Annotated in this window: 51 protein-coding genes, 4 pseudogenes and 1 riboswitch; of the genes and pseudogenes, 19 read left to right on the top strand and 36 right to left on the bottom strand. The window is 46.9% G+C overall.

The annotated features are described in order from the left end of the window. Positions 1-117: 117 nt before the first annotated feature. From KT99_RS09180 to KT99_RS09170, 4 genes and pseudogenes are all read right to left on the bottom strand, one after another. Positions 118-1,020, bottom strand: a pseudogene (locus tag KT99_RS09180) (AMP-binding enzyme); the annotation flags it as partial. A 245-nt stretch (positions 1,021-1,265) separates the two neighbouring features. Further along, on the bottom strand, positions 1,266-1,931 hold the full coding sequence (locus tag KT99_RS09175) for an IS4 family transposase (protein ID WP_040571799.1): 666 nt from the start codon (positions 1,929-1,931) through the stop codon (positions 1,266-1,268). A gap of 3 nt (positions 1,932-1,934) precedes the next feature. Next, complete coding sequence (locus KT99_RS22000) at positions 1,935-2,072, bottom strand: hypothetical protein (RefSeq protein ID WP_005496481.1); 138 nt, start codon at positions 2,070-2,072, stop codon at positions 1,935-1,937. A 56-nt stretch (positions 2,073-2,128) separates the two neighbouring features. Continuing rightward, the gene (locus tag KT99_RS09170; protein WP_005499203.1) at positions 2,129-2,383 is read right to left on the bottom strand and encodes a hypothetical protein; all 255 of its coding nucleotides are present in this window, start codon (positions 2,381-2,383) and stop codon (positions 2,129-2,131) included. A 311-nt stretch (positions 2,384-2,694) separates the two neighbouring features. On the opposite strand from KT99_RS09170, the gene KT99_RS09165 reads away from it, so the two are divergent. The 8 genes from KT99_RS09165 (at position 2,695) to KT99_RS09130 (ending at position 11,547) form a co-directional block, all read left to right on the top strand. Next, a complete protein-coding gene (locus KT99_RS09165) occupies positions 2,695-3,093 on the top strand; it encodes a MerR family transcriptional regulator (RefSeq protein WP_005499275.1) in 399 nt (132 codons plus the stop codon). A gap of 147 nt (positions 3,094-3,240) precedes the next feature. Then, entirely contained in the window at positions 3,241-4,410 is a 1,170-nt protein-coding gene (locus KT99_RS09160) for an isovaleryl-CoA dehydrogenase (RefSeq protein WP_005499274.1), read from the top strand. A gap of 77 nt (positions 4,411-4,487) precedes the next feature. Further along, positions 4,488-6,095 carry a carboxyl transferase domain-containing protein gene (locus KT99_RS09155; protein ID WP_005499269.1) on the top strand — a complete coding sequence of 536 codons (1,608 nt, stop codon included), beginning with the start codon at positions 4,488-4,490 and terminating at the stop codon, positions 6,093-6,095. A 57-nt stretch (positions 6,096-6,152) separates the two neighbouring features. After that, positions 6,153-6,992: an enoyl-CoA hydratase-related protein gene (locus KT99_RS09150; RefSeq protein WP_005499264.1), complete on the top strand. Its 840-nt coding sequence runs from the start codon at positions 6,153-6,155 to the stop codon at positions 6,990-6,992. Then, positions 6,992-9,109 carry an acetyl-CoA carboxylase biotin carboxylase subunit gene (locus KT99_RS09145; protein ID WP_005499262.1) on the top strand — a complete coding sequence of 706 codons (2,118 nt, stop codon included), beginning with the start codon at positions 6,992-6,994 and terminating at the stop codon, positions 9,107-9,109. Before KT99_RS09150 ends, KT99_RS09145 begins: the two co-directional genes overlap by 1 nt. 43 nt (positions 9,110-9,152) lie before the next feature. Next, entirely contained in the window at positions 9,153-10,046 is an 894-nt protein-coding gene (locus KT99_RS09140) for a hydroxymethylglutaryl-CoA lyase (protein ID WP_005499259.1), read from the top strand. A 121-nt stretch (positions 10,047-10,167) separates the two neighbouring features. Then, a complete protein-coding gene (locus tag KT99_RS09135; RefSeq protein WP_005499250.1) occupies positions 10,168-10,875 on the top strand; it encodes a CoA transferase subunit A in 708 nt (235 codons plus the stop codon). Positions 10,876-10,890: 15 nt separating this feature from the next. Then, a complete protein-coding gene (locus KT99_RS09130) occupies positions 10,891-11,547 on the top strand; it encodes a 3-oxoacid CoA-transferase subunit B (protein ID WP_005499248.1) in 657 nt (218 codons plus the stop codon). A 448-nt stretch (positions 11,548-11,995) separates the two neighbouring features. Here the strand turns inward: KT99_RS09130 and KT99_RS09120 are convergent, their stop codons facing one another. The 4 genes from KT99_RS09120 to KT99_RS09105 form a co-directional block, all read right to left on the bottom strand. Continuing rightward, entirely contained in the window at positions 11,996-12,574 is a 579-nt protein-coding gene (locus tag KT99_RS09120) for a thymidine kinase (protein WP_005499244.1), read from the bottom strand. Between the two features lie 185 nt (positions 12,575-12,759). Further along, positions 12,760-14,328, bottom strand: a complete 1,569-nt coding sequence (locus tag KT99_RS09115) for a Na+/H+ antiporter NhaC family protein (RefSeq protein ID WP_005499243.1) — start codon at positions 14,326-14,328, stop codon at positions 12,760-12,762. Positions 14,329-14,406: 78 nt separating this feature from the next. Further along, positions 14,407-14,624, bottom strand: a riboswitch (Lysine riboswitch). Between the two features lie 204 nt (positions 14,625-14,828). Further along, the gene (locus KT99_RS09110; RefSeq protein WP_005499241.1) at positions 14,829-15,752 is read right to left on the bottom strand and encodes an electron transfer flavoprotein subunit alpha/FixB family protein; all 924 of its coding nucleotides are present in this window, start codon (positions 15,750-15,752) and stop codon (positions 14,829-14,831) included. Next, positions 15,752-16,501, bottom strand: coding sequence for an electron transfer flavoprotein subunit beta/FixA family protein (locus KT99_RS09105; protein ID WP_005499239.1), 750 nt, complete (start codon positions 16,499-16,501; stop codon positions 15,752-15,754). Before KT99_RS09105 ends, KT99_RS09110 begins: the two co-directional genes overlap by 1 nt. 304 nt (positions 16,502-16,805) lie before the next feature. Between KT99_RS09105 and KT99_RS09100 the strand changes: the two genes are divergently transcribed. Both KT99_RS09100 and KT99_RS22290 read left to right on the top strand, forming a co-directional pair. Beyond that, positions 16,806-17,198 carry an H-NS histone family protein gene (locus KT99_RS09100; protein ID WP_005499238.1) on the top strand — a complete coding sequence of 131 codons (393 nt, stop codon included), beginning with the start codon at positions 16,806-16,808 and terminating at the stop codon, positions 17,196-17,198. Positions 17,199-17,430: 232 nt separating this feature from the next. After that, positions 17,431-17,583 carry a hypothetical protein gene (locus KT99_RS22290; RefSeq protein WP_005499237.1) on the top strand — a complete coding sequence of 51 codons (153 nt, stop codon included), beginning with the start codon at positions 17,431-17,433 and terminating at the stop codon, positions 17,581-17,583. 321 nt (positions 17,584-17,904) lie between these two features. Here KT99_RS22290 and KT99_RS22285 read toward each other — a convergent pair whose 3' ends face one another. Then, positions 17,905-18,060, bottom strand: coding sequence for a hypothetical protein (locus KT99_RS22285; protein WP_198402009.1), 156 nt, complete (start codon positions 18,058-18,060; stop codon positions 17,905-17,907). A gap of 113 nt (positions 18,061-18,173) precedes the next feature. Here KT99_RS22285 and rcsF point away from each other — a divergent pair, with 113 nt between their 5' ends. Together rcsF and tsaA are read left to right on the top strand one after the other, a co-directional pair. Next, positions 18,174-18,560 (top strand): Rcs stress response system protein RcsF, encoded by a 387-nt coding sequence (rcsF, locus tag KT99_RS09095; RefSeq protein WP_005499231.1) that lies wholly within the window; start codon positions 18,174-18,176, stop codon positions 18,558-18,560. Between the two features lie 41 nt (positions 18,561-18,601). Further along, the gene (gene tsaA, locus KT99_RS09090) at positions 18,602-19,360 is read left to right on the top strand and encodes a tRNA (N6-threonylcarbamoyladenosine(37)-N6)-methyltransferase TrmO (protein WP_005499230.1); all 759 of its coding nucleotides are present in this window, start codon (positions 18,602-18,604) and stop codon (positions 19,358-19,360) included. Between the two features lie 211 nt (positions 19,361-19,571). On the opposite strand, the gene KT99_RS09085 is transcribed toward tsaA, so the two are convergent. The 3 genes and pseudogenes from KT99_RS09085 to KT99_RS20730 all read right to left on the bottom strand — a co-directional run bounded on the left by KT99_RS09085 (position 19,572) and on the right by KT99_RS20730 (position 22,342). After that, entirely contained in the window at positions 19,572-19,856 is a 285-nt protein-coding gene (locus KT99_RS09085; protein ID WP_040571798.1) for a hypothetical protein, read from the bottom strand. 65 nt (positions 19,857-19,921) lie between these two features. Further along, a pseudogene (gene tnpC, locus KT99_RS09080) lies at positions 19,922-21,369 on the bottom strand (IS66 family transposase). A gap of 99 nt (positions 21,370-21,468) precedes the next feature. Beyond that, a pseudogene (locus KT99_RS20730) lies at positions 21,469-22,342 on the bottom strand (ISAs1 family transposase). An 82-nt stretch (positions 22,343-22,424) separates the two neighbouring features. Here KT99_RS20730 and KT99_RS09060 point away from each other — a divergent pair. The 3 genes from KT99_RS09060 to KT99_RS09050 all read left to right on the top strand — a co-directional run bounded on the left by KT99_RS09060 (position 22,425) and on the right by KT99_RS09050 (position 26,367). Beyond that, positions 22,425-22,970, top strand: coding sequence for a methyl-accepting chemotaxis protein (locus KT99_RS09060; RefSeq protein WP_005499221.1), 546 nt, complete (start codon positions 22,425-22,427; stop codon positions 22,968-22,970). A 126-nt stretch (positions 22,971-23,096) separates the two neighbouring features. Then, complete coding sequence (locus KT99_RS09055) at positions 23,097-24,806, top strand: proline--tRNA ligase (protein ID WP_005499220.1); 1,710 nt, start codon at positions 23,097-23,099, stop codon at positions 24,804-24,806. A 433-nt stretch (positions 24,807-25,239) separates the two neighbouring features. Further along, on the top strand, positions 25,240-26,367 hold the full coding sequence (locus KT99_RS09050; protein WP_040571811.1) for a patatin-like phospholipase family protein: 1,128 nt from the start codon (positions 25,240-25,242) through the stop codon (positions 26,365-26,367). Positions 26,368-26,490: 123 nt separating this feature from the next. Here KT99_RS09050 and KT99_RS09045 read toward each other — a convergent pair whose 3' ends face one another. The 4 genes and pseudogenes from KT99_RS09045 to KT99_RS09035 form a co-directional block, all read right to left on the bottom strand. Then, a complete protein-coding gene (locus tag KT99_RS09045; protein ID WP_332370243.1) occupies positions 26,491-27,027 on the bottom strand; it encodes an SGNH/GDSL hydrolase family protein in 537 nt (178 codons plus the stop codon). Further along, complete coding sequence (locus KT99_RS22815; RefSeq protein ID WP_232504275.1) at positions 26,910-27,314, bottom strand: hypothetical protein; 405 nt, start codon at positions 27,312-27,314, stop codon at positions 26,910-26,912. Before KT99_RS22815 ends, KT99_RS09045 begins: the two co-directional genes overlap by 118 nt. A gap of 20 nt (positions 27,315-27,334) precedes the next feature. Beyond that, positions 27,335-28,365 (bottom strand): annotated as a pseudogene (locus KT99_RS20725) (DUF885 domain-containing protein); the annotation flags it as partial. A gap of 196 nt (positions 28,366-28,561) precedes the next feature. Further along, the gene (locus KT99_RS09035) at positions 28,562-30,511 is read right to left on the bottom strand and encodes a cation:proton antiporter domain-containing protein (protein WP_005499209.1); all 1,950 of its coding nucleotides are present in this window, start codon (positions 30,509-30,511) and stop codon (positions 28,562-28,564) included. A gap of 183 nt (positions 30,512-30,694) precedes the next feature. Between KT99_RS09035 and dgcS the strand changes: the two genes are divergently transcribed. Then, positions 30,695-31,585 (top strand): diguanylate cyclase DgcS, encoded by an 891-nt coding sequence (gene dgcS, locus KT99_RS09030; RefSeq protein ID WP_040571809.1) that lies wholly within the window; start codon positions 30,695-30,697, stop codon positions 31,583-31,585. Between the two features lie 38 nt (positions 31,586-31,623). On the opposite strand, the gene KT99_RS09025 is transcribed toward dgcS, so the two are convergent. The 20 genes from KT99_RS09025 to rpsB all read right to left on the bottom strand — a co-directional run bounded on the left by KT99_RS09025 (position 31,624) and on the right by rpsB (position 53,021). Next, positions 31,624-32,433 (bottom strand): IS4 family transposase, encoded by an 810-nt coding sequence (locus KT99_RS09025; RefSeq protein WP_005499205.1) that lies wholly within the window; start codon positions 32,431-32,433, stop codon positions 31,624-31,626. A gap of 9 nt (positions 32,434-32,442) precedes the next feature. After that, positions 32,443-32,580 (bottom strand): hypothetical protein, encoded by a 138-nt coding sequence (locus tag KT99_RS21990; protein ID WP_005496481.1) that lies wholly within the window; start codon positions 32,578-32,580, stop codon positions 32,443-32,445. A gap of 56 nt (positions 32,581-32,636) precedes the next feature. Then, positions 32,637-32,891, bottom strand: coding sequence for a hypothetical protein (locus tag KT99_RS09020; protein WP_005499203.1), 255 nt, complete (start codon positions 32,889-32,891; stop codon positions 32,637-32,639). Between the two features lie 306 nt (positions 32,892-33,197). Next, positions 33,198-34,601: a tRNA lysidine(34) synthetase TilS gene (tilS, locus tag KT99_RS09015; RefSeq protein ID WP_005499200.1), complete on the bottom strand. Its 1,404-nt coding sequence runs from the start codon at positions 34,599-34,601 to the stop codon at positions 33,198-33,200. Continuing rightward, positions 34,602-38,075 carry a DNA polymerase III subunit alpha gene (dnaE, locus tag KT99_RS09010; protein WP_005499199.1) on the bottom strand — a complete coding sequence of 1,158 codons (3,474 nt, stop codon included), beginning with the start codon at positions 38,073-38,075 and terminating at the stop codon, positions 34,602-34,604. It lies immediately after the preceding gene. Between the two features lie 122 nt (positions 38,076-38,197). After that, positions 38,198-38,854 (bottom strand): ribonuclease HII, encoded by a 657-nt coding sequence (gene rnhB / locus KT99_RS09005; RefSeq protein WP_005499197.1) that lies wholly within the window; start codon positions 38,852-38,854, stop codon positions 38,198-38,200. 42 nt (positions 38,855-38,896) lie between these two features. After that, a complete protein-coding gene (gene lpxB, locus KT99_RS09000; protein WP_005499195.1) occupies positions 38,897-40,042 on the bottom strand; it encodes a lipid-A-disaccharide synthase in 1,146 nt (381 codons plus the stop codon). A gap of 67 nt (positions 40,043-40,109) precedes the next feature. Next, complete coding sequence (gene lpxA / locus KT99_RS08995; RefSeq protein ID WP_005499194.1) at positions 40,110-40,877, bottom strand: acyl-ACP--UDP-N-acetylglucosamine O-acyltransferase; 768 nt, start codon at positions 40,875-40,877, stop codon at positions 40,110-40,112. Beyond that, on the bottom strand, positions 40,874-41,332 hold the full coding sequence (gene fabZ / locus KT99_RS08990) for a 3-hydroxyacyl-ACP dehydratase FabZ (RefSeq protein ID WP_005499192.1): 459 nt from the start codon (positions 41,330-41,332) through the stop codon (positions 40,874-40,876). The genes lpxA and fabZ overlap by 4 nt, the downstream gene beginning before the upstream one ends. Positions 41,333-41,360: 28 nt before the next feature. Continuing rightward, positions 41,361-42,386, bottom strand: coding sequence for a UDP-3-O-(3-hydroxymyristoyl)glucosamine N-acyltransferase (lpxD, locus tag KT99_RS08985; RefSeq protein WP_005499191.1), 1,026 nt, complete (start codon positions 42,384-42,386; stop codon positions 41,361-41,363). A gap of 19 nt (positions 42,387-42,405) precedes the next feature. Next, positions 42,406-42,900 carry an OmpH family outer membrane protein gene (locus KT99_RS08980; protein ID WP_040571808.1) on the bottom strand — a complete coding sequence of 165 codons (495 nt, stop codon included), beginning with the start codon at positions 42,898-42,900 and terminating at the stop codon, positions 42,406-42,408. A gap of 81 nt (positions 42,901-42,981) precedes the next feature. After that, on the bottom strand, positions 42,982-45,465 hold the full coding sequence (gene bamA, locus KT99_RS08975) for an outer membrane protein assembly factor BamA (RefSeq protein WP_005499189.1): 2,484 nt from the start codon (positions 45,463-45,465) through the stop codon (positions 42,982-42,984). Between the two features lie 31 nt (positions 45,466-45,496). Next, the gene (gene rseP, locus KT99_RS08970; RefSeq protein WP_005499184.1) at positions 45,497-46,864 is read right to left on the bottom strand and encodes a sigma E protease regulator RseP; all 1,368 of its coding nucleotides are present in this window, start codon (positions 46,862-46,864) and stop codon (positions 45,497-45,499) included. An 18-nt stretch (positions 46,865-46,882) separates the two neighbouring features. Continuing rightward, a complete protein-coding gene (gene ispC / locus KT99_RS08965; protein WP_005499182.1) occupies positions 46,883-48,070 on the bottom strand; it encodes a 1-deoxy-D-xylulose-5-phosphate reductoisomerase in 1,188 nt (395 codons plus the stop codon). A gap of 4 nt (positions 48,071-48,074) precedes the next feature. Then, on the bottom strand, positions 48,075-48,932 hold the full coding sequence (locus KT99_RS08960) for a phosphatidate cytidylyltransferase (protein WP_040571797.1): 858 nt from the start codon (positions 48,930-48,932) through the stop codon (positions 48,075-48,077). A gap of 19 nt (positions 48,933-48,951) precedes the next feature. Further along, on the bottom strand, positions 48,952-49,746 hold the full coding sequence (gene uppS, locus KT99_RS08955; protein ID WP_005499173.1) for a polyprenyl diphosphate synthase: 795 nt from the start codon (positions 49,744-49,746) through the stop codon (positions 48,952-48,954). A gap of 79 nt (positions 49,747-49,825) precedes the next feature. Next, a complete protein-coding gene (gene frr / locus KT99_RS08950; protein ID WP_005499172.1) occupies positions 49,826-50,383 on the bottom strand; it encodes a ribosome recycling factor in 558 nt (185 codons plus the stop codon). 98 nt (positions 50,384-50,481) lie between these two features. Continuing rightward, positions 50,482-51,222, bottom strand: coding sequence for a UMP kinase (pyrH, locus tag KT99_RS08945; protein ID WP_005499170.1), 741 nt, complete (start codon positions 51,220-51,222; stop codon positions 50,482-50,484). Positions 51,223-51,311: 89 nt separating this feature from the next. Beyond that, complete coding sequence (gene tsf, locus KT99_RS08940) at positions 51,312-52,160, bottom strand: translation elongation factor Ts (RefSeq protein WP_005499169.1); 849 nt, start codon at positions 52,158-52,160, stop codon at positions 51,312-51,314. A gap of 132 nt (positions 52,161-52,292) precedes the next feature. Beyond that, positions 52,293-53,021 carry a 30S ribosomal protein S2 gene (gene rpsB, locus KT99_RS08935; RefSeq protein ID WP_005499158.1) on the bottom strand — a complete coding sequence of 243 codons (729 nt, stop codon included), beginning with the start codon at positions 53,019-53,021 and terminating at the stop codon, positions 52,293-52,295. A 336-nt stretch (positions 53,022-53,357) separates the two neighbouring features. Here rpsB and map point away from each other — a divergent pair, with 336 nt between their 5' ends. From map to dapD, 3 genes are all read left to right on the top strand, one after another. After that, on the top strand, positions 53,358-54,155 hold the full coding sequence (map, locus tag KT99_RS08930; RefSeq protein WP_005499157.1) for a type I methionyl aminopeptidase: 798 nt from the start codon (positions 53,358-53,360) through the stop codon (positions 54,153-54,155). Positions 54,156-54,249: 94 nt separating this feature from the next. Beyond that, complete coding sequence (gene glnD, locus KT99_RS08925) at positions 54,250-56,829, top strand: bifunctional uridylyltransferase/uridylyl-removing protein GlnD (protein WP_005499145.1); 2,580 nt, start codon at positions 54,250-54,252, stop codon at positions 56,827-56,829. 66 nt (positions 56,830-56,895) lie between these two features. Continuing rightward, positions 56,896-57,671, top strand: a 776-nt coding sequence (gene dapD / locus KT99_RS08920; protein WP_005499144.1) for a 2,3,4,5-tetrahydropyridine-2,6-dicarboxylate N-succinyltransferase, incomplete at its 3' end; no start/stop codon positions are given.

Below are 57,671 nucleotides of genomic sequence, written 5' to 3'. Positions count from 1 at the left end.
AGTTAATTACTAGGCTTTACGCTTGAATGACGAATTAGTTTCATGTTTAGCTATAATCCTTCAATGCTAAACACGTTAGCATTGAAGGAATCCCCCCCTTAGATTAGCAGGGTCTGATCACACTAGGGAGTCCGCATACCCCATGCGTGTGAGCGTATTGCGAACCAGGTCTAAAGTATGAGGATCTTCGATGGTCGCCGGCATCTTATAACTCTGGTTATCGGCTATTTTCCTCATGGTCCCTCGCAGTACTTTGCCCGAGCGCGTCTTAGGCAGTTTTTGAATGACACTGACCAGACGAAAAGAGGCCACCGGACCGATCTGTGCTCTCACCAAGGCAATTAACTCTCGATGCAAGTCCTCATCACTTAAGTTTACGCCCTTCTTTAATACCACTAAACCCAGAGGCAATTGGCCCTTTAATTTATCCTCTACGCCGATGACTGCGACTTCGGCAACCGCCTCATGTTGACACAAGACCTCTTCGAAGCGCCCGGTCGAGAGTCGATGACCGGCGACATTGATGATGTCATCGATGCGACTCATGATATAGAGATATCCATCTTCATCCATGTAGCCTGCATCTCCGGTAAGGTAGTAACCCGGATACATGGATAAATAACTGTCGAGATATCGGGCTTCATTGTGCCAAAGTGTGGTGAATGCCCCGGGTGGCAGAGGTAACTTGATCACCACATTTCCCGATTGCCCTGCAGGCACTATCTCCCCCAACTCATCGAGCACTTCGACCCTAAAGCCTGGCACAGCCAATGCCAGCGAACCAGGTTTTACCTTCACCGGCGCAGTCCCCATCAAGTTAGCTGCCACGGGCCAGCCCGTTTCAGTCTACCACCAGTGATCGATCACTGGTTTTTTCAGCCGCGCTTCGGCCCAGAGTAAGGTATCGGGATCGCAGCGCTCCCCCGCCAGAAACAGGGTTTTCAAGCAAGACAGATCGACGTCCCTCAAGAAGTCACCATCAGGGTCATCGCGTTTTATGGCGCGTATGGCGGTCGGTGCCACGGCAAGATCATTATAAATTGAACTTTATGCTCAAGTCATATGTTAGTCCTTAAGGAGCTGTAGCCCTTTAAATATGAGGGGTTATACATTCTCAGCCATGAGTTTCTGTTAGTTGTACAAAAAGCGTCTGATTATCTCTTTTAGGATGAGCGCGGCAAGCATACTCACTGAAGTAACGGCACCATTTCCTTAGTGTCTTTTTGATCCTGTATTCACGTCCAGATAACAGTGCTTTTAAAATGTCAGGCAGCCAATCGTTTGCACACCGTGCGACTTTTTGTCGTAGATATAGTCACTTGGTGTATTAGGCCGCTCGCCCTCGCGATAAAGCGCTTTAATAGTAAGGTAAGCATGCTCGCCCACACGAGACTTTCGGCAATGCTTTTATCTCGAGTATTGAAGGTTTTTAAACCGCTGTAGGACTTTAACTCCTTGAAGAATAATTCTATTTGCCAGCGCAACCCATATAATTCACTTACTTTATCAGCGCTGAATTGTGCTCGCTTTAGGTTGGTGATGAGGTAACCAATCGCCGATTTATTTCTATCCCAGAAGGCGATTAATCGATGAGTTCCTGGCTTGCTTTTCCACTGAACATCGAGGTCGATTATTTGCTCTCGATGCCATTTAAGTTGCTTTAATTTTTTACCGATTAACCCTTCTATCGCAAGTCCTTGGCTATCAAAAGCCGCTTTTATATCGGGATTAATTTTACCATTGGTTCGCATAATTACATGACCACCGTGTTTGTCTGCTTGATAGCAGTAATCAATATTAAAGTAACCCGCGTCCATGAGCAGCAAGGTGTCCTGTATTTCATAAGCAAAGGGATTATAGTGCCGCTCACTTTCTGAATCGGGAGAAATACCCAGATAATTGTAATGACCAGACATCAAATCCGTGGTCACGTGTCACTCCATGGCTGCCGGGTGAGTCTTGGTGAATCGGCCGGGAAACTCTTTAGTTAAACCAATGTGCAATTTGAGGGAGCTAGCATCATGAGCCTCTATCGACTTAAAGGGGTATTCACTCGGTAATACTCTATGCACTAACTCGAGTAGCCACTCGTTAGCGGCTTGTTCGACAAGAGTCCTAAGCAGTTGAGTTAACTCTGGTTTTTTAGTTTATTATGCAAGGGCTTATAGTTGATCCCGATGTCATGTTGGCTGCATAAATTCTTATGAATATCAGCAAGGTTAATATTGGTTCTGGTTCCCAAAGTATTGAGGATTGCCAGCACCAACTGCATGGGTGAAATGTTGCGCATCCGCTGCATGAAATGACACTGTTTGGCTAATTGAGTGATGTTGCATGAGTTAAGAACACTTGTCAGTTGCTTAGGAATCGCGTTAAAATTCATCTTGTGCTCTCTCATTTTTGATTAGTGGTTCGCACTTACTATTTGATCATGAGATGAGTACAACTTCCAACTTTTATTAAATAACATTGGTTAATCATGTAGATATTGAGTTTTTGCTTAAGATCCTACGTATGAGTGCCTAGCTCTTAACTCGCACCTCAAGCTTAGTCTCTTATCCGAGTGGCATATTTGCTTGACGTTCATCCGCGCAATGCTGATTAAAAATTCAATGTTCAAAACGGCCTTTACCTTTACCTTTACGTAAACTTCATATATCGTTCCGGAAAAGTTAAATATTATGGTATTTTTTTATGAGTGAAAATCAGAGCCCCCAGACAACTTACTCTATTAGCGATCTCTCCAAAGAGTTTGATATTACCACGCGTAGTATCCGTTTCTATGAAGATCAGGGCTTGCTTAAGCCAAAGCGTCGTGGGCAAACTCGCGTCTATGGGCCAAAAGATAGGGTGCGTCTTAAACTGATCCTCAGAGGGAAACGCCTAGGCTTTTCCCTCGCCGAGACTCGCCGTCTATTCGAACTCTACGATGCCGATAAGAACAGCAGTTCACAACTTCAGACCATGTTAGATCTCGTCGAAGATAAGAAGTCATCTCTGCAGCAGCAGATGGATGACATCAAGGTTGTCTTGATGGAGCTAAATTCTGCCGAGCAGCAATGTAGGACGGCACTGGCACTGCAAGAAAAATAAACACCAGTAATGACAAACCCAAGTTATAAAGATCAGTAACCAACTAAAGTTACTAACTAAAGTTACTAACTAAAGTTACTAACTAAAATACCAACAATAATAAAAATCTACTCATTAAAGATTTAAGAAATTGACAGGACACAAGCAATGACTCAACTCTACTCATCTCTTAATTTCGGCCTAGGCGAAGATGTCAACATGCTGCGTGATGCAGTGCAGAACTTTGCCGCCAATGAAATTGCCCCCATCGCAGCAAAGACAGATGCAGACAACGCATTCCCTAATGATCTCTGGCCAGTACTAGGTGATATGGGCTTGCTGGGTGTAACAGTATCTGAAGAATATGGCGGCGCCGACATGGGCTATCTAGCCCACGTGGTTGCCATGGAAGAAATTTCCCGCGCATCGGCCTCGATTGGTCTTAGCTACGGCGCCCACTCTAACCTGTGTGTTAACCAAATTAACCGCAACGGTAATGCCGAGCAAAAAGCCAAGTATCTGCCGAAATTAATCAGCGGTGAGCACATAGGCGCACTGGCCATGAGTGAGCCGAATGCAGGTTCAGATGTGGTATCCATGAAGCTGCACGCTCGTAAAGAAGGTGACAGATACATCTTCAACGGCAACAAGATGTGGATCACCAACGGTCCCGATGCGCAAACCTATGTCGTCTATGCTAAGACAGATCTGCACAAGGGTGCCCACGGTATCACGGCGTTTATCGTCGACCGAGATTCTAAGGGTTTTAGCACGGCGCAGAAACTCGACAAGCTCGGCATGCGTGGTTCTAACACCTGTGAACTGGTTTTCCAGGATTGCGAAGTACCAGCCGAAAACATACTCGGTGGCCTGAACAAGGGCATAAAAGTATTGATGAGAGGCCTGGATTACGAACGTGTGGTGCTATCCGGCGGTCCCCTGGGAATAATGAACGCCTGTATGGATATCGTCATTCCTTATATTCATGAGCGTGAGCAATTCGGCAAATCAATCGGAGAATTCCAACTGGTACAGGGCAAACTTGCCGACATGTATACCGGCATGAACGCGGCTAAGTCTTATGTCTACAATGTGGCCAAGTCTTGTGACCGAGGCGAAACCACGCGTAAAGATGCCGCCGGTGCCATTCTCTACTCCGCCGAGCTCGCCACTAAGATGGCACTGGATGCGATTCAGCTGCTAGGCGGTAACGGTTACGTCAACGAATATGCGACGGGCCGACTCCTGCGTGATGCCAAGCTCTATGAAATTGGCGCCGGCACCTCGGAGATCCGCCGCATGTTAATCGGCCGCGAGCTGTTCAACGAATCTAAGTAGCTCCACCACACAGAGACGATGCCTGTATTCATTGAGCATTGTCATTTGATCTCAGTTTTCTCAAAAGGATTGCAACCGTGACGCAACTTAGCAGTCGTATAAATTCCCGCAGTGATGAATTCAAGGCAAAGCATGAAGACATGGCAGCCCTGGTTGAAGATCTTAAACTCAAGCTGCAACAGATTGAACTGGGCGGCGGGATAGTTGCCCGTCAGCGCCACCTGTCCAGGGGTAAGATGTTACCCCGACAAAGGGTCGAGAAGCTGCTCGACCCCGGCTCGCCGTTTCTTGAGCTCTCCCAATTCGCCGCCTATGAATTATATGAAGATGTCATTCCTGCTGCCGGCGTTATTGCCGGGATAGGCCGTGTTAGCGGCGTCGAATGCATGATCATCGCCAACGATGCCACGGTAAAAGGCGGCACTTACTATCCAGTCACGGTTAAGAAACACTTGCGAGCGCAGGAGATTGCCAGTCGCTGTCACCTGCCTTGCATCTATCTGGTCGATTCCGGCGGCGCCTACCTGCCCCGCCAGGATGAAGTATTCCCAGACAGAGACCATTTCGGTCGCATCTTCTACAATCAGGCACAGATGTCAGCCAAAGGCATTCCTCAAATTGCCGTGGTCATGGGCTTATGTACCGCAGGTGGCGCCTATGTACCAGCCATGGCAGATGAGTCCATTATCGTCAAAAAACAAGGCACCATCTTCCTCGCCGGACCACCTCTGGTAAAGGCGGCAACCGGTGAAGAGGTCACAGCAGAAGAGCTCGGCGGCGCCGAGGTACACACTAAGATCTCCGGGGTTGCCGATCATTTGGCGCAAAATGATGACCATGCATTAGAGTTGGCACGTAAAGCCATTACTCGTTTGAATCATCAGAAGACAATTGTAACCCAGCTCAGTCCGGTGAAACCGCCTAAGTTCGATATCAATGAGCTCTACGGCATCGTCGGCACAGATCTAAAGAAGCCATACGATGTCAGGGAAGTCATCGCCCGCGTAGTCGATGACTCAGATTTCGATGAGTTTAAGGCCAACTACGGCAACACCTTAGTCTGTGGCTTCGCCCGTATTCACGGTTATCCCATAGGTATTATCGCCAACAACGGCATACTTTTTTCGGAGTCGGCCCTGAAAGGTGCCCACTTTATTGAGATCTGTTGTCAGCGCAAGATCCCTCTCTTGTTCCTGCAAAATATCACCGGCTTCATGGTAGGTAAAAAATACGAACATGAAGGCATAGCCAAACACGGTGCCAAGATGGTTATGGCAGTGTCTTGTGCCAAGGTGCCTAAATTTACCGTCATCATAGGTGGCAGTTATGGCGCGGGGAACTACGGCATGTGTGGCCGCGCATTCGAACCTACCATGATGTGGATGTGGCCCAACGCACGCATCTCTGTGATGGGCGGCGAGCAGGCTGCTGGGGTGTTAGCCACGGTGAAACGTGATGGTTTAGCCCGTAAGGGTGTCGAATGGTCAGATGATGAAGAGCAAAAGTTCCGCGCGCCTATCGTCGAGCAATACGACAAAGAGGGTCACCCCTACCACGCCAGCGCACGCTTGTGGGATGACGGCATTATCGATCCGGCACAAACCCGGGATGTGGTGGGTTTAGCTTTATCTGCCGCGCTCAATGCGCCGATAGAAGAGACCAAATTTGGTGTGTTTCGTATGTAATGGCCTTGGCCATCCTGACCGATAAAGCGGTATTGACTAAGCTGTGAGTGCTGAACCATGACGACACAATTGATAGAAAATTTTACATACATTTCATGCCAACTGAGTAATGGCGTGGGACAGATGATCCTCAACCGAACCGATAAGCATAATGCCTTCGATGAGGTGATGATCACCGAAATGATCCAAACCCTCGATCATTTTGCGACCAATGACCAATGCCAGATACTGGTGCTGAAAGCCAATGGTAAAAACTTCAGTGCAGGCGCCGATCTCAATTGGATGCGCAAGCAGGCCAAGATGGATTTTGAGCAAAACTTGGGTGATGCCAATGAGCTTGCCAAGCTGATGTCGACCTTAGATAAATTTCCTAAACCCACAATTGCCTTAGTCCAGGGGGCAGCATTTGGTGGCGCATTAGGGCTTATCTGTTGTTGTGATATCGCCATCGCCAATGAGCGAGCCAGTTTTTGCTTAAGTGAAGTGAAACTCGGACTCATCCCGGCGGTTATCAGCCCTTATGTGGTACGCGCCATGGGCCAACGTGCCTCGCGTCGCTACATGTTGACTGCCGAGCGATTTACTGCCGAAAAGGCACTGGAACTGCAAGTGATTCACGAGATTAATGACGATCTCGAGGCCGCCGCCGAGCCCATTATTCAAGCCCTGCTCGCGAACAGCCCACAAGGCATGACATGGGTGAAAACCTTGCTATCTCGCCTCGAAGATGGCGTTATCGATGACGCGACTCTAGATTATACCAGTGAATGTATCGCCAGAATCCGGGTATCAAATGAAGGTCAGGAAGGCTTAAATGCCTTCTTCGACAAGCGCAAGCCAAACTGGATCAGCGCTCAAATCGATTCAAAAAATATCAGTGTGCAAGGAGCCAAATAATGTTTAGCCAATCCTTAATAAAAAAACTATTAATTGCTAACCGTGGTGAAATCGCCTGTCGTATCATCAAAACAGCCAAGGCTATGGGCGTGCGCACCGTGGCTTTATACAGCGACGCCGACGTCAACGCCCGCCATGTGGCATTAGCCGATGAATCCTTCTACTTAGGTGGCAGCGCGCCGGCAGACTCTTATCTTAAAGCCGATCTGATCATCGACATCGCCAAGAAGTCCGGCGCACAGGCCATACACCCGGGATACGGTTTCCTCTCTGAAAATGCCGAATTTGCCCGAAAATGTGAGCAAGCCGGCGTCATTTTCGTCGGCCCTACTGCCGATGCCATCGAGTCAATGGGCAGCAAGAGCGCCGCAAAAGAGATCATGGGCGCGGCAAATGTGCCGCTCGTGCCTGGTTATCATGGTGATGCCCAAGATGATGCTCTACTCGTCGAGGAAGCCAACAAGATGGGCTTCCCCTTGCTTATCAAGGCTTCCTATGGCGGTGGTGGTAAAGGCATGCGTATCGTCGAGAATAGCGCTGAAGTATTGGAAAACATCCACTCTGCCAGACGTGAAGCCAGCTCCTCCTTCGGTAACGACAAACTCCTGATGGAGCGTTACCTGCGCCAACCTCGTCATGTTGAAGTACAAGTCTTCGCCGACAACTATGGCAACTGCATCTATTTATCAGATCGCGACTGCTCAATTCAGCGTCGCCATCAAAAAGTCGTCGAAGAAGCGCCAGCCCCAGGCCTGAGTGACGAACTCAGAGTCGAGATGGGTGAAGCGGCAGTCGCGGCGGCCAAAGCCATCGACTATCGCGGCGCAGGCACCATAGAGTTTCTACTCGATACCGATAACAGCTTCTATTTCATGGAGATGAATACTCGTCTGCAGGTTGAGCATCCGGTAACTGAGATGGTCACAGGCCAGGACTTGGTTAAATGGCAGTTGATGATAGCCAGCGGCAGTCACTTACCCTTGAAGCAAGATGAAGTGCGTATTCACGGCCACTCATTCGAGGTGCGTATCTACGCCGAAGATCCGCAAAATGACTTCCTGCCCACCAGCGGTAAGCTTAACTTCCTGCGTGAACCTGAGCAGAGTAAGTTTGTACGAATCGACTCGGGCATTCGTGAAAACGATGTGATCAGTAACTTCTACGATCCTATGATCTCTAAGCTTATTGTGTGGGATGAGACTCGCCCACGAGCACTGCAACGTATGGTCCTCGCCCTGGAGTCATACCAGATCAGCGGCTTGAAACACAATATCGAGTTCCTGGCTAACATCATCGAGCATAAAGCCTTCAGCGATGCCAATTTCAACACCGACTTTATCGAGCGCTACGGTGACGAACTTATCGGCCGTAGCGCCCTTCTGTCACAAGAGTCTGCGTCAAACGATGAGCAAAATGCCTTAGCCTTAGCTGTGCTCTACCAGCTCTGTGCCCGAAAAGTCGCCGCGAAAGCATGTGCGGTGAACAGTCATGATCCCTACTCGCCTTGGGGTACCGTGAGTGGGTTTAGACTCAATAGCAGCAGTATCCACCAGATCTCACTGCTGGACGATAAGCATCAAGTTCAGCATCTAGAAGTCAGTGAAGTGATTCTTGCCGGTCAGTCTGTCTATCAGGTTCAAATCGATGATAAGAATTATGTATTAAAGGGCGAGCTCATCGATGCCATGCTTCACGCTGAGATTGCCGTTAAAGACGAGCATGACAAGACTCTTGCTATCAAGGCATCCGGTCATAAAGTAAAAGTACCTGTCAGCCAGGTTGAAGCAGACTTCACCCTCTTTATCAATGCCACCAGCTATCATTACCGTGCGGTTCAGACTGAGCTCGTTGAAGAGCAAGAGTGTCTAGAAGATAAGCTCAAGGCGCCGATGAATGGCACTATCGTGACACATCTGGTCAATAAAGGTGATGCTGTGACAGCGGGTCAAGGCCTGATGGTGATGGAAGCGATGAAGATGGAATACACCATTGAATCACCCTGTGATGGCGTAGTAACCAGTTTCTTCTTCGAGGCTGGCGAATTAGTCACCGACGGCACCATATTGGTAGAAGTCGAGCCCCTAGAGCCTACAGAGAAAGCAGAAGGGAAAGCATGAAGATGACTCATGTAATAAACGCAACTGATGAGCGGAGAGCCTAATGACGTTCCCTAAACAGGTCAGCATATTTGAAGTCGGCGCCCGCGACGGCCTGCAAAACGAAAAACCTGTCAGCACTCAAGACAAGATTGTCTTGATACAAGACTTAGCCAAAGCAGGCATTAAACGCATCGAATCGGCGAGCTTCGTGTCACCCAAATGGGTGCCGCAGATGGCCGATTCGGGTGAAGTATTGCGCAATATTAAGCGTGCGGCGGATGTGACCTATAGTGCGCTGACCCCTAATCTACACGGCCTGGAACTTGCGCTTGACGCCAAAGCCGATGAAGTTGCCATCTTTGGTGCGGCGTCCGAAAGCTTCTCTCAGCGTAATATTAACTGCTCTATCCAAGAGTCCATCGCACGCTTTAAGCCACTGATGCAGCGGGCTAAGGCGGAAAACATTCGAGTGCGAGGCTATGTGTCCTGCGTCTTAGGCTGCCCCTATGAAGGTGAGATTGATGTGAGTGAAGTGGCCCGCGTGTCTGAAATTCTTTACAAGATGGGCTGCTATGAGATCTCACTCGGTGACACCATAGGCGTTGGCACGCCAAATAATGCCCGTAAAATGGTACAAGCTGTCAGCCAAGTCGTGCCGGTGGACAAACTCGCACTGCACTTTCATGATACCTATGGACAAGCACTGGCGAATATTCTCGCCTGTCTTGAAACCGGCGTCAGTGTCGTCGACTCATCGGTAGCAGGATTAGGTGGATGTCCCTATGCCAAAGGCGCATCGGGTAACTTAGCCAGCGAAGATCTGGTCTATATGTTACACGGACTCGGAATAGACACAGGCATAGATCTCACTTTACTTGCCCAGGCAGGTAACAAGATAAGCCAGGCCCTTGGCAGACAAACAGGCTCTAAAGTTGCCCAAGCCTTGCTCAGTTAAGAGCCTTCAGCGGATAAGGAGCCTTCAGCGGATAAAAGCAGCGCTCAATCCTAGGCTCTAGAACCTAGGGCCTCGTTCCTACGAATTAACACTCGACCCTTCTACAAAGGAGATAAGAATAATGGCAGGACTGAATAAAGTCGTACACAGTTATGAAGAAGCCCTTAAGGGTCTTTCCAATAACATGACTGTGATGGTAGGCGGATTTGGCCTTTGTGGTATCCCCGAAGGCTTGATCTCACATATGGTCAAAACCGGCGTAACTGGATTGACGGCCATCTCAAATAATGCCGGAGTCGATGATTTCGGCTTAGGCTTACTGCTCAAAAGTCGCCAAATCGATACCATGATCGCCTCCTATGTCGGTGAAAACGCCACTTTCGAGCAGCAGATGTTATCCGGCGAGCTCAATGTCATCTTGACTCCCCAGGGCACACTCGCCGAGAAAATACGTGCCGGCGGCGCTGGCATCCCGGCCTTCTTCACCGCAACGGGTTACGGCACCCCCATTGCCGAAGGCAAAGAAACCCGTGAGATAGACGGTCGCCATTACGTACTCGAGCCCTCACTCACCGCAGATTTCGCCTTAATTCGCGCCTGGAAAGCCGATACCATGGGTAACTTGGTGTTTCGTAAAACCGCCGCTAACTTTAACCCCATGATGGCAACGGCCGGTAAAATTACCGTGGTCGAAGCCGAGCATATCGTTGAGCCCGGCGAATTAGACCCAGATCATATCCACACCCCGGGGATTTACGTTAATCGTGTCATCCAAGGCACATTCGAGAAACGCATCGAGCAACGAACTGTAAAGCCAGCTGAAGCATAAGCTGAGGGAGAGATAATGGCATTATCAAGAGATCAACTCGCACAACGTGTAGCGGCCGAGCTTAAAGATGGCTTCTACGTTAATTTAGGCATTGGCATTCCAACCTTAGTGGCTAACTATATTCCCAAGGGAATTGACGTGATGCTGCAGTCGGAAAATGGCCTGCTCGGTATGGGAGAATTCCCCACTGAAGAGACCATAGATGCCGATCTTATCAACGCAGGTAAGCAAACTGTCACCGCCGTCGATGGCGCTTCATTCTTCTCATCGGCCGAAAGCTTTGCCATGATCCGTGGCGGTCATGTTGACCTGACTGTACTCGGCGCCTTCGAAGTCGATGAGCAAGGCTCTATCGCCTCCTGGATGATCCCAGGCAAGCTCATCAAGGGCATGGGCGGCGCAATGGACTTGGTCGCCGGCGCTGACAATATTATCGTCACCATGATGCATGCAGACAAGCGCGGTAACTCTAAACTGCTGGCTAAGTGTGAGCTGCCGCTAACTGGCTTTGGCTGCATCAAGCGTGTGCTGACCGATCTGGCCTTTATGGAGATTAAAGACGGCGCATTCCACCTGCTAGAGCGCGCTCCGGGGGTCTCTGTCGAAGAGATCGTTGACAAGACGGCGGGTAAGTTAGTTGTTCCTGAGCATGTACCAGAGATGAACCTGTGATCGGTAAGCTATAAGCTATAAGCGGTAAGCGGTAATCGGTAAGCGGTAAGCTTCGTTTTTATAAATTCTGGGCCCCATAATTATGGGGCTTTTTATTGGCTATCCCTGAATAGAAACACAAGCAAAAATAATGGCGAATCTTGCAGAATAAGCTCAGTAGCTAGTGTCAACTTTGGGTTGTTAGAAGCTGAAATATTGGTCACCCAGACTATCTCTCCGTGGCGATTGATATTAGCTACAACGTCTGGCGAATGGAGGTCACTGAATATAGCTCAACAACTAAAACAAGCATGGCAATTACATTGGGATTCGATCGACGATGACGAAACTAGTGTAAAACAAGTAATCGCCAAGATAGATAACACTCGAGAAGAGGTAAGGCTGCTACTATCTAAGTTGGATTAATGAGAGGTCCTAATACCTAGATACTAGGACCTAAATGCTGATACTAATCCCAGAGAAACTCTCTGAAATGCTTGCGGCAAACAGATTCATAGCGCTCGTTGCCGCCTATGGCAACCTGCTCACCTTCACGCATAGGCTTGCCTTCATCGTCTAGTCTCACCACCATGTTTGCCTTGCGGCCACAATGACAGATGGTTTTGAGCTCGACCAGTTTATCTGACCAGGCCAGCAGATATTGGCTACCGGTAAATAACTCTCCCTGAAAGTCAGTTTTCAGGCCATAACAGAGCACAGGTATATCCACGATGTCGACAATATAGGTCAGCTGTTTGACCTGCTGCTTACTCAAAAACTGAGCTTCATCGATAAGGATACAATGCAGTTTCTGCTCTTCATGAGCCGTCGCGATCATCTTAGCAATATCATCGCGACTACCAAATACCTGCGCAGGAGTTTCGATACCAATGCGTGAAGACACTTTACCCACACCGTATCTGTCATCGATTGAGGCCGTCATCACTAAGGTGTTCATGCCACGTTCGCGATAGTTATATGAAGACTGCAACAGTGAAGTAGACTTACCGGCATTCATCGCCGAATAGTAAAAATAGAGCTGTGCCAAACTGATGATTCCTTATAGGTGAATTCGACTACAGTTTAACAATTTTCATCACGAAAATCATGTACCCGTGCTATTCAAGCCAATACTCACTAATTCTGCTAAACATCGACTGGATCACAGCGAAACTCTAAACAAAAAAATACCGCTCAATTGAGCGGTATTTCACTTGTTAGCTATGGCTTAGATTAGCTGATAGCCTGAGTAGATTTAAACTTCAAGACTAAGATACTGATCACAAATAAGATGCTACAGGTAGCGAGTCCTGCCATCAGAGACTCGGTGAATCCCAGTACGATATACCCTCCCAAGCTGATCCCCGCCACAATTAAGGCATAGGGCAATTGAGTGATCACATGATCGATATGATGACAGTTGGCTCCCGTGGAGGAGAGGATGGTCGTATCTGAGATTGGCGAGCAGTGGTCACCAAATACCGCACCAGCGAGCACTGCCGCAAGCATAGGCAACATCATGTTGGTGTGAGTGCCCATCGCCATATCCGCGGCGATAGGTAGCATGATACCGAACGTGCCCCAGCTTGTGCCGGTAGAGAACGCTGTCAGGCCTGCAAGCACAAATAACACGGCGGGTAACAGCGCAAAGGGAATATTACCCGATGCCAGACTCGCCATGTACTTACCTGTCTCTAATTGACCAATCACACCGGCAATCGTCCAAGCAAATAGCAAGATATAGATGGCTGGCAACATAGAGCGAGCACCGGCCACCAGTCCTTTAGTCAAGTATAACTTATCCAATCCCTGTATTAAGACTAGAGCCAGAGTCGCAATAAAACCGACTAGGGCACCGAAGAACAGAGATGAGGCGACATCGGTATGTTCAAATGCACCGAGAATACTGAAAGGTTTTCCGTCTGCTGCTAAGACGTCTCCGCCGCTGCTCACCATGAAATAGAAGGTCGCCAAGACCAGTACGATAATGGGCAGAAATAATCCCAGAATCTTACCGTTTTTGGCCTCTGGAAGATCTGAGTTAGCACCGGGTGGTAAGCCTTTAGCCTCATCATATAAGTTCCCCTTCTGTGCATTGAGCTCATGTTGACGCATGGGGCCTACATTGAGGTCCCAAAAAATGACACAAAGCAGGAGTAGCAGCGCAAAGATGGCATAGAAGTTCATCGGGATCATCTGGATAAAGACACTCAGATGTCCTGAATCTGTGAAACCATGGGCAGTGAGAATACCGCCGATCAAGGCGATGATATAAGCTCCCCAACTCGACACAGGTGAGATAACGCAGATAGGCGCAGCTGTAGAGTCCAATATATAGGCGAGCTTACTGCGGGAGACATAATATCTGTCGGTGAGAGGTCTGGCGACACTGCCAACCACTAAACTATTGAAATAATCGTCGATGAAGATCACACAACCTAAGAACATGGTCAGCAACTTAGCATCACGTTTACACTTTATGTAGTTCCTTGCCCAATCGGCAAAGGCACTCGCCGCGCCGCTCACTGTAATGAGGGAGGTGATCATCCCTAACAGCACTAGGAAGCCTAGCAGATACATGTTCCAGGCATTGACAGCGCCATCATCCCAGAATAAGCCAGCAACTTGCTCACCTAAATATTGACCTGATGCTATAACAGAGAAATCATTTATCAATACAGCGCCGAGTAATATCCCCATCCCCAAAGAGAGCAATACACGACGAGTAACAATCGCCATCATAATCGCCACCACAGGAGGCAGCAATGAAAGCGCCGAATCGGCATAACTTAAAATTGTCATTTAATTATAATCTTAGTTTTTAGTACGAATGGAGGCTGCTGAACTGGTGGGATATTGACGATATCTTAAAACACCTGTCCTATCAGTAGCGCTCCATAGTAATACCGTTAATTAAAAGGTATAAATTTTCTTATCATCCGGATAAGAAATACTATGGCAGTGCCATATCTATTAGATACAGCCCCAGCAGTAAACCGTGATATGTATTACTACTTCGGCATCAAAGCCTTTCATGATAGATAAGCGGTATCACCCTGACTATCACTACTGATCTTTAATGCACCTCTACTTTTCAGGACGTTTACCATGTCATGTGCTGATTATTTGTAATCCACAGGTAGCAAAATCAGTCAGACACGCAAACGTGACGCTTATAAAAACACAGGCGGCTTTGAAAATTCCACCGCAAAGCCGCTTACCGTGATCAAGATCACACTTATTTAGTGTGAATTAAAAAAAACCACTTAAAACTTACACTTTCACAGCATGTACTCGACAATTTATAGCAAATCGGTGAGTTCAGGAACCGCTTCAAACAGATCCGCTTCCAAGCCATAATCGGCAATCTGGAAGATAGGCGCTTCCGGATCCTTGTTGATGGCGACGATCACTTTAGAATCTTTCATCCCCGCCAGGTGCTGAATTGCCCCCGAGATACCCACGGCAATATACAGATCCGGTGCCACGATCTTACCGGTTTGACCCACTTGCAGATCGTTAGACACAAAACCCGCATCGACCGCGGCACGCGAAGCACCGAGTGCACCACCTAGCTTATCCGCAAGCTTTTCTAAGATGACGAAGTTCTCACTGCTACCCAGACCACGGCCACCCGATACCACAACCGATGCAGCACCAAGTTCGGGTCGCTCAGATTTTGATAGGCTCTGAGAAACAAATTGAGTCACAGAATCAAAAACCTTATCTATGGCAACAACATCTGCTGCACCATCATTAGCGACCGCATCGAACGCGCTTGTACGTACTGTGAGTACCTTCTTTGCATCATGGCTCTGAATCGTGGCTAATGCATTACCCGCATATATTGGACGCACGAAGGTATCGGCACTGACGACTTCTACCACTTCCGATAACTGAGCAACATCTAAAAGCGCCGATACTCGTGGTAATGTGTCTTTACCTTGGCTAGTAGCTGCAGCCAAAATGTGTTCATAATCACCGGCGAGATCGACGATAAGCTGAGCCACATTATCGGCGAAGCCGTTGGCATATTGCACCGACTGTGCGACTAACACATGTCTGACACCTGCAAGTTGCTTGGCGGCATCGACCACGGCGGCGCATTCATGGCCGGCAATCAAGACATCAACATCGCCACCAATGGCTTGACCACAGGCGACAACCTTGGCGGTGTCCAGCTTTAAGCTGGCATTATCATGTTCTGCTAATACTAAAATTGCCATTAGATCACCTTCGCTTCATTCTTTAACTTATCGGCCAGTTCTGCAACACTAGCCACCATAATTCCAGCCTTACGCTCGGCCGGTGGAGTCACTTTCAATACTGTTTGATGCAGCTTAAGACTTACACCTAGATCATCGATAGAAAGGGTTTCTAATGGCTTACGCTTTGCTTTCATGATGTTAGGTAACTTAGCGTATCTAGGTTCATTTAAACGCAAATCAACCGTCACTACCGCTGGCAGCGAAATGGTAACATTCTGTAGACCACCATCGACTTCACGTGTCACGGCAAGAGAGTCGCCATCGACTTTAATTTCAGAAGCAAATGTCGCCTGGGGCATATTTGCCAGTGCCGACAGCATCTGTCCGGTCTGGTTATTATCACCATCGATGGTTTGCTTACCTAAGATAATCAGTTGTGCCTGCTCTTTTTTCTGAACTGCATTAAGCAGTTTAGCAATAGATAAAGGTACTAACGCCTCTTCAGTCTGGATATGAATACCACGATCGGCACCTAAAGCCATTGCCGTGCGTAGCTGTTCCTGTGCGGCTTTAGGGCCCACGGTAACAACCACAATTTCAGAAACCACACCTGCTTCTTTTAAGCGCACGGCTTCTTCTACGGCAATCTCACAAAAAGGGTTAATCGCCATTTTCAAGTTAGCGGTATCGACATCGGTATTGTCAGCATTCACTCTGACTTTAACATTGGCATCGACGACGCGCTTAACAGGCACCAATACTTTCATAGGGCTTCCTTCTTACGTCATATTTAGAGGGTTGAGTATAGGTTAACACCTACACAAAGTAGAGTCACTTTACGTGCTGTTAACGTTAACGTCAACAAGGATTCAAACGACTGTTTGTATTTTTTTGATACAAATCATATTATGCTGACTTTCGGCCTAAAAAATAACAATAAATAGCAGATAAGATGAATATAAATATATATTCATCGATTAAATTAAAATAACATTTGAAACTTGTTCTAATAATTCCTATTATTAGTCTAATAACTTAATAACTCACTAAATATAATTGGACCTAATAATTATGAGCGATTTTCTTGAAATACTAACTCATGGCCGCCGCTTTAAAGCCGCAGTAAAAGAACTATCAATTGAAGACTTAAAAGAATTGGCGGTAAAACTTGATAAAGTTATCTCAGAAAGAGACTCTGAAGCTGAAGCTGAAGCTGAAGCTACCGCAGAAAGAAACGCCAAGATAGATGAAATCCGTAAACAGATGGAAGCCGTAGGTTTATCCATTGATGATCTAGGTGCATCGGTAGTAAAACCCTCACCTAAGAAGCGCGCTCCACGTCCAGCTAAATATACTATCGACGTGAATGGTGAAGCAACCACTTGGACTGGCCAAGGTCGTATGCCGACAGTATTTAAGACTGAGCTAGATAAAGGCCGTTCTATGGATGACTTCCTCATCTAAATCACTTCTATCAAACAGAAGTAGTATATTAAACCGGCTCGCGCCGGTTTTTTATACTTTTTATTTAACACTATCGATAGTCACGACATTATTTTAAATCGGTGCATTGCAAGCGCAGGAAAATGACCAACTCACTGATAATACCCGAAAATCAACCGTTCTCACCCATGTTACCTTAATGATTTAACCAGATAAAAATAATAAGATTATAGAAGTTATAAGAAATAATAAAGTGCCTGAAGATGCACTCATTATCGATCTGCATGGTTATACTGTCTATCCGGGATTTATCGATCCATTTACCGACTACGCCATCGAATTTGAATACCCAAAAAATGAAGTGCCCATGAAATTATATATCGTGCTCAATCCGGCCATTTTTTAGCATTCGACAAAGGCAGTCCCCTCAAGATTACCCAAGCTCTTTGATGGGTAGCATAGCGCTTATTAGACAAACGTTCGCCGATGCGAATTGGTATAGAGAAAATAAAGACAAATCATTTTCAAAATCCGAAACCCTATTGATTGAGTTTAATAGTGCACTCGCGGCTTTGGCTAATATAGAGAACGAACAGATTATTTTCGATTATTGCTGAAATCTAACAAAACCTAAACAATCAACTCAGGGCTGCCCGCTTATTAAGTAAACATGACTATAAAGCAAGTTTACTGGATAACGGTAAAGAGTACGCTCAACTAGACGAACTTAAAGCTTATGGATATGGATTAATTCTGCCATTGAACTTCCGCCGCCCCCTTGGTTGGCGATGACAACAGTGAAAGAAAGATAAGCTTGGCACAGATGCGAGCGAGCACCGGCTAACTTGATGACCGCGAGATAGATCTCAATAATCGTCAACAACAGCTTTATCAAAAGTACCTAAAGCGCTAGAATTCCTACTGCTAGGATCATAAAATAAATTCCAATATAACGAATATGAGTACGTCACTCTACTCCAATAACAGGCCTAAATAATGAAGACCCTATTAATCTCTGCCCTAGTTTTACTGCTTAGCGCCTGTGCCGGCGAATATAAATTTTCCAGTAACCTCAGCGGGGAGGCCATCGACGATTATTTCAAGGCATCGGATGTCACCGTCTATGATAATACTAGAGCAGCGAACCTTCCTTATGAGATCATAGGTTTAGTCGAAGGCGAAACATGTCAGGAGCAAGCCAATGATGCTCCGGCTGCGATAAGCGAAGCACGCACACTTGCCCGCAGAGCCGCGGCAGATAAAGGGGCTAACGGTCTGGTTATCAAGAAGTGCCTGCTATTTGAAGAGCAAGGTCAGGGCTGTTTCAGCCGCGCCATCTGTATTGGCCAGGCAATAAAAACGCCAGTAACAGACGAGCAATAATCTTGCTTAAATATTTAATCTCCACTTCAAAGTAGTCATCAATGAGTTTTAGCAGTCAAATTCAAGCCGTGGCGTACTGTCGTACGCCCTATAAACAAAAATTTGGGATCCCCAGACAACCGGGACTCGTCAACGCCGCCCGCGGTTTTGTCGAACTCCAGGCCCCCTACAATGATATCGATACCGTCAGAGGCCTGGAACAATACTCTCACCTCTGGTTGGTATTTTGCTTCCATGAAAATCTCGCCCAGGGATGGAAAACCACAGTTCGCCCTCCCCGTTTAGGCGGCAACGAAAAGCTGGGTGTGTTCGCGACTCGCTCCACCTTCCGCCCCAACGGCTTAGGTCAGTCGGTGGTAAAACTACATAAAATCCACCGGCGCAAAGGCTATCTGGCTTTAGAGATCTCGGGAATGGATCTCCTCGATGGCACCCCCATCATAGATATCAAACCCTATATCCCCTTCTCGGACTCGATTCCTGATGCATTAGGCGGTATCGCCCATGAAGCGCCAAAACTGACCAAGGTAGAATTCAGTCAAGACGCTAAGCAGCAACTAGCCTGCTATGAGGGACTCGAGCAATACCAACAGCTAGAAGAGCTCATCATAGGTGTCCTTGCCCAAGACCCGCGTCCCGCCTATAAGAGAGCTAAGGCCGACCCTAAGGTCTATCAAGTCGCCCTCTATGACTTAGATATACTCTGGCGCGTTGTCAAAGTCGCTCATGCTAAGAATAACGATAGTGTTAGTGAAGACACCATTATTGTGCAAGAGATTAAGACGGGGATCAGTGTTTAGCTGATGGCATCATCGATGACACCAGACGACTATCAAGCATAAGAAACGCATGGCCGACATCTTCCTCCACGGCCCGATAATAATGGGCAATGAAGTCGCCATAAACCATAATGGACTGACTAAATGTGAAAGTAGCAATTCATGGTATTGCTTTACCATTGCTAACGGCATTTTCGCCATCCGCAGCTTCACCTTATTCACATTCGCGCCTTTAATGGATCCATACTGAGCCGTAAAGGGAAATGTTATCGCCGAATGTCTCGTCAACGGCCTTGACCACACTAGGATGAGCAGGCGTATAGTCATGACCCGATATTACCGGACAACCGGTAGAAACGGCCCAATCAATGTCCTTCCTCACGGATTCGTAGTCATATCCTGCATCAATGAAAATCAAACTTGGTTTGAGGGTCGCATTAGCCAAATAGAAATCCGCCGCATTACCATCAAAAATCTGGGTTGAACAATGTTCTAATGCGTAGCGAAGTGTGCGCATTGTAAACTGACGGTGCACCTCTGGAGGCAGAGAAAAAGGATTCCAAGTGAAATTTCCGTAAGCGTTCACCAGAAGGGAGTTGACTCAGCTGACACGAGATCAAACACGTCTGGGTATTCTCTGTTGCCTACAACGGCTGTAACGATCTTACTTATCACTGTGATTGGTGATAACTGCCGTTTTTTGCATGTTTCAACCACTGACAGTAACCGGGAACGGAACTTCTCCCCTCGATCTGAACGGGTGCCATAGCAAATTTTACGCATGATCACGCTACCACGTATGCAACGCTCTGCTTCGTTATTGGTCAGAGGAGTGCCTGGGTGATTGAGAAATACCCATAAGCCTTGCTCATATTTGAGAATATGACGGCATCTGCCAGCATAACGTGAAGCGGGCACATTTTTTCCGCGTTCAAGCCAGCGCTTAATACTGCGCTGTAATCGTTGCATTCGCCGACGCCAAATGGTTTCGTCAATTTCACCGGATTCGTATCTATGTTGGATGCGAAATACGGACTTGAAAAGCTATACCAGCCGGTTGCCAATATTCGCAGTGAGGCCTTTTCCTGAATAATCGGCCATTTGTTGTAAATTGCGTAGCACGTGAGCTAGGCAAAACTGATGACGCTCAGGGGCTATCCAGTTGTAGCTCGGACATTGGTCGCTCACTACGATAGCTTGAGTCTGTGCACCTAATACCGATTTGGCGGCATCCTTATTGCGAAAGTATTTCACCACCTGAAATACGGCATCATCACCCGATAGCAACCATATCCAACGGGTATGCGCTTCGCCATTACGATTATGTGTTGTCTCGTCAACATGCACTAATGACGCTTTTTTTATGTGTTGATGCAAGGCTTGGTGTGTCGGCGTCAGCATACTACTGACTCGTCCTTGAGCCTCAGAAATCAGGCCTGTAGAGAAATGAGTACCATATTGGTCTTGCAGTAAACGTTGAATTTTCCGTACGCTCAGATGATATAAACCACTGAGCACAGCTACGTAGCTAAGCAGTCTTGGTCCCATCTGGCCATCAGAAGTATCCTTAGGTAAGGTGCCTTTGCTCACCGTGTTGCATTGCTTGCAACGTCCATGAAATAGCTGATATTCAGTGATATCAAGCTTAGGCTCAGGCAGCTCAAGCACCTGATGACGATAACTGGGAGACTTATTGGCAGTCACTTCACCACCACAATCGGAGCAACAGGCCTCTGGCAAACAAGCGATTTGCTCATCGTTTTCGCCGAGTTCCGCTAGTGGTCTTTTGTGCCCCGTATGTCCAGGTTGAGCGCCAACCTTATTTCCACTACGAGGCGTTTGAGCTTTTTTCGCTCGGCCTTATCCGCAGGGGAATCAGAGGAGGGTGATTTGGATGAGTGACGAGAACTGAGCATCAACCTGTCTTCATACTCACGTAGCGTTTGCCAAAGCTCACGGATAAACAGGTTGGCTTCGCTGATATTATCAATCGAAGGCGGCTCTTGCTCGAATTGTTTTTTCTTTTTCATGAAGCCATTTTCACATGGAAAAGAGATCGTTCAATAGCTATATGACCAAACCTTATCGATCATCAATTGATCGTGTCAATAAGGGGCTGGTGAACACGGCTAGCGCATTTTAATCCCTGACTCTAACAGGGTTGAGCGATACTCGTCGTCCAACCCTGCCATCTTCTTTTTAGCCACTATACTCGCGCGTTTTGTCTGCTCTTGCTTGAACAAGGTCATTGCTATTTTTCTCATCACATTAAAAGCAAGCGGACCTCGGCCTTTACGGATCCGTGATTCAGTGGTCGTTTTTTCATGTACGTCTGATGTCACTTTGATAATGCTTTTTAAGCCAACCCACTGATATTTATTATTTAACCAACTTTTATTAACCAGCACTTGCTGACAACGTCTTGTTTCAATTCGCCCGTGACCGCTGTCTATGGTCGTATGTTCATCAAAATTATCGGCTGTAAAACCTTCACGCTGGCACTTGTGCCACCAAGCTTCTAATTCACCCTGTAGACCAGAATGATGACCTTTAAGCGCTAGAATATAGTCAGCCTTTTGCTTAACGATTAGCTTTGCTATCTCTTTTTGACATCCCATAGCATCGAGCGTGATGATGCTGACAACTCCAGGCGCTCACAGTATGAAGTGCAGTTTTGCCGTCAATGGCAATGACATCGCAACCAGTACCTTCTAGGAGAGAAGAAATCCAAGTTTGAAAAGCTTTCTCTATTTCATCCGTTTTTAATCGGCAGATAACACGGGCAATAGTGTCATGTCGAGGAATACCTGCTTTAAAAGGACGATACTGACGAAGCCAATCAAGCTTTAGATGTCCAAAGTTTTCAATGTCTTCCCATCCTTCAGAGCCTGACATAACCGCACTTATAGCGAGTAAAATAATCTCTAATAAGTTATGTTTTTTACAACGCTCAATACGGGGTTCCGCAATCGAATCAAAATGTTTTAAAAAAGTAGCAGTCATTAACATCACCAAAAAAGAGTATTTGGTGATCTGATCGCTACTTGAGCATAAAGTTCAATTTATAATGATCTTGCCGTGAACGATGAGCCAAAACTTTGAAAAAATAGATGCCGTACTCAGAGTTATTGGTGAAATTGCCGAGCAGACCAACTTATTGGCACTCAATGCTGCGATTGAAGCGGCAAGAGCTGGTGAGCAGGGGCGAGGCTTTGCGGTAGTTGCCGATGAAGTCAGGGCGTTAGCCGCGCGCACTAAGCAGAGTACCTCAGAGGTTGATAGGATGCTGAGCGATTTACGTTCAGCCACGAGACTAGTGGTCTCCTCGATGGATTCCACCCAAAAAAGCTGTAGCAAAACAGTAGACACCAACTCACGGGTAATGATCTCTCTTGAAAATATGACCTCCTCAATCACTAAGATCAATGACCTAACTACAGAGATCGCATTTTCAGCAAAAGAGCAGAGTGTGGTAACAGAAGATGTAAATATAAATATCAATATGATTAAAATTCATGAGATGATCCGCCAACTGAGTAGTAATGCTGTTGATACGGTCGACAGCACACAGAGATTAATACAGGCTAATGTGCAGCTAAACCATGTTGTTGGCGGCTTCAAACTCAATTAGAGACAAAATACCCACAATCCAAACGAAATGTAATACCCCTTCATTCCAAGGGCCAATAAACTTGGTGACATCAAATTCTCAGATGATAAAATGTCAGCCTATTTATTTCTGAACTGGATATCGGTAATGCGCGTAAGCAAGTACCTGCTTTCAACACAAAAAGAGACCCCTGCAGATGCAGAGGTGGTCAGTCATCAATTAATGTTACGTGCGGGCATGGTTCGCCGGAACGCATCGGGACTGTACAGCTGGTTACCGACGGGGCTTAGAGTTCTGCGTAAGGTAGAGGCTATTGTCCGCGAAGAGATGAACAAGGCAGGGGCTATAGAGATCTTAATGCCTATGGTTCAACCGGCAGACCTTTGGATTGAGACGGGGCGTTGGGAGAAGTTCGGCCCCGAACTGCTGCGTTTCAAAGATCGTCATAACCGTGATTTCGTATTGGGTCCGACCCACGAAGAGGTCATCACCGACATCATACGTAAAGAGATAAACTCCTATAAGCAGCTGCCTCTGACTCTGTATCAGATCCAGACCAAGTTCCGTGATGAGGTTCGTCCTCGCTTCGGTGTGATGCGTTCTCGTGAATTCCTGATGAAAGATGCTTACTCTTTCCATCTGGATCAAGAGTCTATGGATGTCACCTACGACACCATGTTCCAGGCTTATAACAACATCTTCGAGCGTATGGGCCTGTCTTTCCGCCCGGTACTAGCTGACACCGGCTCTATCGGTGGCAGCATGTCCCATGAGTTTCATGTTCTAGCCGATAGCGGTGAAGACTTGATCGCCTACTCAACCGAGAGCGATTACGCCGCGAACATCGAGAAGGCAGAAGCACCTATGCCTACGGAGCCCCGGGGAGCTGCGACCCAAGAGATGACTCTGATCGATACGCCTAATGCTAAGACCATAGCCGAACTCGTCGAGCAACACGATATCGCCATCGAGAAGACGGTGAAGACCTTGATCGTTAAGGGCGCCACTGAAGAAGTACCTTTAGTGGCTATCGTGGTTCGTGGCGACCATGAGCTCAACGAAGTTAAGGCTGAGAAGATTGAAGCCGTACTGGCTCCGTTTGAATTTGCCGATGAAGCCGATATACGCAAGGCGATTGGTGCAGGACCTGGCTCTATCGGCCCTGTCGGCCTGAACATCCCTGTGTATATCGATCACAGCGTTAATGTAATGAGCGATTTTGGCGCCGGTGCAAACCAGGACGACAAGCACTATTTCGGTATCAACTGGGAGCGCGACCTGCCTCAGGCTGAAGCATTCGATCTGCGTAATATCATCGAAGGTGAGCCTAGTCCTTGTGGTCAAGGCACTATCGCCCTGCTTCGCGGTATCGAAGTGGGTCATATCTTCCAGCTAGGGACTAACTACTCTGAATCTATGCATGCCAATGTATTGGATAAAAATGGTAAGTCTAAGACCCTACTTATGGGATGCTATGGTGTGGGCGTGAGCCGTATCGTTGCCGCCGCCATCGAGCAAAACCATGACGATCGTGGCATCATCTGGCCAGCAGCCATCGCGCCGTTCAAGGTCGGCATACTGCCGATGAACATGCATAAGTCTCATCGCGTTAAAGATATGGCCGAGAAGCTGTATCAAGATCTGAATGATGCAGGCATCGAAGTCCTGTTTGACGATCGTAAAGAGCGTCCGGGCGTGATGTTTGCCGACATGGAACTTGTGGGTCTGCCACATGTTGTCGTTATCGGCGATCGCAACATCGATAATGGCGTGTTCGAGTATAAGAACCGTCGCACCGGTGAGAAGCGGGATATCCCATTCGATCAACTGCTCGACTTCCTTAAGTCTGCCGAGTAATCACCAGCAATTAAACGACTAGCTTAATACCAGACGCGCACTCCATAGGAGGGCGCGTTTTTTATGGCATCTTTGTAGAATGTTGCCGAACAATTTTAATCCATTAATCTGCTTGATTTTTCCACATATGCAGCGTTAGATACTTTCGATATACGACTGAATGGTCTATTTTGTTCCATACAAAATAAGCCATTTCCTCCCCGGACCCATAGGAATAAAGGAAATGTCTTTAAAACGTATGGAACGCTTAGGACCATGGAGGTCAGATACAGGAGCTAGGAGCCTATAGACAGGTGAAGGTAGAATAATGCAGGAGCAATCATCGAGGAGCAATAGGTAGATCTTGCCTACAGCACCTTGAACTCTCGCTGAAAGATCATATATTTAGTAGGATTGGTATTATTAAACTAGATATTTATGCATGGAGAAAGCTTTGCCAGAAAAAACAGCGATTGTGCTCGGCGGCGGCGGGGCAAGAGCCGCATATCAGGTGGGTGTACTCAAGGCCATAGTGCAATTTTATCCACGAAATCACGGCATTCCCTTCAAGATAATCTGCGGCACCTCAGCCGGAGCCATCAATGGTACCTCTATCGCCACTCATGCTTCCTGCTTTCATCTTGGGGTGCGTAAACTCGAGTGGGTATGGCGTAACTTTCGCACCGAGAAGATATATAAATCATCGGCCAGAGGGGTACTGGGACACTTGTGCAAGATGTTACTCATGAGCCTGCAAGATGACAGAATCAACACCCATGCTGGCAGCCTGTTTAACAGCGATCCCCTACGCGACATGCTCAATCAGCTTATTAACTTCATTCGCATCGACAGAAATATCGCCAGTGGCGCTCTCAACGCTCTGAGCATCGACGTCTCCTGCTATAACACATCGAGATCGGTTACCTTCTTCCAGGGCAGTCATGATATTACTGACTGGCATAGGGACAGGCGCAGTGGCCAACGCACTCAGCTCAACACAGACCATCTACTCGCCAGTTCGGCTATCCCGCTAATCTTCCCCTCAATTAAGCTCAATCAGGGCTATTACGGCGATGGATCAGTGCATCAACTTGCTCCCTTGAGCAGCCCAATTCATCTTGGCGCCAAGAAAATCTTGGTAATAAATTTAGAGAGCCCCCACAAGCGGCAGCCCCAAGAGCTAACCCATCACCCTAAGGTGGCGACGATTACCGGTCATCTGCTCGATACCATCTTCTCCGATACCTTAAATAGCGATCTGGAACGTCTGGAGCGGATCAACGCCACACTCGAGTTAATCCCAGAGGAAAAAAGAAAGTCACTGCCCCTGACTAAGATAGAAACCTTAGTCATCAAGCCCAGCGAAGACTTGAGTCAACTGGCATCCTATTACTATAAGGAGATGCCAACAGCGGTAAAAGCTATGCTCAGGCCTATTGGCATAAAACAAGATACTGACTCGAGTATCGTCTCCTATCTGCTATTCGAGCAGGCGTACTGCAGCGCCCTTATTGACTTAGGTTATCAGGATGCCATGTGTCAGATAGATGAGCTTCGAGACTTCTTCGCCATAACTAAATAGAGAGCTAAAAAGCGATAAGCGGCTCACAGGAGCTAGTAGCTAAAGGAGCTTTGCTAGGATGAGGGCTCTTTATCAAGCTGAAGTTCCTATAACCCTGAAAACTTTTGATAACGCTGAGGGCTCTTAACGATGCTGAAGGCTCTCAATTCTCTTTTCGATGGCTTTGGCTGCCGCGCATCCCCAGAGTCGATAAACTTTTGCACTGGGATGAAAGCCATCACTGGCCATATCAGATGCTATTGGCATAAGGGGAATAATGATCAGCTCACACTCACTTTCAAGCTCGATAAGCGACACTAGCTTACGGTTAAACTCCGACGCTCTCAGTCCCAGAAACCATCTTAATGGCTGGGAAAAGGCAGGGAAACAGTGCATAGGCGGGACGGCTGTCATCAAGATATGTTTGGCGGAATATTTTGATTTGAGTAATTTAATTAACCGTGCCTGCTGAGCTATCCAATGACTCTCCCTTATCGGGCTCAAGAGATCGTTGACCCCGAGCGAGACCAAGACCACATCGATATCAGGTGCGCTGCTACTAGCTAGCCAATTGTCAGCTGAACTATTGTCATCTGGATTATTGCCATCAAGGACCTTGGCTTGCGAGCAGCCCACTGATAAGGAGTCGGTTTGAAAAGGGCGCCCCTGTAACGTCTCGATAAGATCTTCCGTCGTATTGCCTGATTTCGCCACCGGGACCAATCCACGCAATATTTCTGTGCCAATACCCGGGTCAAACAGCCACTGAGGGCATCATCTTGAGTCTCGACACCGACACCTGCCGCAGCTGAATCTCCAACGACCAGTAAACTAAGAGGTCTGCCCTCACCTAAGCAGCCACTGCGTCCCCCTGTGGCTTCGGCCAATATAGGTATATTCTTACGCACTAGCCTCCCCTGTATAAGTAACAGAGGCCCAAGTATCAGCAGCACGAAATAATAGAACATGGCTTCTCCTTGCCTAACAGGATATCAAGCTTAGGGGCCAAAGCCAGCTTAGCTTTTTCACGCAGAGATAAGATCTTCATCATGCCAATCTTGTAAGAAGTTGCCTGACCTGGCATCACAATATAACGCTCAATCTCTGACACCACATCACTATCTGCCATACCGGTATTGAGCTTCATATACTCTATGGCCTCCTCCCTGGTCCAACGCTTATGGTGAATACCTGTATCCACCACCAAACGTACCCCGCGAAATAGCTCGGCTTGCAGCCTGCCGATATTATCGAAGGGATCATCCTGAAAACCTAGCTCCCAAGCCACTTGTTCAGAGTAGAGTGCCCAACCTTCCGAGTAAGCGGTAAAAGGAGCCATCTTGCGAATAAACGGCCGGGACGACTGCCATCGAGCGACGGTCGTTGATAATAAGCACCGGGAGCCGTTTTCTCTTTAAACTTGGGAATACGTACGACTTCCATGCCCGCTTGAGGGCAAATTCGAAAGGCATCATCCAGCCCCATATTTATCTCATCGAGGATTTTCTGATAATCCAATAAGATCTGCTCGCGACCCGCATCGCTGTCTTCATAGTAAAACTTTGGATCGGCCGCCATGGTTTCAATCGCAGCAAAGAAGCCATCATCACCCCCATAGCCCTCAGATTTTAAGATGACTAATATCTCAGACTGAAGGCGAGCAACCTCTGAGAGGCCCATGTTGTGGATCTCATCCGGGGTATAATCTGTGGCGGTAAAGAATTTGAGTGATAGCCGATAAGCAGACTCGCCATCGGGGAGGTGCCAGATCCCATCATCGGTTCCCGCTTTAGCCTCAAGCTCAGAAAAATAATCGATAAACAGTCCATAAGCCGGATGGACATAGTCTCGAATACGTTCCTGTGCCGCCAACAAGATACGTGTCTGCTCTTGAATAGGGATATCCCCCACTGCGGCTAACTTGCTCTACAATGATGTGTAGAGAATATTTTCTTTGATAGGTGTATCGACAAAGCCGTTCATCTCAGTCAGTACACGTTCGATAACGAAACGTGGTGGCTGATACCAAGATAATGAGCAGGACTAGCCCGAAATATTTGAGGAGTTTTTTGAACATGACATTCCCTGTTGTCTGATTGTTGCCGACAACAGGGTATCATTAGATCTAAATAATTAACAAGTTAGTAACTGTAACACTAAATTCTGCTATATAAGTCCCTGACACTCAGACACTCAAGTTGTTATATTTTTTAATTTATCCTTGTAATAGATAAATTTCGGCTTTCTCGATGCGTCTTGGCTTACCCAGAATAATCAGGATATCGCCGGAGTGTATGCACCAATCGAGTGCCGGACTTTCTACCTCGGCCCCACTGCGCCTCACCGCCCTTAGCTCGACTCTGAGTTTCTCCCAGGGGATATCGGCTAAAGTCATGCCAACGGCGCTGGCGCCTTTAGGTAGAGCCACGGCATGAAGGTGCTCCAGGGTAAAATCAGTCTCGGCACCGGAGAAGAAGCCATGAAGATACTTGTAATGGTTACGACGCTCATACTCTAACCGCTTCAATATACGCGTCAGCGGTACTCCGCACTGGTACAAGACCTGTGAGACCAGCATTAAGCTGCCTTCTAAGGTTTCAGGGATCACCTGACTGGCCCCGGCTTTTTCAAGCTCCTCCATGTCAGTGTCATCTCGGGTACGCACTAAAATTTTAGCCTCCGGAGCCAGTTGACGACAAAGAGGTAACACCTCTTCCAGAATGCGACTGCCACTGAAGGTCAATACGATTAACTTAGCCTCCCTGATTTTAGCCTGTTTGAGTATGCTCCTTTTACACACATCGCCAAAATACACAGGTTCACCAGCCTTTCGTGCTTCAGAGACTCGGGTAGGATCTAAGTCGAGCACTAAGAAGGGCACAGCCTCTGCTTTCATAAAGCGCGCAATGGTCTGGCCAACTCGGCCATAGCCTAATATCAACACCAGATCATTTTGATGCTCAATTTTAGGCTCTATTACTAAGCTTGTCTCTCCCTTAGATTTAACCCTTTGCAACCTACGAGCAATATCCAAGCTATGGCGCACCAACCAAGGAGCGATGGCCATAGATAATACTGCCACCATTACCAGCTTAGTACTGAGCTCGACATCGAGCAGTTCGTAGTTCACCGCCAATGCCAGCACCACAAAACTAAACTCCCCCACCTGAGCCAGACTCAAGGCCGTGGCTACCGAGATCCTAAATGACTCTTTAGCTAGCCTGAGTAAGGCAAATACCACCAGAGTTTTGCCGACTATCACGGCGATCAAGATGATTAAAATCTGCCACCAGAACTGCAGTACCAAAGAGAAATCGATCAACATGCCAATCGAGATGAAAAACAAGCCCATCAAGAGATCCCTGAAGGGTCTAATATCCGCCTCTAATTGCCGCTTATATTGGCTTTCTCCTAGCAACATACCCGCCATAAAAGCACCTAACGCCATAGACAAGCCTAGCCATTGGGTTAATGCCCCTGTCAGTAAGGCCACCACCAGGGTCGAAAGCATAAACAATTCATTGGAGCGTGAACGAGCCACCTCATCGAATAACCTGGGTAAGCCCCACTTACCGAATGCCATCAGGGCGATAAAGACTAACACCCCTTCCGCCAGAGCGTAGCCTATGCCCTGTATCGATAAAGTCTCACCACCAGAGGCGAGTAAAGGCAGCAAGATGAGCAAGGGCACAACCGCAAGGTCTTGAAATAACAGCACGCTGACCGAGAGTTCACCATGGCGGCGCCTGAGCCAACCTTGCTCGTTGAGTAGCTTAAGTACTATGGCCGTCGATGAGAGCGCAATTGCAGAGCCTACAACCAGTGACTCTACTAGGCTCAGGGAGCTGAATAAGGAAATACAGCCTGCCAGTAAGGTGGTCACCACCACTTGAGCACTACCGAGTCCAAATACCGTACGTCTCATGGCCCAGAGTCTTGGCAGAGAGAACTCTAAGCCCAGGCTAAACATCAGCAAGACAACGCCCAGCTCAGCCACCGATTGCATCTCATGCTGACTAAACCAATTGAAACCTGAAGGGCCACTGATCACCCCAGTGACCAGATAGGCCAAGATTGCAGGTAAGCCAGCCCGCATGAGTAGGGCTATTGAGATGATAGCGATGACAAGCATCGACAGAACCTGGATGAGAAAACTTTGTTCCATTCTAAATTCAAACTCCGAGTCAAAAAACTGGCATGGGTTTTATGTCACTAGCACTGAAAGATTAACTGAATGAGAAATAAAGACAAATTTAATTAACATTATTTTAGGCACACTTTTTGCTTGTAATCCTACATGAGCGAGGAGCATTAACCTCAGCAATACCGCATTGATGGAGCACTCATGATGGACTTAGGACTAGCGACAGACTTTTATTCTGATGAACCAAGATATCAACCTGAATTACTTGGCTTCCAGAGCCGGGATCCAGATTTCGTACAGATCATTCAGCAGTTACATGAAAGTTTAGATCCCAGGACAGTTTTTGCCTGTTTCGGCAAGGTAATGGGTCAACACTTGCCTATCCTTGGTATAAAGCTGAGATACAACAAACACCAATTTACTTGGGGCAGACACCAAGGGCTATCCATACAGCAGCAGTTGGTACACCAAGGTAAAACGGCATGTATTGAATACAGCTTAGCCGCTCCTTTGCAGCCTTCACAGGCAAGACAATTGCAGCAGCTGCAAACATTAGTCATACAGCCCTTGTTTAATGCCACTCAATTTCAAGAGATGTCACAACAAGCCATGTATGACTCACTCACTAGACTGGGCAATCGTCATTACTATATCGAGAGTCTTAAGAAGGCCATTGCGACATCGACTCGACACGATAATGCATTGTCGATTGTGATCTTAGATCTCGATAACTTTAAGATGCTAAATGATGTACACGGACATCAATTTGGCGACACTGTACTTTCAGAGTTTGGTATCTTGCTCACTAAAGCCATCAGAAATACAGATCAGGCCTTTCGTGTCGGTGGTGATGAATTTGTTGTCGTAGTCCGCGGAGATCTGGCTGCAGCCGAAATTTTATGTAGACGCGTATTGCAAGCTATGTCCAGGTTGACACTGTTTGAAAAGCATCAAGTGCAGACCAGCTTAGGCATCTCACAATGGAAGAGCGATGAAACAGCCTGTTCATTGTATGAAAGAGCCGATAAAGCACTATATCGTGCCAAAGCGGCTGGCCGTAGATGTTATAGAGCCGACTCATATGTTAGTCCTTAAGGAGCTGTAGCCCTTTAAATATGAGGGGTTATACATTCTCAGACATGAGTTTCTGTTAGTTGTACAAAAAGCGTCTGATTATCTCTTTTAGGATGAGCGCGGCAAGCATACTCACTGAAGTAACGGCACCATTTCCTTAGTGTCTTTTTGATCCTGTATTCACGTCCAGATAACAGTGCTTTTAAAATGTCAGGCAGCCAATCGTTTGCACACCGTGCGACTTTTTGCGTAGATATAGTCACTTGGTGTATTAGGCCGCTCGCCCTCGCGATAAAGCGCTTTAATAGTAAGGTAAGCATGCTCGCCCACACGAGACTTTCGGCAATGCTTTTATCTCGAGTATTGAAGGTTTTTAAACCGCTGTAGGACTTTAACTCCTTGAAGAATAATTCTATTTGCCAGCGCAACCCATATAATTTACTTACTTTATCAGCGCTGAATTGTGCTCGCTTTAGGTTGGTGATGAGGTAACCAATCGCCGATTTATTTCTATCCCAGAAGGCGATTAATCGATGAGTTCCTGGCTTGCTTTTCCACTGAACATCGAGGTCGATTATTTGCTCTCGATGCGATTTAAGTTGCTTTAATTTTTTACCGATTAACCCTTCTATCGCAAGTCCTTGGCTATCAAAAGCCGCTTTTATATCGGGATTAATTTTACCATTGGTTCGCATAATTACATGACCACCGTGTTTGTCTGCTTGATAGCAGTAATCAATATTAAAGTAACCCGCGTCCATGAGCAGCAAGGTGTCCTGTATTTCATAAGCAAAGGGATTATAGTGCCGCTCACTTTCTGAATCGGGAGAAATACCCAGATAATTGTAATGACCAGACATCAAATCCATGGTCACGTGTCACTCCATGGCTGCCGGGTGAGTCTTGGTGAATCGGCCGGGAAACTCTTTAGTTAAACCAATGTGCAATTTGAGGGAGCTAGCATCATGAGCCTCTATCGACTTAAAGGGGTATTCACTCGGTAATACTCTATGCACTAACTCGAGTAGCCACTCGTTAGCGGCTTGTTCGACAAGAGTTCTAAGCAGTTGAGTTAACTCTGGTTTTTTAGTTTATTATGCAAGGGCTTATAGTTGATCCCGATGTCATGTTGGCTGCATAAATTCTTATGAATATCAGCAAGGTTAATATTGGTTCTGGTTCCCAAAGTATTGAGGATTGCCAGCACCAACTGCATGGGTGAAATGTTGCGCATCCGCTGCATGAAATGACACTGTTTGGCTAATTGAGTGATGTTGCATGAGTTAAGAACACTTGTCAGTTGCTTAGGAATCGCGTTAAAATTCATCTTGTGCTCTCTCATTTTTGATTAGTGGTTCGCACTTACTATTTGATCATAAGATGAGTACAACTTCCAACTTTTATTAAATAACATTGGTTAATCATGTAGATATTGAGTTTTTGCTTAAGATCCTACGTATGAAAGCCGACTTGAGTTAATTTAATACGGATACCCATGCTTAGCCAATAAAGAAATAAATCTAGCCAAAGCGGCAGGCCGTAGATGTTATAGAGCCGACCTGAGTTAATTCAATACGAATGCTTAAGCCGATAATGAAGTTAGACTTAGCTAATACCATTGACACTGGATGTGTTAAACCTGATATGAAGTGAACACTAATCCGCATTCATCTTGTTCACACAAGAATCCTGTTTCTATCCAATAACCCACGGCGCACACCAGTTGCTCGCCGTAGAAAATACAGGGCACTCTTGCTCTCTCCCATGGCGGAATGCCGCACTCCTGCCATAATTTTTTCAGCTCTCTGACTTTATCTCTATTAACAGGATGGCATCGGGTACTTCCCTTCACCGAAAAGCGAATGCTAACCCGTTGCGAGCTATCGGGTAATCGAACTCTATCTGACAGGCTAACTTTAGTTATCGACAATCTGTTACGCTTGGATAATGAAAGACTCATCTCTGCATCTTTATCCAATAAACTGCTGGTGTCGACCTGGATACACTGCTGGATTGGTGACTCATCTGTTTCATCTGTTACCGACCCAAGAAAAGCATGTCCCTGGTAGCGTCTAATCAACAAGTCTCCCAATTTAAGTTCGACCTTAGCATCACGTCTGGCCGTCAATAATTGTGACAGTACTTGAGCTAATTGACTCTGGGATGGTGGCGCAAAACCTAATTGTTCTATGAAGCCTCTGAAGAGCAATGATTGCCAGTTGCTGCTCTGCGCCCCGAGAAGTCCTAAGTCGAGAGAATCTCCTCCCTGCCTGGATGAGATAAAAATGGGTAAGCGCTCACTCACCTCTGCATCGATAACCGCTTGTTGCTGAGCACATAAAAATGCACTACGGCTCGCAGTCGTCGCTATAGCACCCCAACGGGCTTTGAGTCTGGGGATGATCTCTAAGCGGAGAAAATTTCGGTCATACTTGTCATCACTATTACTCTCATCGGTAATGTGAACCAGTCCAACAGCCTTGGCTTTGGCCTCTATTAACTCACGGCTAATAGATAAAAGAGGTCGAATTAGTTGCTTATCCTTGCCAAACACCTGCATGCTTCCCATCGCGGCTAATCCCTTGGGACCTAGGCCTCGCGTTAATGCCAGCAGCACAGTTTCGAGCTGATCATCCAGGTGATGCGCGGTCAATAGGGCATCTCCAGGCTCCATCTGAGATCTCATCGCATCATAACGTGCGTTTCTCGCTTCGGCCTCGACACTCTTACGTGGACCTGTATCCACCACGACCCGTTTGATACTAATGGCTAAACCATAAGCTTCAGCTCTGGACTCACAATGAGCAACCCAAGCATCGGCATGATCACTCAAGCCATGGTGTACATGAACCAGCAAGTAACGGTACTCATGGTGCTCTCGAGCAAACTCAGACAAGCCTAGTGCTAACAGCTCTGAATCGACGCCGCCACTGTAAGCTAGGACTAACTTAGCACCAGGTTTAATCCCTGATGACGCGACACTATCAGCAATTAAATCGGCGACATCTAAGTCATTTTTCATCCTATCTGCAGACATTTAAAACAAGATCCTCACCTTACCCGCTCCGGTTAAGGTTTCCAGCGCCAACATGAGTTCATCTGTCGGGTTCACTCTCCAGTTATCACCCAGTTTGAACTGAGCCTTAGCCTGTGGTTGTGCATAGTTGATTATGATAGGTACAGCACCTTTTCTCCACGGCTCCACCACTTGTTTAAAGCTATCTAGCCAAGTTTCATCGATTAAGTCACTGTCGATATCTATCTCGAGGGCACTGGCAAAATGATTACGCGCCTCACCCATATCTATGATGTTTCTGGCTGTCATACGATTGCCACCGGAAAAGTCATCGAAACTCACCTCTCCTTCGATGATCAAGATGCGATCTTTCTCCAGCAGATGGTTAAACTTCTCGAACGCCTCGGTGAATAGCATCACCTCCAGACGGGCACTCTTATCGTCCAGAGTCACCAGTCCCATCTTAGATCCACGTTTGGTCAGCATCACCCGCGTCGCAATCACCAGACCGGCGGCTTTCATGGTCTTACCGCGCTCGGTTGGATGCACATCCTTGAGTCGGCCCGATGTATAATGTTTAAGTTCTTTGAGGTACTGATTTATCGGGTGACCGGTCAGATACAGACCTAAAGTATCACGCTCACCTTCAAGCCAGACTTTATCCGGCCAGGGGGTGCACTGCACAAATTGCTGCTTAATGTCTTCGACATCACTATTGAGTAAACCAAACATATCATGCTGACCAATCGCTTCGGCCTTGGCATTTTGATCCGCGGCGCGTACAGCCTCGGGTAAGGTAGCCATCATCGCGGCGCGATGAGGCCCTAGGCTATCTAAGGCTCCAGCAAAAATGAGCTTTTCCATGATGCGCTTGTTTAACTTTTTAAGATCTACCCGGGCACAGAAATCGAATAGGTCTTTGAAAGGACCATTCTTACGCGCTGCTAATATAGACTCCACGGGGCCATCGCCAACTCCCTTAATAGCGCCAATACCATAAACTATCTTGCCCTCTTCATCGACAGTGAATTTAAGTAAGCCCTTATTTACATCAGGCGGCAGCAGAGGCTGGCCCATGCGTTCACACTCATCCACTAGGATGACTATCTTATCGGTGTTATCCATATCGGCAGACATTACCGCCGCCATAAACTCGGCCGGATAATGGGTCTTAAGCCAGAGTGTCTGGTAGGAGACCAGCGCATAGGCGGCCGAGTGAGACTTGTTAAATCCGTAACCGGCAAACTTCTCCACCAGATCGAAAATTTTCATCGACAGTTCGCCGTCGATACCGTTATTGATGGCGCCCTCTTTGAAGGTACCACGTTGCTTAGCCATCTCTTCGGGTTTCTTCTTACCCATGGCTCGACGCAGCATATCCGCACCACCGAGTGAATAACCGGCGAGCACCTGAGCTATCTGCATCACCTGCTCTTGATAGAGAATAATGCCATAGGTGGGTTCGAGTACCCACCTAAGAGACTCATGTTGATACTCGGCATCGGGGAAGGAAACCACCTCTCGACCGTGCTTACGCTCGATAAAGTTATCTACCATGCCGGACTGAAGAGGACCCGGACGGAACAGGGCCACTAAGGCGATCATATCTTCGAAGCTGTCTGGCTGAAGACGCTTGATCAAATCTTTCATACCACGTGATTCCAGCTGGAATACCGCCGTCGTCTCATAACGCTGCAATAGTTTGAAACACTTCTTATCATCCAGCGGAATCGACTCGATACGCACAGGCTCTTTACCCAATTCCTTGCGTTTGGGATTGATCATCTGCAATGCCCAGTCGATGATGGTCAAGGTTCTCAGTCCTAGGAAGTCAAACTTGACCAGACCCGCGGTCTCGACATCATTCTTATCGAATTGAGTAACCGGGTTTTTTCCTTCCGAGTCACAGTAAATGGGAGCGAAATCGGTAATTTTGGTCGGCGATATCACCACGCCACCGGCATGCTTACCCGCGTTACGCGTCACACCTTCTAATATTCGACACATGTCGATAAGATCTTTGACCTCCTCATCGCCATCATAAGACTCCTGCAGTGCTGGTTCGACTTCGAAGGCTTTGGCCAGAGTCATGCCGGGCTCAGCAGGCACCATCTTAGAGATACGATCGACAAAGCCATAGGGATGGCCCAATACTCGGCCCACATCTCGAATAACGGCCTTGGCAGCCATGGTACCAAAGGTGATGATCTGCGATACCGCATCACGGCCATAGAGCTCGGCCACATGGTCGATAACTTCATCTCGTCTGTCCATGCAAAAATCGATATCGAAATCCGGCATGGAAACACGTTCAGGGTTGAGGAAACGTTCGAACAGCAGATCATATTCCAGCGGGTCTAGATCGGTAATATTGAGGGAATAGGCCACTAAGGAGCCAGCTCCTGACCCTCGACCCGGACCAATTGGAATATTCTGATCTTTTCCCCACTGAATAAATTCCATCACGATGAGAAAGTAGCCGGGGAAACCCATCTGGTTGATCACCTTAAGCTCAATATCCAGTCGTTCATCGTATCGCGGACGCTTCTGTGCCCTCACCTCGGGATCGGGAAATAGAAACTCTAAGCGGTCCTCCAAGCCATCTTTCGACACCTTAACTAGGAAGTCTTCGATGCTGAGGTCACCCGTGGGGAAGTTAGGTAGAAAATACTCACCCAAACGCACAGTCACATTACAGCGCTTGGCAATCTCGACTGTGTTGGCAATGGCCTCGGGAATGTCTTGGAACAGTTCACACATCTCCTCACTAGTCTTAAAATACTGTTGCTCACTGTATTTCTTCGGGCGACGAGGGTCGGCTAAGGTAAAGCCGTCCGAAATGGCGACACGGATCTCATGGGCTTCGAAGAATTCCGGGCCATTAAACACCACCTGATTGGTTGCCACCACAGGCAAATCTTTCTCCTGTGCCAACGCCACAGCCAGATGAAGGTAGGTCTCTTCATCGGGGCGGCCGGTACGTAGCAGCTCCAGATAATATCGGTCGGGAAAGTGGGTCCGATAGAACTCAATCAGGGAAGCGACCTGGCCATGGTTTCCATTCAGCAAGGCTCTACCCACATCTCCCTGACGACCACCGGAGAGGAGTAATAATCCCTTACTGTATTTAGCCAGCCAGCCTTGATCTATGACCGCCTTATCCTTGATGTGCCCCCTAAGGTAGGCGTCACTGATCAACAGAGTTAGGTTTGAGTAGCCTTCATTAGTCATCGCCAACACGGTAATCGCACAGAATTCTTTGTCGAATCCCGGTACCTGCATCCAAAAATCGGCACCTATGATGGGCTTAACGCCCGCACTATGACAGGCACCATAAAATTTAACTAGCCCACATAGATTCGTCTGATCGGTTAACGCCACTGCTGGCATGCCAAGTTCTGTCACTTTGGCTAAGATAGGCTTCACTTTGGCCAGGCCATCAGACATGGAAAAATCACTGTGAACGCGTAGATGCACAAAACTGGGATCAGACATATTTTTGAGTACTTAAAATTAGTAAAAAATGAGTAAAAAAGAGACGATGGGAGCCTGATAAAGATTAACAGAGTCAGACAGACCAAACCAGAACGCTAAGTTACAGGAATAAAAATATGTGCCTAGTTTCTGGCTTGCAGATCCTTGGTTAATCTATCTCTTACCGGGCGGAAGCTCTTTCTATGTTCGGCTAGCACACCATGTTGCTCTAAGGCTTGAAAATGAGCCTGGGTCGGATAGCCTTTATGTTTAGCGAAACCATATTGAGGATGCTCCATATCGAGCAGTTTCATCTCTCGGTCACGGATAACCTTAGCGACAATTGATGCCGCGCTGATGCCGGCAATCAAACCATCGCCTTTCACTATAGCATGGGCCTCTAGGGCAAGTTCGGTGTTGTCGCCATGATGAAAAATGGGGGCCCGATTGCCATCGACCAACACTTTCACGGGTTTAATCTCTAACCCGGCAACGGCCCTCTGCATGGCTAACATGGTGGCATGTAAAATATTAAGCTCATCTATCTCTTCAGGCGTCGCATGACCGACACTGATGGACAGGGCTTTTTCATGGATCTCGGTGAACAGAGCCTCACGTTTCTTCTCGGTCAGCTTCTTCGAATCATTGAGCCCTAGGATAGGGTTTTTAGGGTCCAAAATCACCGCCGCGGTCACCACATTGCCAACTAATGGCCCACGACCAACTTCGTCGACGCCGGCGTATAAGCCCACACTCAAGCTGTCGATCTGCTGGGGAGTAATCGCTTTAAAAATTGCCATACCTAATACCTGCTAACTGAGCGCTAAAACTGAAAATGTACACTAATGAGAGATAAGCTTAACCACTGCCTCTGCGGCGCGAGCACTCGCGTTACATCGCAACTGACTATGGAGTTCGAGAAACTTACTCTCGAGTTTGGTGAAATCACCGTCGAGCTGCATAGAGACTGCCGCTGCAATCTTCTCTGGGGTACAGTTTTCCTGAATGAGTTCGGTCACCAAATTCTCTCCAGCGAGCAGGTTCGGTAAAGAATACTTGTCAATCAGCATCAAAGACTTGGCTATGCGATAAGTGATCGGGCTAACACGATAGGCGACAACCATGGGCCGTTTGACGAGCATGGCTTCCAGCGTCGCGGTGCCAGAAGCCAACAAGATACAGTCACTTGCGGCCATCACCTCTCTCGAGTGGCCTTCTATGATATGGATTTCAAGATCCGGGGCATATGTTTTCAGTGCCGCCTCAAACTGAGCACGACGCTTAGCATTCACAACTGGAGTCACGAAACGAATATCTGGATATTTCTGCTTGATTATCTTTGCCGCGCGAACGAAAGGCTCGGCTAATAGCTTAAGTTCACCGCCACGAGAACCGGGTAAAACTGCGAGATATTCGGCGTGAAGTTCTAATCCCAGCGCGGTACGTGCCACAATTTTATCACTGCTAAGCGGAATATCATCCGCCAGGGTGTGACCCACAAATGTACATGGCACTTTATGTTCATCGTAAAATGCTTTTTCAAAAGGCAGCAATGACAACACCATATCTGTCGCCTTAGCAATTTTAAAAATACGTTTCGGTCGCCAAGCCCATACCGAAGGACTGACATAATGCACCGTCTTGATCCCCTGCTGTTTTAGCTTGAGCTCGAGACCAATGTTAAAATCCGGTGCATCGATACCGATGAAGCAATCGGGCTTAATAGCACAAATTTCAGCGATCAAGGTTTTACGAACTTTCAATAATCGAGGCAGATGAGACAAGACTTCGACTATGCCCATCACGGCAAGCTCTTCATAAGAAAACAGAGATTCAAAACCTAAGGCTTCCATTTGAGGTCCGCCAATACCGATAAATCGAGCATTGGGATAGCATTCTTGCAGCGCCTCGATTAAGCCAGCACCTAAAATATCACCGGAGATCTCCCCGGCAACCATAGCAAATATCATCTGTCTGTTTTCACTCATAGGATACGAGTCTTAAAATAATAACGAATGGAGAGCCCGTATTAACACAGGCTCAGGTAAGGATAATCTAGCGGATGATGCCACGATGGGAATTAGAGACAAAATCGATCATAAACTCAACTTGCTCATCATCTGACTCTTGCGATAATGCAGCGATAGCCTCATCGATTGTCAAACCTTTACGGTAGAGTGTCTTATAGGCACGTCTAACCGCTATCTGACTCTCTTTCGAGAAGCCGCGGCGTTTCATGCCTTCGCTGTTCAATCCACGAGGTATAGCTGGTTGACCCGATGCCATCACGAAAGGTGGCACATCTTGCAAGATCAATGAGTAACCGGCAGTAAACGCATGAGCACCGATATGAACAAACTGATGCACACCCGTGAGTCCACCTAGAATAGCCCAATCACCAACATGGACATGGCCGGCAATAGAAGCGCTGTTAGACATGATCACATTGTCGCCCACCACACAATCGTGGGCGATATGGACATAGGCCATAAACAAGTTATTAGACCCTATACGAGTCTCACCCTTATCTTGAGTGGTCCCCCTATGAATGGTCACAGATTCACGCACTATGTTGTTATCGCCCATGATGAGTCGCGTTGCTTCACCCGCATATTTCTTGTCTTGGCAATCTTCGCCTACAGAGGCGAATTGAAAGATCTTATTGCCTTTACCGATAACCGTTGGACCTTTGACAACAACATGGGAGCTAAGCCAACAATCGTCGCCAATCTCTACATCGGCACCAATATAGGTCCACGGACCTATGGTAACCTTGTTACCGATCTTGGCATCGGGATGAATATACGCTAATTTATCTATCACTTTTTAATCTCTCTACGAGCACACATGATTTTTGCCGAGCATACTAGCTCACCATCAACCCGGACTTCACCGGTAAATACCCCAATCCCGCGGCGCTCTTTAATTAACTTAACCACAAAGTGTAGTTGATCACCTGGCTCAACCACACGCTTAAAACGCGCCTTATCTATGCCGGCGAAATAATAGAGAGACTCCTCTGCCGCAGCTTCCATAGATTTATAAGCCAACAGACCAGTTGCTTGAGCCATGGCTTCAAGAATTAACACACCTGGCATCACAGGTTGAACCGGGAAGTGACCCTGAAAGAAAGGTTCATTGATTGTGACGTTCTTTATCGCGTGCAGAGACTCCCCAGGAGTATAATCCAAAACCCGATCGATCAATAAAAAAGGATATCTGTGGGGCAGAGAATTCATGATCTCTTTGATATCCATGGTATTTAATTCATTTGGCACACATTTTCCTTAGGCTGCCGCTGGGCAGTTAATTTTCTGTTTGATTCAATTTCTCAAGCTTTTTAACCCGTTGAAAAAGTTCATCTAGTTGTCTAAATCTTACGGTATTTCTACGCCATAACTTGTTATCCATGGCGATAGTTGCGGATGTATACACCCCAGGCTTACGAATGTTACTGGTGACATTCGTGCCACCTGAGATATGAGTACCATCGGCGATGCTTAAATGACCGGCAACGGCACTATTTCCACCTATGATGCAGTATTTACCAATCTTTGTGCTACCCGCAATTGTCGAATTACCGGCAATGGCTGTGTTTTCACCGATTATATCGTTATGCGCTATCTGTACCTGATTATCCAGTATCACACCGTCATGTATCTGGGTATGCTCGATTGCACCACGATCCACTGTAGTGCTGGCACCTATCTCGACTCGATTGCCGATACGAACGCCGCCAGTCTGGGGGATCTTAATCCATAGCCCGCGCTCGTTGGCATAACCGAAGCCATCGGAGCCAATCACAGCAGCCGAATGTATGATGCAGCCTTGCCCCAGATGTACATCATGGTACAGAGTGACATTCGCCCACAGACGAGTACCTGAACCTAAGATACAATCTTGGCCAATAACACAGCCTGGGCCGATTTGAACGTTTTCAGAAAGGATAACGTTTTCACCGATCACCACATTAGCGCCTAGGGCAACACCTTCGGCTAGCTTAGCCGAAGGGTGAATCACCACAGAGTCATGTATGCCAATGGCAGCTTTCGGTGTGGTATCCAGCAGTTGAGAAACTCGAGCGAAGCCTACATAAGGATCATTTAAAACCAGAGCATTACCGGTAAAACTTTCAAGATATTGGGCTGAAATGAGCACTGCGCTCGCCTGAGTATTCTCCAGCTGAACGCGATATTTAGCATTTGCTAAAAAAGAGAGCTGACCTTGAGTCGCATTCTCCAGGGTCGCGACACTGGATATTTCCAATGCCTCATCACCGCGAATTTCTGCGCCTAATATACTAGCCAGCTCTTTTAGGGTGTAGCTTTTCATCTATGATTAGCCTTTACCATTAACCTTTACTGAGTGCTTCAACGACTTTACTGCTGATATCTGATGTGGGTTTAACATAGATCACCGCACCACGCTGAAGCACCATGTCATAGCCCTCTTTCTCTGCGATAGCATTGATTGTTTGCTGAACTTTAACCAGTAACTTGTTCTGCTCTTCACCTTGACGACGACGCATATCTTCATCCAAAGCCTTGCCCTTAAGCTGCAATTCAGATTTCATCGACTCTATCTTGCGTACCATGTTGGTTTTCTGAGACGCGCTCATTAACGCGCCATCTCGTTGCTGCTTATCAAGCATGCCACGTAGCTCTTCTTGCATCTTCTGCACGCCGGCAACACGATCACCAAATTCAGACTTCAGTGTCTTACTCACCTGCTCACGCTGAGGTAACTGCTCGAAGACGGCCTGCATATCTACCACTGCAATCTTCTCGGCCTGCGCCGCAATAGGTACACTAAGCAGAACCAATAGCATCATCGCGCGATTAAACATCTTTTTCACAATAAACTCCTTTCTCAGCAAAATTTGCCGATTATTCTGTATGTAAACTATTTTATTTTTCAAAGTACTAGTTTAGAAAGTTTTACCAATGTTAAACGAGAAGATTTCAGTTTCATCATCCTCGTATTCCTTAACAGGCCACGCTAGGCTAAATACCATAGGTCCCATAGGAGAAAGCCATTGCACACTCATTCCCGCCGAGGCGCGAATTCTGCTCGCGTTAGAATAATCCGCAAGTTTATCAAATTCGTGGGCTGGAAGGTATCGATATGAATCATAATCAAACTCGGTATCCCATACGTTGCCCGCATCGAAGAAGAAGCTGGTACGCACCGAGTTAGAGTAAGCCTCATCCAAGAAAGGCGTAGGCACAATCACTTCAAAACTAGCAGTTGCAATCGCATTGCCACCGATAGAACGACCGTCACTTACCTGGATCTGGTTTGGGTCACCCGGTAGATAACAACCGTCTCCCGAAGCATCAGGAGAACAAGTTTCTAAACCACGACTCAAATAGAATGAACGCGGACCGACCGAATTAGACTTAAACCCACGCAGTGAGCTGCTGCCGCCTGAATAGTAATTTTCCCAAAAAGGCAAGATCTGGTCGTTATCGTTAAATTTTCCATAACCATTACCATAGCCAAAACGTGTTTTGGCTAATAATACCCACTTATGATTGCGAGATAGAGGGAAATAGAAACTGGTATCAAAATCTGCCTTGAAATATTGCAGATCAGAACCTGGTACCGTCATTTTAGCACTTAAACGCTGAGATGAACCATCCGACGGGAAGGTGCCTCGGTTCAATGTACTGCGATACCAACCTAAATTAGCTTCGAAGTTATTAAACGCCAAATCGGCATTAGGATCTTCGTCATCACGGTAGATGTTGTAGAACCTGAGCGCCTGCTCATAGGCCGAAATTTCCGAAATGGTATTATGACGGTAACCTATCCCACCGTTGATACGGTTATATTCGTTGATCGGGAATCCCGAGTTCAGTGCCACACCATAGGAGCTATTCTTGTAGCGTTCAAGGTTGGCTTCATTGGCATCAAATTCGCTCCAGTAGACGCTGCCGCCTAAACTAACACCATCTTTAGTAAAGTAGGGATCGGTAAAGGACAAATTCACATTCTTAGAGTACTTGTTGGTGTTCAGGCTGACACTCGCCTGATTACCCGTGCCTAAGAAGTTACTCTGCTGCACACCAAACTGCAGACTCATGCCTGATTCGGTACCATAACCCACACCAGCATTGAATGAACCCGAAGGCTGCTCCTTCACCTTGAAATTTATGTCTACCAGATCGTCGGTGCCGGGAACCTGTACCGTTTCGGTATCGACAGTCTCAAAGTAACCCAGACGATTCAGACGCGCCTTCGACTGTTCGACTTGAGCCGAGTTAAGCCAGGCACCTTCCATCTGACGCAGCTCACGACGTAAAACCTCATCTTTAGTCACCTGATTACCGGAAAAATTAATGCTGCGCACATAGACACGTTTACCCGGATTGATATTGACATTGAGGCTCACCTCTTTTGTCTCATCATTAATTTCAGGGTAAGTCTGAACTTCTGGGTAGGCGTAACCGAAGCGACCTAAATACTTGCCATACATCTCTTCGGCAAAGGTCACGTCGGCACCATTATAGGTGTCGCCAACCTTGATAGGCAGAATGGCCTTCATCACCTTCTCGCGCCCCATCAGGTCGCCGGTAAGGTTAACTTCAGTCACTGTGTACTGCTCACCCTCATCGACATTGATGGTGATATACAAACCTTTACGATCTGGGGTCATAGCGACCTGAGTCGAAATTACATCGAAACGAATATAGCCACGGTTATGATAGAAACTTTTTACTGTCTCGAGATCGGCTTGAAGTTTCTGCTTCTGATAACGACGCTCACCAAACAGATCCCACCAAGCGACATAATCTTTAAGTTCCAGCATGCCAATCAACTCAGCATCGGTGAAAACTTCGTTACCGACTATATTGATCTGCTTAATTTCGGCGGCTAGACCTTCGGTAAAGTTAAATTTCAATTCGACGCGATTACGAGGCAAGTTAACCACTTCGGCTTCTACTTTAGCGCCGTATTTACCGACACCATAATAGAAATCTTGTAGGCTCTTTTCGATACCGGCGAGCATGGTTCTGTCTAGTGACTCACCCACCTTGACGCCAGAACCGTCTAAGCTCTCTTGCAGCTGCTCATCCTTGATGTCCTTGTTACCTTCGAAGGTAACCGAGCTGATGGTCGGCCGCTCTTTGACTGTGACAATCAGCACGCCGCCATCTCGACTGACTTCGATATGTTCGAAGTTTGTCGAGGCATATAAGCTTTTAATCGCTTGTTGAAGTTTAAGTTCATCGACAGTATCACCTACCTTGACTGGAATGGTCAGTAAGGCTGCGCCAAGGGCTACGCGTTGTAGTCCTTGAACCTGAATATCTGTGACTTCAAATGGTTGGAATGTTTCTGCCCAACCGTTCCCTGATAAAGACGCACCGACTAATACAATCGAGGCAAAAAGTTTATTCAATCTCATAGAGCACTTCTAATTATGTGTGTGTCCCTGCTCAGAGTCGGGAAAAATCGTTAAAAAGCGCAACGCTCATCAACATCAGCAGCATGGCTGCCCCAAATCTGAATCCAATTTCCTGTACCTTCTCTGGCACAGGCCTTCCTGTGATCACTTCTATGAAGTAATACAACAAGTGTCCCCCATCTAGCACTGGCAAAGGCAGTAAATTGATAATACCTAAGTTAACGCTGATTAATGCGAGGAAACCTAAAAAGTAAACCAAGCCATAGCTAGCACTGCTGCCAGCACCTTTTGCTATGGATATGGGTCCACTTAAATTCTTAATAGACAGATCGCCAGTGATTAGCTTGCCAATCATCTTAAAGCTGACAGAGATAAGTTGCCATGTTTTATCCGTTGCCACCCCAAATGACTCGATGAAACCATATTCGAGCTGTAGCTTCATGTTTTCTGGCCAATCAGCCTGTGTCGGTGCTACACCGATAACACCTTCGATTTGACCTTGGGGCCCATTACGTTCACTAGGAATCACTTTGAGCTTAAATTGCTCACCGGCCCGTCTGACGGTAATAAACAAAGTTTGGTTGGCCGATGCTTTTATCTTACTGACAAAATCGTCCCACTCACCGTAGGGCACACCATTAACGGCAACTAAGGTATCTCCAATCTCTAGGCCTGCTGCTGCGGCGGCACCATCAGGACTCACAAATCCTAAAACAGGGGTTATTTCTGGTCTATAGAAATCGAGTCCTAATGAAGCGATTGGCGACTCTTTATCCGGATTAAACTCCCAGGATTCTGTGTTTAATCTATATTTAGTGCCAAGAGCCCCATCGGCACTCGATTTCAAAGGAGTCATGGTGATATCGATATGTGGCTCACCAATCTCACTCACCAAGGCGTAAGTCACCTCTTCCCAATTGTGAACACGCTTACCTTCGACCGAAGTTATCAGCATAGGTTCATCAATTTGAATCTGCGCCGCTGGGGAGTCCAGACGCGTAGCATCGATGACAGGCTTGAGTGCCGGTACGCCAATAAGATACATGAAATAGAGTGCAACAATGGCAAACAAGAAGTTAGCCATGGGCCCTGCAGCAACAATAGCGATACGCTGCCACACTGTCTTTCGGTTAAACGCTTGATCTTTTAGTTCTTCCGGAACGTCATCTACACGCTCATCAAGCATTTTGACATAGCCACCGAGGGGGATCATGGCTAACACGTATTCGGTGCCATCTTTACCGACTCTTCGCCATATTGCCTTACCGAAGCCGATAGAAAAACGCTCTACTTTTACGCCACAACGTCTGGCGACCCAAAAGTGACCATATTCATGTGCAGCAATTAAGATGCCTAATGCAATAACGAAGGAACCTAAATTCCATAGAAAGTCGATCATTCCCATCCTTTGAGCTAGTTAAATATTTGCTACCAACTCTAAAGCAAATCTGCGTGTTTGTGTATCTAATGCGATGATATCATCCAGACTCTTTAAAGAACTCATGGACACTTTACTTAAACACGTTTCATTGACTCTGACTATATCAGTAAACGTTAACTTATTTTCCAAAAAAGCAGCAACCGATATTTCATTTGCTGCATTTAACACTGTGGTCGCTTCCTGACCTTGCTTACAAGCCTCAATGGCAAGAGAAAGACAAGGGAATCGTTCGAAATCTGGTTCAAGAAAGCTTAACTGTCCGACTTTGAAAAAGTCCAAAGGTTCAACTCCTGAGTTGATTCTTTGGGGATAAGACATACAATGAGCGATTGGCGTACGCATATCTGGCTTACCCAACTGAGCTAAAACTGAGCCATCTCGATACTGAACCATAGAGTGAATCACACTCTGAGGGTGAATGACCACCTTCAGCTGCTCGGCAGTGGTATTAAACAACCAACGGGCTTCAATATATTCGAGCCCCTTGTTCATCATGCTGGCTGAATCGACTGATATCTTACGGCCCATAGACCAATTCGGATGTTTACAAGCCTGCGCCGGCGTCATGGCGCTCAGGGAATCCAGAGGAGAGTTAAGGAAAGGGCCCCCAGAACCGGTCAATAAAATATGCGATATTCCCGCACCTTCTAGATCACAGTAGCCAATATTGCTTTGAATCGACTCGGGTAAAGCCTGAAATATCGCATTATGCTCACTATCTACCGGCAGCACTTTTGCACCAGAGGCCTTCATCGCATCGATAAACAGCCTGCCGGACATCACCAGCGACTCTTTATTAGCGAGTAGGACTCGTTTACCCGCTTTAACAGCGGCTAAAGTCGGCAGCAAGCCCGCGGCGCCAACAATCGCAGCCATAACGGTATCGACACAAGATGCACTGACAAGATCATCAAGCTCAGTAGCCCCCGTAGTCACTTCTACACCTGAGTCTGCAGGTAAACGCTGGCGTAAGAGCCTGGCGGCGTCGACATCGACCATATGTGCAATCGATGGCTGGTGCTCTATGCACAGAGCCAACATCTTATCCACATTGGTATTCGCCACCAAGGCATATATGCAATATGCCTCAGGGTTTTTGCCAATGACACTTAAGGTGCTGGCACCTATCGATCCTGTTGCCCCGAGTATGACCATTTTTTGCATTAGCTTACATCCAAAATGCGATATAAATAAGAGTAAATACAGGTAATGCGGCTGTCAGACTGTCTATTCGGTCGAGTACGCCACCATGTCCCGGCAAGATAGTGCCCGAATCTTTAATGTCAGCCACCCGCTTGAACATACTCTCAGACAAGTCTCCCACCACCGAGACTAGGGCGATAAACAAGGTCACAGCAACGACCAAGCCTAGCTCCTGCTCTGGTGAAACCAGCATCACGCCTATCACAATAATCATGCTGGTAATTAAACCGCCTACCAGACCTTCGATAGTCTTGGCTGGACTCACGTTAGGCATCAACTTAGTACGCCCAAGGGCTTTGCCCACAAAATAAGCTCCGCTATCGGCAGCCCAAACAACCAGCATGACCAAGAAGACTAAGATCCCACCGTAATAAGGGTCAGCCTCAGAACTTAGCCCCTTGAGCGCAATCAAGGCTGCAAAACAAGGAATAAGGGTCAGCTGGCCAAACATAGACTTGAACATGTGGCTCTTTTGCCACAGCCCTGAACTCTTCGGAAAGGAGAGCACCAATAACAGTGATATGACCCACCACAAGGCTCCAATCAAGATGATTGCCAGGTAAACAGGATGCAGATGACCTTTAAACCAGAGTTCATCGCTAGGAACAAACAGGTTGAGTGCGATTAATAGCGCACCTATGGTGATGGTAAAGCTCCACTGTGTTATTTGACAGCGCTTATCGATAATCTGTCCCCACTCCTTGGCAGCAAGCAGAAATACGGGCACTAATACCCAGGAAAAGTATGCTGTCGGGAGGAAAAAAACCGCTCCCAAAACTAAGGGGATTAACCAAGTTGCTGTTATTATTCGTTGTTTTAGCAAAAAAAAACCCTCAAAAAAATTATAACTCGGACTGCATCGTCTCTATTTGGCAACCCGTCAGACCGAATCTTCGTTGACGGGATGCAAAAGTTGCAACTGCCCGTTTAAACGCATTTTCATCAAAATCAGGCCACAAAGTATCAGTAAAAACCAACTCGGCATAGGCCGCCTGCCATAATATGAAATTACTGATACGATAGTCCCCACCCGTGCGTATCATTAAATCAACTTCGGCTTGGTTTTGCATGCATAGATGCTGACTTAGGGCCTCTTCGGTGAACTGACTGCTGTTAATTTCACCAGCTTCAACTTTTTTAGCCAAAGCCTGTGCCGCTTGCATGATGTCCCAACGACCGCCATAGTTAGCCGCCACATTGAGTATCAGCTCGGTATTACCGGCAGTTTTCGCTTCAGCTGCGGCAATTTGTTTCTGTAAACGCTCAGAGAAACGGCTGGTGTCGCCGATAATATTGAGCCTGACACCATTTTTATGCAGCAGCTTTATTTCACGTTGCAGCACGGTAAAGAAGAGTTCCATCAACAGGGAAACCTCTTTATCGGGTCGGCGCCAGTTTTCACTGGAAAATGCAAATAAGGTTAACGACTCGATCCCCATCTCTTTGGCGGTACTCACTGCACGTCTGACGGTTTTTACTCCCGCCTTATGTCCCATCACTCTGGGTTTCCCCCGCGCCTGTGCCCAACGTCCGTTACCATCCATGATGATGGCGACGTGTTTAGGCTTAGACTGTTTAACAAGTTCTGCAATCTCCTCCAGAGAGAATTCAGAACCAGACTGGGAATCGATTGACATCTATTACAACCCTTAAAAAAGCAAACGCCGTGTAGTATACCGCTACACGGCGTCTGAACTCTAGTTTCTTAGTCCTAGATTAGACTTTCATCAACTCAGCTTCTTTTGCAGACAAAAGATCATCAATCTGCTTAATATGCGCATCGGTGAATTTCTGAATCTCATCTTCGGTGCGGTGTACATCATCTTCGGTACACTCTTTCTCTTTCTCTAACACTTTCACATCTGAGTTAGCATCACGACGCACGTTACGAACAGAAATCCGGCTATTTTCAGCTTCTGCGCGAACAACCTTGATAAGGTCTTTACGACGCTCTTCTGTCAATGAAGGAAGTGGAATGCGTATGACAGCACCGGCAGACATAGGGTTCAGACCCAGATCTGAAGTCATGATTGCTTTCTCTACCGCTTTGATCATAGACACATCAAACACAGAAACAGCCAGAGTACGTGAATCTTCGATAGTCACGTTACCCACTTGCTTAAGCGGCGTCATTGAACCGTAATAAGAGACCTTAATCGAATCTAAAAGGCTAGGATGTGCACGACCCGTACGGACCTTAGCCATCTGAGTCTTAGTGGCTTCTATACATTTAGCCATACGTGTTTGAGCATCTGCTTTGATTTCGTTTATCACGTTAAATATCCTTTAAATGAGTCACTACATTCTTAGTCATAGGACTAGCCAGTCACATTAAGCTATTCACTTTTACTGACTGAATATTACAATATTTTTTAATTCTTTGTTTTCATTGATTTGATCATGGTACCTTCCCGCTCACCCATGATGACCCGACGTAAGGCACCAGGTTTATTCATGTTAAATACCAATATAGGCATGTTGTGATCTCTCGCCATGGTAAATGCAGCAAGATCCATCACTTTTAATTCTTTTTCCAGAATTTCATCGTAATCCATTTCATCATACATTACTGCATCTGGGTTCTTAACTGGATCATCTGAGTAGACGCCATCGACCTTAGTCCCTTTGATCACGACTTCGGCTTCGATTTCGATACCGCGCAGGCAAGCTGCAGAATCAGTGGTGCAGAAAGGGTTGCCCGTACCGGCGGCAAAAATGACCACCCGACCGGACTTTAGCAAACTAATGGCTTCGGCCCAATTATAATCATCGCAGACACCTTTAAGCGGGATAGCAGACATCAAACGAGCATTAACATAAGCACGATGTAGGGCATCACGCATCGCCAAACCATTCATGACTGTGGCTAGCATGCCCATGTGATCGCCCACAACGCGATTCATGCCGGCTTTTGCAAGCCCTTCGCCACGGAATAAGTTACCACCACCGATAACAATACCTACCTGAAGGCCGAGTTCAACCAGTTCTTTAATCTCCTGAGCCATGCGATCTAAGACTTTAGGATCTATGCCAAAACCTTCATCGCCCATTAAGGCTTCACCACTGAGCTTGAGAAGGATACGTCGAAATGCAGGTTTAGGATTCGTGCTCATTTTTATAGTCCAGATTGATGCCAATAGGTCAAATAATACAATAAGACCGCAGCAAGTACCACGGTCTTAGGAGTGCTTACAACAGGAGATTAAGCCTTAGTAGCCGCTATGGTGGCAGCCACTTCAGCAGCAAAATCTTCTTCTTTCTTCGCGATACCTTCGCCAAGTTCTAAACGAACAAAGCCTGATACAGTCGCGCCTTTCTCTTTAAGAATTGCACCCACAGTTTTCTTAGGTTCCATGATGTAAGCTTGACCAGTAAGAGAGATCTCACCAGTGAACTTCTTCATTCTACCGAAAACCATTTTCTCTGCAATCTCTGCAGGCTTGCCTGCGTTCATGGCGATTTCGATCTGCAGTGCTTTTTCTTTTGCCACTTGATCAGCTGGAACATCTTCAGGGTTAACGAATTCAGGCTTAGAAGCAGCAATGTGCATTGCTAGATGCTTTAGCGTTTCTTCGTCAGCTTCACCGGCTACAACGACACCGATACGCTCACCGTGACGGTAAGAGACAAGGTTGGCACCATCGATGTACTCAACGCGACGAACGTTGATATTTTCACCGATTTTAGTCACTAATGAGACACGTGTTTCTTCGAACTGAGCTTTCAACTCTTCGATAGTGACTTTAGAGGTAGCAGCAACTTCTAGTACCGCGTTAGCGAATGCTAGGAAACTGGCATCTTTTGCAACGAAGTCTGTTTGACAGTTAACTTCTAAAAGCGCAGAGAAACCATCGCCATTTTTAATCAGTATTGTACCTTCAGCAGCTATGTTACCTGCTTTTTTAGCAGCCTTCGCAGCACCGCTCTTACGCATATTATCAATCGCTAGTTCGATGTCACCATCGGTTTCAACCAACGCTTTCTTACAATCCATCATGCCTGCGCCAGTGCGCTGACGAAGTTCTTTAACTTGGGCAGCAGTAATTGCCATTGTTAAATCCTCTAGATAAGTCTATAAATTCACTAGATATAAAACAGGGGCTATTACCACCAAGGTGAAAGCGCCCCTGTTTTGCTATCATGTCGCTTAGTTAATTTGGGAGATGCTTAGCATCTAACCAAATTACTCGGCTTCTACGAAACCGTCTTGCTCCGCTTGAATAGCAAGATCTTGACCACGGCCAGCTTTAACGGCAGCGGCAACAGACTCAGTGTACAAACGAATAGAACGCATAGCGTCATCATTACCAGGAATGATGTAGTTGATGCCGTCTGGGTTAGAGTTAGTATCAACAATAGCAACAACTGGGATACCCAGATTGTTAGCTTCTTTAACAGCGATATGCTCGTGATCTGCACCGATGACGAAAAGAACGTCAGGCAAACCGCCCATGTTCTTAATACCACCAAGAGACCTGTCTAGCTTCGCAAGTTCACGAGTACGCATCAAAGCTTCTTTCTTAGTCAGTTTGTCGAAAGTACCATCTATAGACTGGCTTTCAAGATCTTTAAGACGCTTGATTGATTGACGCACTGTTTTCCAGTTAGTCAACATGCCGCCTAACCAGCGGTGATCGACATAGTACTGGTCACAAGAAATTGCAGACTCTTTGATTGCTTCGCTTGCAGCACGCTTAGTACCAACAAAAAGAACCTTACCTTTCTTTGAGGCGATGTTGCTGATAAAAGCAAGCGCTTCATTGAACATAGGCACAGTGTGCTCTAGGTTGATGATGTGAACACCATTACGGGCACCGAAGATGAAAGGCTTCATCTTTGGGTTCCAGTAACGAGTCTGGTGACCGAAGTGAACACCGGCTTTAAGCATGTCGCGCATTGAAACTGTAGTCATTTTATTACCTTAAATAATTGGGGGTTAGACCTCCACGCATCCCATATCTTCGACCTATACAGGCACCCCGAAGAATGTGTCGATACGTGTGTGATTTAGTATTTAATAAATAGCCATGTATAATGGCCGCCATCTTAACTCTACATCCTAGGTTTTTGCTAGAATCCCTATTACATTGAATAGTGAGTACTTCACACCACCAAAGATGAGAATAGAGTCAAACATAACGGCGCGATTTATACCATATTAGGACCGAGAACACAAATTTTACGTGTGTTTTGCACTAATAAAATGCGCACCCAAACCCTCATAAATCGAGACACGAGAGATAGCTAAATGAGTATAGTGATAAAGACTGCTGAAGAGATAGAAAAAATGCGCACTGCAGGCAAGTTGGCGGCCGAAGTCTTAGAGATGGTGGGCCCCTTCGTCAAAGCTGGAGTCACCACTAATGAGCTGAATGATATCTGTGCCAAGTTTACCGAAGACAATGGCGCGATATCGGCCCCTCTCGATTATCATGGCTTCCCCAAGTCTATCTGCACCTCTGTCAATGAGGTTATCTGCCATGGTATTCCCAGCGACCGCGCCCTGAAAGATGGTGACGTCATCAATATCGACATTACCGTGATCAAAGATGGCTTCCATGGCGATACGTCGAAAATGTTTTTAATTGGTGATGTTAGCCCCAAGGATATGCGCCTGTGCCGTGTCGCTCAAGAAAGCCTATATGCCAGCATACGTAAGGTACGCCCGGGAATGAAATTGGGTGAAATTGGCACCATAGTCGAGAAATTTATCAAGACCAAGAAAACCGGTCTGGAAAAATACACCATAGTCAAAGATTATTGTGGTCACGGCATAGGTGCTGGCTTCCATGAAGAGCCTCAGGTCATGCATTACAAAAATAGTGATAAAACAGTTTTACGTCCAGGCATGTGTTTCACCATTGAACCCATGATAAATGCGGGTCGTCACACCTGTATTTTAGATAAAAAAGACAACTGGACAGTGACCACGTCCGATGGTAAAAACTCCGCCCAATGGGAACATACCTTACTCATCACTAAGACAGGCGTTGAAGTCTTGACCCTACGCTCAGAGGAAGATTTCCCAAGAATCATCAATCACTGATATATCGTCCGGCCTCTTTCATACTCAGTACCAGTTAACTTGATTGGTACTTTTTGTTTGTTCAAACTACTCGCCAGGAGATTAAGGGAACTCTATGACCATTGAATCGGCGCAAATTACCAAAGTGGCACTGTTCGCTCAAAATGATGAACTACTGACTCGCTTTCGCAACAAAGACCCCATCAAACAGCTCGTCGCCCAGCGTAGTCAGTTTGTCGATTCGATGCTGCAACAGAAGTGGCAGAGCCACGGACTCGACAAGTTTGCTATCGCACTCATCGCCGTTGGCGGATATGGACGAGCCGAATTGCATCCACATTCCGATGTTGACCTGCTATTTTTAATCGAGTCTGACCTTTGTCCCGATGCAGAGGCCGCCCTCAGCCAGTATATTGCCTTCCTGTGGGATGCTGGCCTCGAGGTTGGGCATAGTGTACGAACTGTGGCACAAACTTTAGAGCAAGGTCGTCATGATGTCACCGTGGTGACGAATCTGCTCGAGGCCAGATTATTATGTGGTCCGGAGGACCTCTACCAATCTCTGTATCTGAGTATTCGCCGTGACGATTTTTGGCCGGCGAGTGACTTTTTTATCGCCAAGCGAGACGAGCAGTTAGCCCGCCACGCCAGAGCCAGTGCATTCGGTCTTGAGCCTAACCTTAAGACCTGCCCCGGGGGATTGAGGGACATACATACGGTCGCTTGGGTGGCGATGAGACACTTCGATGCTGCCAATGCTGAAGATCTGGTCGAACATGGTTTTCTCGATCAAGATGAACTCGAAGAGTTGCTCGAATGCCAGTACTTCCTCTGGGAACTCAGATTTGCCTTGCACCTTATCTCTGGCAGAGATGAAAACCGGCTCTTGTTCGATCTGCAACGCCAAGTCGCCGATCTCATGGGCTATGAGGACTCGACTCAGCTCGGTGTCGAGCAGATGATGAAACGCTACTATCGCACGGTTAGACGTGTGATGGAGCTTAACCAGATGCTATTACAACTGTTTAATCGTGCCACCCTAGGTCATGCCAAGGCTCTGGAAATAAAGAAAATAAATAATGATTATCAACTACGCGGCACCTTTATAGAGTCCCTGAGCGCCAATATCTTCGAGCAGCCCGTAGAAATAATGAAACTTTGCCTGCATGTGGCAAAAAACTCTAACATCAAGGGGATATATGCGCCGACATTAAGAAGCCTGCGTAAAGCCAGGCGTCAGCAATCCCAACCCTTGATGAACCACGCCAATTGCAGAGCGATATTTTTAGAGATATTAAAACACCCCAGAGGCATTGCCTCGCTGTCCTTGATGCATCGTCATGGTGTGTTATCAGCCTACCTGTCGGCATGGCGTAATATCGAGGGTCAGATGCAATTTGATCTCTTTCATGCCTATACGGTCGATGAACATACTCACAGGCTGCTACAGAACATAGATCGTTTCTCTCACCCGGAGCAGAAAGATGAGTTCCCTCTGTGTTCTGTGCTGATCAATCAACTGCCTAAGAAAGGCTTACTGGTTTTAGCCGCCATCTTTCACGATATTGCTAAGGGGAGAGGTGGCAATCACAGTAAGTTAGGCGCCATAGATGCGAGGGACTTCTGTAAACTTCACGGCCTCAATGATCATGATGGCAGATTGGTGGCCTGGCTGGTAGAAAATCATCTGGTGATGTCCATCACGGCGCAACGACGCGATATCTCAGATCCCGATGTGGTAGCCGAATTTGCCGATAGGGTCCGTGATTCGGTTCATCTCAGCTACCTTTATTGCCTGACGGTAGCCGATATCTGCGCCACCAATGAGAAAACATGGAACAACTGGAAAGGTTCTCTGCTGCGAGAACTCTACTTTTCAACCCAGAGGGTGTTAGCCAGAGGCAAAGAAAAACCCGTCGATATCAGGGCTCGGGTGAGAGAAAATCAAGCTAAAGCCAAGAAAGAGCTGCTCAGACGAGGCATTAAAGAGAAAAGTATAGATGCGTTATGGCAAAGGTTAAAAGCCGATTACTTTTTACGCCATCAGCCCAATCAGATTGCCTGGCACTCTGAAGCCATCATCAAGCACAAACATGATGAGCCATTAGTCTTGCTCTCCAAACATACAACCAGAGGCGGCACCGAGCTGTTTGTCTATGGACAGGATAAACCTAAACTGTTCGCCACAGTGATGACCTTGCTCGACAATAAAAACATCAATGTCCATGATGCCAGTATCATGACCTCAAAAGATAATTATGCGCTGGATTCTTTTGTCATTTTAGAGCAGGATGGGAGCCCGGTTGCACAGATAGCGCGTATTCAAGGGATTAAAAAGGCACTGGTAAAAGCCCTCAGTGGTGACACACCCAAATTACCTAAGTTTAAGAAGCTCCCTCGCAAGATGAAGCCATTTAAAGTGCAAACTCAGGTGAGTTTCCTGCCATCACGCCGTCATGGAACCAGCATGATGGAGCTTATAACTCTAGATAGCCCGGGGCTATTAGCCAAGGTCGGCGATATATTCTACCGATGTAACATAAAGCTGATGGCCGCAAAGATAACCACCATAGGCGAGCGTGCAGAGGACTTCTTCATGTTACAGAATGCCGATGGAGAACAATTGAGCCCGATTCAACAGCAGGAGTTGAGTGAAAACTTGACTCAAGCGCTCGATCGGCCACAACAAAATTAGCTCAAACATATAAATATTCACTGTTTTTAATATAACATTCACTTATAACTTATTCTGGAGAAGTAAATGGAGGCTTTACGCCAACGTATAGAGGCGGCTTTTGAAGCGCGCGCCGAGATCAGCCCTAGCACAGTAGATGATAGTGTACGTGCTGATGTTGAAAAAGTGATTAACATGCTTGATAAGGGTGAAGCCAGAGTCGCTGAGAAGATCGATGGCCAATGGCACGTACACCAATGGCTGAAGAAAGCGGTATTACTCTCCTTCAGAATTTTCGATAATGGTGTTATCGACGGCGGAGAGACTAAATACTTCGATAAAGTCCCGATGAAGTTTGCCGATTATGATGAAGCACGCTTCAGAAAAGAGGCTATCCGTGTCGTACCACCGGCAACAGTACGTAAAGGCTCTTTCATCGGCAAGAACACCGTGCTAATGCCTTCTTACGTAAATCTTGGTGCCTATATCGGTGAAGGTACTATGATCGATACCTGGGCCACAGTAGGCTCATGTGCCCAGATTGGCAAGAATGTCCACTTATCAGGTGGCGTCGGCATAGGTGGTGTATTAGAGCCATTACAAGCAGGTCCGACTATTATCGAAGACAACTGTTTCATCGGTGCACGTTCTGAAGTCGTGGAAGGTGTTATCGTCGAAGAGGGCAGCGTGATCTCTATGGGTGTCTACCTTGGTCAAAGCACACGTATCTATGATCGTGAAACTGGCGAGATCCACTATGGTCGCGTTCCTGCCGGCTCTGTCGTGGTATCGGGTACCTTACCTTCAAAATGTGGCAAATATAACCTCTACGCCGCCATCATAGTCAAGAAAGTCGATGCCAA

Source organism: Shewanella benthica KT99, from assembly GCF_000172075.1.
GTDB lineage: Bacteria > Pseudomonadota > Gammaproteobacteria > Enterobacterales > Shewanellaceae > Shewanella > Shewanella benthica_A.
This window is presented reverse-complemented; position numbering and strand designations above follow the sequence as displayed.

Coding starts and splice junctions, on each gene's coding strand:
- KT99_RS09020 (WP_005499203.1), bottom strand. CDS start 32,891: ATGAATTTTAACGCGATTCCTAAGCAACTGACAAGTGTTCTTAACTCA.
- tilS (WP_005499200.1), bottom strand. CDS start 34,601: ATGTCTGCAGATAGGATGAAAAATGACTTAGATGTCGCCGATTTAATT.
- pyrH (WP_005499170.1), bottom strand. CDS start 51,222: ATGAGCACGAATCCTAAACCTGCATTTCGACGTATCCTTCTCAAGCTC.
- KT99_RS09135 (WP_005499250.1), top strand. CDS start 10,168: ATGGCAGGACTGAATAAAGTCGTACACAGTTATGAAGAAGCCCTTAAG.
- KT99_RS09145 (WP_005499262.1), top strand. CDS start 6,992: ATGTTTAGCCAATCCTTAATAAAAAAACTATTAATTGCTAACCGTGGT.
- KT99_RS22815 (WP_232504275.1), bottom strand. CDS start 27,314: ATGTTCTATTATTTCGTGCTGCTGATACTTGGGCCTCTGTTACTTATA.
- KT99_RS09140 (WP_005499259.1), top strand. CDS start 9,153: ATGACGTTCCCTAAACAGGTCAGCATATTTGAAGTCGGCGCCCGCGAC.
- KT99_RS09105 (WP_005499239.1), bottom strand. CDS start 16,501: ATGAAAGTATTGGTGCCTGTTAAGCGCGTCGTCGATGCCAATGTTAAA.
- bamA (WP_005499189.1), bottom strand. CDS start 45,465: ATGAGATTGAATAAACTTTTTGCCTCGATTGTATTAGTCGGTGCGTCT.
- glnD (WP_005499145.1), top strand. CDS start 54,250: ATGACCATTGAATCGGCGCAAATTACCAAAGTGGCACTGTTCGCTCAA.
- KT99_RS09165 (WP_005499275.1), top strand. CDS start 2,695: ATGAGTGAAAATCAGAGCCCCCAGACAACTTACTCTATTAGCGATCTC.
- lpxD (WP_005499191.1), bottom strand. CDS start 42,386: ATGAAAAGCTACACCCTAAAAGAGCTGGCTAGTATATTAGGCGCAGAA.
- KT99_RS09025 (WP_005499205.1), bottom strand. CDS start 32,433: ATGGATTTGATGTCTGGTCATTACAATTATCTGGGTATTTCTCCCGAT.
- lpxB (WP_005499195.1), bottom strand. CDS start 40,042: ATGAGTGAAAACAGACAGATGATATTTGCTATGGTTGCCGGGGAGATC.
- rseP (WP_005499184.1), bottom strand. CDS start 46,864: ATGATCGACTTTCTATGGAATTTAGGTTCCTTCGTTATTGCATTAGGC.
- rpsB (WP_005499158.1), bottom strand. CDS start 53,021: ATGACTACAGTTTCAATGCGCGACATGCTTAAAGCCGGTGTTCACTTC.
- KT99_RS09060 (WP_005499221.1), top strand. CDS start 22,425: ATGAGCCAAAACTTTGAAAAAATAGATGCCGTACTCAGAGTTATTGGT.
- rnhB (WP_005499197.1), bottom strand. CDS start 38,854: ATGGCAATTTTTAAAGCGATTACTCCCCAGCAGATCGACAGCTTGAGT.
- dnaE (WP_005499199.1), bottom strand. CDS start 38,075: ATGTCTGATCCCAGTTTTGTGCATCTACGCGTTCACAGTGATTTTTCC.
- KT99_RS09130 (WP_005499248.1), top strand. CDS start 10,891: ATGGCATTATCAAGAGATCAACTCGCACAACGTGTAGCGGCCGAGCTT.
- map (WP_005499157.1), top strand. CDS start 53,358: ATGAGTATAGTGATAAAGACTGCTGAAGAGATAGAAAAAATGCGCACT.
- rcsF (WP_005499231.1), top strand. CDS start 18,174: ATGAAGACCCTATTAATCTCTGCCCTAGTTTTACTGCTTAGCGCCTGT.
- ispC (WP_005499182.1), bottom strand. CDS start 48,070: ATGCAAAAAATGGTCATACTCGGGGCAACAGGATCGATAGGTGCCAGC.
- uppS (WP_005499173.1), bottom strand. CDS start 49,746: ATGTCAATCGATTCCCAGTCTGGTTCTGAATTCTCTCTGGAGGAGATT.
- KT99_RS09115 (WP_005499243.1), bottom strand. CDS start 14,328: ATGACAATTTTAAGTTATGCCGATTCGGCGCTTTCATTGCTGCCTCCT.
- KT99_RS09035 (WP_005499209.1), bottom strand. CDS start 30,511: ATGGAACAAAGTTTTCTCATCCAGGTTCTGTCGATGCTTGTCATCGCT.
- dgcS (WP_040571809.1), top strand. CDS start 30,695: ATGGACTTAGGACTAGCGACAGACTTTTATTCTGATGAACCAAGATAT.
- KT99_RS09150 (WP_005499264.1), top strand. CDS start 6,153: ATGACGACACAATTGATAGAAAATTTTACATACATTTCATGCCAACTG.
- KT99_RS09110 (WP_005499241.1), bottom strand. CDS start 15,752: ATGGCAATTTTAGTATTAGCAGAACATGATAATGCCAGCTTAAAGCTG.
- KT99_RS09170 (WP_005499203.1), bottom strand. CDS start 2,383: ATGAATTTTAACGCGATTCCTAAGCAACTGACAAGTGTTCTTAACTCA.
- KT99_RS09055 (WP_005499220.1), top strand. CDS start 23,097: ATGCGCGTAAGCAAGTACCTGCTTTCAACACAAAAAGAGACCCCTGCA.
- KT99_RS08980 (WP_040571808.1), bottom strand. CDS start 42,900: ATGTTTAATCGCGCGATGATGCTATTGGTTCTGCTTAGTGTACCTATT.
- tsf (WP_005499169.1), bottom strand. CDS start 52,160: ATGGCAATTACTGCTGCCCAAGTTAAAGAACTTCGTCAGCGCACTGGC.
- KT99_RS09085 (WP_040571798.1), bottom strand. CDS start 19,856: ATGCGCACACTTCGCTACGCATTAGAACATTGTTCAACCCAGATTTTT.
- tsaA (WP_005499230.1), top strand. CDS start 18,602: ATGAGTTTTAGCAGTCAAATTCAAGCCGTGGCGTACTGTCGTACGCCC.
- KT99_RS09100 (WP_005499238.1), top strand. CDS start 16,806: ATGAGCGATTTTCTTGAAATACTAACTCATGGCCGCCGCTTTAAAGCC.
- KT99_RS09160 (WP_005499274.1), top strand. CDS start 3,241: ATGACTCAACTCTACTCATCTCTTAATTTCGGCCTAGGCGAAGATGTC.